The sequence below is a fragment of the Acinetobacter sp. ANC_7513 genome (assembly GCF_056779915.1).
The window spans coordinates 1-57671 of the sequence record NZ_JBWYIW010000011.1 but is presented as its reverse complement, the minus strand read 5'-3'; the positions used below and the strand labels follow the sequence as shown (position 1 = coordinate 57671).

The 57671-nt window shown below is 38.2% G+C and carries 48 protein-coding genes (1 of these 48 running past the window's edge); 20 read left to right on the top strand and 28 right to left on the bottom strand.

What is annotated here, in order from left to right; genetic code table 11:
* The 10 genes from AC1M9B_RS11805 to AC1M9B_RS11760 form a co-directional block, all read right to left on the bottom strand.
* Positions 1-1381, bottom strand: the 5' portion of a protein-coding gene (locus tag AC1M9B_RS11805; protein WP_481609167.1) for a polysaccharide biosynthesis protein. The gene continues 494 nt to the left of window position 1, outside the view; only the first 1381 of its 1875 coding nucleotides appear in the window; the start codon lies at positions 1379-1381; its stop codon lies beyond the left edge, outside the window.
* 94 nt (positions 1382-1475) lie between these two features.
* Positions 1476-2651, bottom strand: coding sequence for a DegT/DnrJ/EryC1/StrS family aminotransferase (locus tag AC1M9B_RS11800; RefSeq protein ID WP_481609166.1), 1176 nt, complete (start codon positions 2649-2651; stop codon positions 1476-1478).
* Positions 2652-2683: 32 nt separating this feature from the next.
* A complete protein-coding gene (locus AC1M9B_RS11795; RefSeq protein ID WP_481609165.1) occupies positions 2684-3349 on the bottom strand; it encodes an acetyltransferase in 666 nt (221 codons plus the stop codon).
* Positions 3339-3941, bottom strand: a complete 603-nt coding sequence (locus AC1M9B_RS11790) for a sugar transferase (RefSeq protein ID WP_481609164.1) — start codon at positions 3939-3941, stop codon at positions 3339-3341. Before AC1M9B_RS11790 ends, AC1M9B_RS11795 begins: the two co-directional genes overlap by 11 nt.
* Positions 3942-5069, bottom strand: coding sequence for a glycosyltransferase family 4 protein (locus AC1M9B_RS11785; protein WP_481609163.1), 1128 nt, complete (start codon positions 5067-5069; stop codon positions 3942-3944). It abuts the gene before it with no gap.
* Complete coding sequence (locus tag AC1M9B_RS11780; protein ID WP_481609162.1) at positions 5066-6259, bottom strand: hypothetical protein; 1194 nt, start codon at positions 6257-6259, stop codon at positions 5066-5068. The genes AC1M9B_RS11785 and AC1M9B_RS11780 overlap by 4 nt, the downstream gene beginning before the upstream one ends.
* Positions 6249-7133 carry a glycosyl transferase gene (locus AC1M9B_RS11775; RefSeq protein WP_481609161.1) on the bottom strand — a complete coding sequence of 295 codons (885 nt, stop codon included), beginning with the start codon at positions 7131-7133 and terminating at the stop codon, positions 6249-6251. Before AC1M9B_RS11775 ends, AC1M9B_RS11780 begins: the two co-directional genes overlap by 11 nt.
* A 1-nt stretch (position 7134) precedes the next feature.
* Positions 7135-7992, bottom strand: coding sequence for a glycosyltransferase (locus AC1M9B_RS11770; protein ID WP_481609160.1), 858 nt, complete (start codon positions 7990-7992; stop codon positions 7135-7137).
* A complete protein-coding gene (locus tag AC1M9B_RS11765) occupies positions 7992-9161 on the bottom strand; it encodes a nucleotide sugar dehydrogenase (protein WP_481609159.1) in 1170 nt (389 codons plus the stop codon). Before AC1M9B_RS11765 ends, AC1M9B_RS11770 begins: the two co-directional genes overlap by 1 nt.
* A gap of 10 nt (positions 9162-9171) precedes the next feature.
* The gene (locus AC1M9B_RS11760) at positions 9172-10440 is read right to left on the bottom strand and encodes an oligosaccharide flippase family protein (RefSeq protein ID WP_481609158.1); all 1269 of its coding nucleotides are present in this window, start codon (positions 10438-10440) and stop codon (positions 9172-9174) included.
* A gap of 276 nt (positions 10441-10716) precedes the next feature.
* Here AC1M9B_RS11760 and AC1M9B_RS11755 point away from each other — a divergent pair, with 276 nt between their 5' ends.
* The 5 genes from AC1M9B_RS11755 to bamJ (AC1M9B_RS11735) all read left to right on the top strand — a co-directional run bounded on the left by AC1M9B_RS11755 (position 10717) and on the right by bamJ (AC1M9B_RS11735) (position 16079).
* Complete coding sequence (locus tag AC1M9B_RS11755) at positions 10717-11820, top strand: polysaccharide biosynthesis/export family protein (RefSeq protein WP_481609157.1); 1104 nt, start codon at positions 10717-10719, stop codon at positions 11818-11820.
* Entirely contained in the window at positions 11820-12248 is a 429-nt protein-coding gene (locus AC1M9B_RS11750) for a low molecular weight protein-tyrosine-phosphatase (protein ID WP_481592147.1), read from the top strand. The genes AC1M9B_RS11755 and AC1M9B_RS11750 overlap by 1 nt, the downstream gene beginning before the upstream one ends.
* Before the next feature lie 17 nt (positions 12249-12265).
* Positions 12266-14452 carry a polysaccharide biosynthesis tyrosine autokinase gene (locus tag AC1M9B_RS11745; protein ID WP_481609156.1) on the top strand — a complete coding sequence of 729 codons (2187 nt, stop codon included), beginning with the start codon at positions 12266-12268 and terminating at the stop codon, positions 14450-14452.
* A gap of 182 nt (positions 14453-14634) precedes the next feature.
* Positions 14635-15342: a BamJ family beta-barrel-assembly machinery protein gene (gene bamJ, locus AC1M9B_RS11740; protein WP_481609155.1), complete on the top strand. Its 708-nt coding sequence runs from the start codon at positions 14635-14637 to the stop codon at positions 15340-15342.
* Between the two features lie 47 nt (positions 15343-15389).
* Positions 15390-16079, top strand: coding sequence for a BamJ family beta-barrel-assembly machinery protein (bamJ, locus tag AC1M9B_RS11735; protein ID WP_481609154.1), 690 nt, complete (start codon positions 15390-15392; stop codon positions 16077-16079).
* A 73-nt stretch (positions 16080-16152) separates the two neighbouring features.
* On the opposite strand, the gene murJ is transcribed toward bamJ (AC1M9B_RS11735), so the two are convergent.
* Positions 16153-17706 carry a murein biosynthesis integral membrane protein MurJ gene (gene murJ, locus AC1M9B_RS11730; RefSeq protein WP_481608143.1) on the bottom strand — a complete coding sequence of 518 codons (1554 nt, stop codon included), beginning with the start codon at positions 17704-17706 and terminating at the stop codon, positions 16153-16155.
* Between the two features lie 68 nt (positions 17707-17774).
* Positions 17775-18344 (bottom strand): 1,6-anhydro-N-acetylmuramyl-L-alanine amidase AmpD, encoded by a 570-nt coding sequence (gene ampD / locus AC1M9B_RS11725; RefSeq protein WP_481609153.1) that lies wholly within the window; start codon positions 18342-18344, stop codon positions 17775-17777.
* A 145-nt stretch (positions 18345-18489) separates the two neighbouring features.
* On the opposite strand from ampD, the gene nadC reads away from it, so the two are divergent.
* Positions 18490-19335, top strand: a complete 846-nt coding sequence (gene nadC / locus AC1M9B_RS11720) for a carboxylating nicotinate-nucleotide diphosphorylase (RefSeq protein ID WP_481609152.1) — start codon at positions 18490-18492, stop codon at positions 19333-19335.
* A gap of 435 nt (positions 19336-19770) precedes the next feature.
* A complete protein-coding gene (locus AC1M9B_RS11715) occupies positions 19771-22101 on the top strand; it encodes a DUF6351 family protein (RefSeq protein ID WP_481609151.1) in 2331 nt (776 codons plus the stop codon).
* Between the two features lie 61 nt (positions 22102-22162).
* Here the strand turns inward: AC1M9B_RS11715 and AC1M9B_RS11710 are convergent, their stop codons facing one another.
* Both AC1M9B_RS11710 and rph read right to left on the bottom strand, forming a co-directional pair.
* Entirely contained in the window at positions 22163-24394 is a 2232-nt protein-coding gene (locus AC1M9B_RS11710) for a phosphocholine-specific phospholipase C (RefSeq protein ID WP_481609150.1), read from the bottom strand.
* Between the two features lie 308 nt (positions 24395-24702).
* A complete protein-coding gene (gene rph / locus AC1M9B_RS11705) occupies positions 24703-25419 on the bottom strand; it encodes a ribonuclease PH (RefSeq protein ID WP_035270511.1) in 717 nt (238 codons plus the stop codon).
* Between the two features lie 270 nt (positions 25420-25689).
* Between rph and AC1M9B_RS11700 the strand changes: the two genes are divergently transcribed.
* From AC1M9B_RS11700 to AC1M9B_RS11685, 4 genes are read left to right on the top strand one after another with little or no spacing between them, the layout of a single operon-like run.
* Positions 25690-26139 carry a PAAR domain-containing protein gene (locus AC1M9B_RS11700; RefSeq protein ID WP_179999988.1) on the top strand — a complete coding sequence of 150 codons (450 nt, stop codon included), beginning with the start codon at positions 25690-25692 and terminating at the stop codon, positions 26137-26139.
* Entirely contained in the window at positions 26132-26689 is a 558-nt protein-coding gene (locus AC1M9B_RS11695; RefSeq protein ID WP_481596474.1) for a PAAR domain-containing protein, read from the top strand. Before AC1M9B_RS11700 ends, AC1M9B_RS11695 begins: the two co-directional genes overlap by 8 nt.
* A gap of 18 nt (positions 26690-26707) precedes the next feature.
* Positions 26708-27391, top strand: coding sequence for a hypothetical protein (locus AC1M9B_RS11690; RefSeq protein ID WP_155756988.1), 684 nt, complete (start codon positions 26708-26710; stop codon positions 27389-27391).
* Positions 27391-27894 carry a hypothetical protein gene (locus tag AC1M9B_RS11685; protein ID WP_035268821.1) on the top strand — a complete coding sequence of 168 codons (504 nt, stop codon included), beginning with the start codon at positions 27391-27393 and terminating at the stop codon, positions 27892-27894. Before AC1M9B_RS11690 ends, AC1M9B_RS11685 begins: the two co-directional genes overlap by 1 nt.
* A 132-nt stretch (positions 27895-28026) precedes the next feature.
* On the opposite strand, the gene AC1M9B_RS11680 is transcribed toward AC1M9B_RS11685, so the two are convergent.
* A complete protein-coding gene (locus tag AC1M9B_RS11680) occupies positions 28027-29163 on the bottom strand; it encodes a fatty acid desaturase family protein (protein WP_481596484.1) in 1137 nt (378 codons plus the stop codon).
* Positions 29164-29202: 39 nt separating this feature from the next.
* Positions 29203-30225, bottom strand: a complete 1023-nt coding sequence (locus AC1M9B_RS11675; protein WP_481596475.1) for a flavin reductase family protein — start codon at positions 30223-30225, stop codon at positions 29203-29205.
* A 176-nt stretch (positions 30226-30401) separates the two neighbouring features.
* Here AC1M9B_RS11675 and AC1M9B_RS11670 point away from each other — a divergent pair, with 176 nt between their 5' ends.
* Positions 30402-31046, top strand: coding sequence for a TetR family transcriptional regulator (locus AC1M9B_RS11670; protein WP_481596476.1), 645 nt, complete (start codon positions 30402-30404; stop codon positions 31044-31046).
* A 27-nt stretch (positions 31047-31073) separates the two neighbouring features.
* On the opposite strand, the gene AC1M9B_RS11665 is transcribed toward AC1M9B_RS11670, so the two are convergent.
* Positions 31074-31691, bottom strand: a complete 618-nt coding sequence (locus tag AC1M9B_RS11665; RefSeq protein ID WP_180000355.1) for a thiol:disulfide interchange protein DsbA/DsbL — start codon at positions 31689-31691, stop codon at positions 31074-31076.
* A 182-nt stretch (positions 31692-31873) separates the two neighbouring features.
* Between AC1M9B_RS11665 and ubiG the strand changes: the two genes are divergently transcribed.
* Genes ubiG through AC1M9B_RS11650 form a run of 3 tightly spaced genes read left to right on the top strand, consistent with a single transcriptional unit; the run spans position 31874 to position 34044 of the window.
* Positions 31874-32590 carry a bifunctional 2-polyprenyl-6-hydroxyphenol methylase/3-demethylubiquinol 3-O-methyltransferase UbiG gene (gene ubiG, locus AC1M9B_RS11660; protein ID WP_481609149.1) on the top strand — a complete coding sequence of 239 codons (717 nt, stop codon included), beginning with the start codon at positions 31874-31876 and terminating at the stop codon, positions 32588-32590.
* Positions 32587-33273 (top strand): HAD family hydrolase, encoded by a 687-nt coding sequence (locus AC1M9B_RS11655; protein ID WP_035268813.1) that lies wholly within the window; start codon positions 32587-32589, stop codon positions 33271-33273. Before ubiG ends, AC1M9B_RS11655 begins: the two co-directional genes overlap by 4 nt.
* Before the next feature lie 24 nt (positions 33274-33297).
* Positions 33298-34044: a YciK family oxidoreductase gene (locus AC1M9B_RS11650; protein WP_481609148.1), complete on the top strand. Its 747-nt coding sequence runs from the start codon at positions 33298-33300 to the stop codon at positions 34042-34044.
* A 248-nt stretch (positions 34045-34292) separates the two neighbouring features.
* Here the strand turns inward: AC1M9B_RS11650 and dnaJ are convergent, their stop codons facing one another.
* From dnaJ to AC1M9B_RS11630, 4 genes are all read right to left on the bottom strand, one after another.
* Entirely contained in the window at positions 34293-35408 is a 1116-nt protein-coding gene (gene dnaJ, locus AC1M9B_RS11645; RefSeq protein WP_035268804.1) for a molecular chaperone DnaJ, read from the bottom strand.
* A gap of 94 nt (positions 35409-35502) precedes the next feature.
* Positions 35503-35880 carry a hypothetical protein gene (locus AC1M9B_RS11640; RefSeq protein WP_035268802.1) on the bottom strand — a complete coding sequence of 126 codons (378 nt, stop codon included), beginning with the start codon at positions 35878-35880 and terminating at the stop codon, positions 35503-35505.
* A gap of 135 nt (positions 35881-36015) precedes the next feature.
* Positions 36016-39150: an efflux RND transporter permease subunit gene (locus AC1M9B_RS11635; protein WP_481609147.1), complete on the bottom strand. Its 3135-nt coding sequence runs from the start codon at positions 39148-39150 to the stop codon at positions 36016-36018.
* Positions 39147-40262 carry an efflux RND transporter periplasmic adaptor subunit gene (locus AC1M9B_RS11630; protein WP_481609146.1) on the bottom strand — a complete coding sequence of 372 codons (1116 nt, stop codon included), beginning with the start codon at positions 40260-40262 and terminating at the stop codon, positions 39147-39149. The genes AC1M9B_RS11635 and AC1M9B_RS11630 overlap by 4 nt, the downstream gene beginning before the upstream one ends.
* Before the next feature lie 142 nt (positions 40263-40404).
* Here AC1M9B_RS11630 and AC1M9B_RS11625 point away from each other — a divergent pair, with 142 nt between their 5' ends.
* The 3 genes from AC1M9B_RS11625 to AC1M9B_RS11615 all read left to right on the top strand — a co-directional run bounded on the left by AC1M9B_RS11625 (position 40405) and on the right by AC1M9B_RS11615 (position 45428).
* Positions 40405-41022 (top strand): TetR/AcrR family transcriptional regulator, encoded by a 618-nt coding sequence (locus tag AC1M9B_RS11625; RefSeq protein WP_035268797.1) that lies wholly within the window; start codon positions 40405-40407, stop codon positions 41020-41022.
* 116 nt (positions 41023-41138) lie between these two features.
* Positions 41139-43829, top strand: a complete 2691-nt coding sequence (gene ppc / locus AC1M9B_RS11620; protein ID WP_481609145.1) for a phosphoenolpyruvate carboxylase — start codon at positions 41139-41141, stop codon at positions 43827-43829.
* Positions 43830-44132: 303 nt separating this feature from the next.
* On the top strand, positions 44133-45428 hold the full coding sequence (locus AC1M9B_RS11615; RefSeq protein WP_035268794.1) for a solute carrier family 23 protein: 1296 nt from the start codon (positions 44133-44135) through the stop codon (positions 45426-45428).
* Positions 45429-45497: 69 nt separating this feature from the next.
* On the opposite strand, the gene AC1M9B_RS11610 is transcribed toward AC1M9B_RS11615, so the two are convergent.
* The 4 genes from AC1M9B_RS11610 to ilvD all read right to left on the bottom strand — a co-directional run bounded on the left by AC1M9B_RS11610 (position 45498) and on the right by ilvD (position 51051).
* Positions 45498-47189 carry a putative bifunctional diguanylate cyclase/phosphodiesterase gene (locus AC1M9B_RS11610; protein ID WP_481589406.1) on the bottom strand — a complete coding sequence of 564 codons (1692 nt, stop codon included), beginning with the start codon at positions 47187-47189 and terminating at the stop codon, positions 45498-45500.
* A gap of 171 nt (positions 47190-47360) precedes the next feature.
* Positions 47361-47648 carry a chorismate mutase gene (locus AC1M9B_RS11605; protein ID WP_035270424.1) on the bottom strand — a complete coding sequence of 96 codons (288 nt, stop codon included), beginning with the start codon at positions 47646-47648 and terminating at the stop codon, positions 47361-47363.
* Positions 47641-48963, bottom strand: coding sequence for a hypothetical protein (locus tag AC1M9B_RS11600; RefSeq protein ID WP_180028931.1), 1323 nt, complete (start codon positions 48961-48963; stop codon positions 47641-47643). Before AC1M9B_RS11600 ends, AC1M9B_RS11605 begins: the two co-directional genes overlap by 8 nt.
* A 258-nt stretch (positions 48964-49221) precedes the next feature.
* Positions 49222-51051 (bottom strand): dihydroxy-acid dehydratase, encoded by a 1830-nt coding sequence (gene ilvD, locus AC1M9B_RS11595; RefSeq protein ID WP_081403313.1) that lies wholly within the window; start codon positions 51049-51051, stop codon positions 49222-49224.
* 381 nt (positions 51052-51432) lie between these two features.
* Between ilvD and fmt the strand changes: the two genes are divergently transcribed.
* Both fmt and rsmB read left to right on the top strand, forming a co-directional pair.
* Positions 51433-52395, top strand: coding sequence for a methionyl-tRNA formyltransferase (fmt, locus tag AC1M9B_RS11590; protein WP_481587758.1), 963 nt, complete (start codon positions 51433-51435; stop codon positions 52393-52395).
* The gene (gene rsmB / locus AC1M9B_RS11585) at positions 52392-53687 is read left to right on the top strand and encodes a 16S rRNA (cytosine(967)-C(5))-methyltransferase RsmB (protein WP_481587759.1); all 1296 of its coding nucleotides are present in this window, start codon (positions 52392-52394) and stop codon (positions 53685-53687) included. Before fmt ends, rsmB begins: the two co-directional genes overlap by 4 nt.
* A gap of 93 nt (positions 53688-53780) precedes the next feature.
* On the opposite strand, the gene AC1M9B_RS11580 is transcribed toward rsmB, so the two are convergent.
* The 3 genes from AC1M9B_RS11580 to AC1M9B_RS11570 form a co-directional block, all read right to left on the bottom strand.
* On the bottom strand, positions 53781-53891 hold the full coding sequence (locus AC1M9B_RS11580) for a methionine/alanine import family NSS transporter small subunit (RefSeq protein WP_081403317.1): 111 nt from the start codon (positions 53889-53891) through the stop codon (positions 53781-53783).
* 1 nt (position 53892) lies between these two features.
* On the bottom strand, positions 53893-55377 hold the full coding sequence (locus AC1M9B_RS11575) for a sodium-dependent transporter (protein WP_481587760.1): 1485 nt from the start codon (positions 55375-55377) through the stop codon (positions 53893-53895).
* A 371-nt stretch (positions 55378-55748) separates the two neighbouring features.
* Complete coding sequence (locus tag AC1M9B_RS11570) at positions 55749-57200, bottom strand: aldehyde dehydrogenase family protein (protein ID WP_481587761.1); 1452 nt, start codon at positions 57198-57200, stop codon at positions 55749-55751.
* Positions 57201-57671: the final 471 nt, after the last annotated feature.

Genomic DNA, 57671 nt, shown 5'->3' with positions numbered 1-57671 from the left:
TGAAAAGCGGGACCACTGAACCCGATGAACCGAGCACATTGCCAAAACGCACGATACTCACCTGAGTGTGATCTTGAGCTTCTGCCATCGCTTGACAATAGAGCTCCGCCATACGCTTGGTTGCCCCCATCACATTGGTTGGGCGAACTGCTTTATCCGTTGAAATCAGGACAAAGGTTTCCACTTGATTTCGTACAGCAGCATTTAGACTAAAGGCCGTACCGACTGCATTATTTTTTACACCTGCAATCGGGTTACATTCCACCAAAGGGACATGTTTGTAAGCTGCTGCATGATAAACAGTTTGTACTTGATATTGTGCGATGACACGCTCGAGCTTTTGCTGATCTAGAACCGTACCGAGAATCGGAATAATAGTTAACTCTGTTTTTTGGCGTAATTCTTTATCGATGCTATACAGTGCAAATTCTGTCAGTTCATATAACACCAACAGCTTAGGTTGGTTTTTGATAATTTGACGACACAGTTCAGACCCAATCGATCCACCCGCACCGGTGACCATCACAATTTTATTGGTGATATTTTTTGAAAGTAAATGGGCGACAGGAGGTACAGGATCACGACCGAGCAAGTCAATAATATCGACTTCTTGAATATCCGACAGTCGTATTTCACCATCAACCAATTTTGTTAAGCCTGGAATCTCGGTAATTTTTAAATGTGCGGGTTCTAAATTTTTTATAATTTCGGTTTTACGTTGACGACCCACCGAAGGCAACGCAATCAGAATTTCATTCACTTGATGCTTGTTCAGCACTTTTTGTGCATCCGCTGCATGATAGACTTTTAATCCACCAATATTCTTCGCGGCAAGCGCAACATCATCATCTAAAAAAAGCACAGGTAAATGTTCATCAGAATTATTCAGCATAGCCGCGACTTGTTGACCCGCAAAACCAGCCCCATAAATGGCAATTCTTTTTCTTGGAATATCTGCATGCAATACATATTTAACTAAAGCTCTAATGATCCCTCGACTAAGCCAAATCCATGCAAACATCATAAATCCAAACATCAACGGAATTGAGGTCGGAATAAATGCATGAGTAAAATAAGCTAAAGCATATAGTGCCAATACCGTGAGTGTTGTCGCTAAACCTAACTGGAAAATAAAGGCCTCATTAAAGGCTCTTACAATAAAGCTGTAGATCCGTGCTAAACCGAGTGCGCAGACTGCAATCAACGACACCCAAAGAGATCCAAAAGCCAGATTCGGCACAACTTCTACGCCTAAATCAAACTGGCGAATGGCGTAACACAGCCAAATCAGAATAGGAAATATTAAAAAATCCAAACAGACTAGAAAAAGTTGTTTGGTCCCCCTTGGTGCTGATGCTAAATTTATAATCGTTGATTTCACAGTCTAGATCTTATCACTCTATATAATCGCTATTTAGAAAGGGTATTGAGAATATCCCTCCATGCCTTCAAATTTAGATATTACAATATCACTTTTATCCCGATATTTTTTGAATCACTTCCGTTATGGCATTGACTGTTGTTTGCATACTCTCTTTGCTTAATGTCGGATGAACCAAGAACATTAAACTCTCTTCACCTAAGCGTTTAGCATTCGCTAAACGCTGTTCAGGACGCCACGGTGTATCATCAAATGCATGCTCCAAATATACCTCAGAACATGAACCACTAAAGCACGGCACACCCAGTGCATTGATTTCTGCCATAATACGATCACGCGACCAACCTGATGGCAATTGTTCGCTATTCACTTGAACATAGCACTTATATGCTGCATGTATATAGTCTTCTGAGGGCTGATGCATAGTAAAATAAGGGCTATTGGCAAATGCTGCATAGATGGTTTGCATATTTGCATGACGTTTCGCCTTCCACGCTGGCATTAGCTTTAACTGTAAACGACCAATGACCGCTTGCATCTCCATCATGCGCCAGTTGGTGCCAAATGAGTCATGTAACCAACGGAAACCTGGTGGATGTTGTTTGTTGTAAATACTATCGAAGTTTTTACCATGGTCTTTGTATGACCACATTTTTTTCCACAGCGTTTCATCATTGGTGGTGACCATGCCACCTTCACCACCTGTGGTCATGATTTTATCTTGGCAGAAAGACCATGCACCAATGTGTCCAATAGAACCTGCCGATTTACCTTTATACTTTGCGCCATGTGCCTGTGCACAGTCTTCAATCACATAAAGACCTTTATCGGAAGCCAATTGCATAATTGGATCCATATCACACATCCAACCGGCCAAATGTACACAGATAATGGCTTTAGTCTTTGGCGTCAGTACAGCTTCAATGGTACGGCGTGAGATATTTTGTGAATCTAGCTCTACATCAGCAAATATAGGATTTGCACCTGCGGTTACAATTGAACTTGCTGAGGCTAAAAAAGTACGTGAGGTGACAATCACATCATCACCTACACCGATATCCAATGCTTTTAAAGCAATATCGAGTGCGACGGTACCGTTTGCAAGTGCCACTGCATATTGAGTCTCAGCAAATTGTGCAAACTCTTTTTCAAACTCACGGCATTCTTGTCCCGTCCAATAGTTTACTTTATTTGACAGTAATACTTTTGATACAGCATCTGCTTCTTGTTGACTAAAGCTTGGCCATGGTTCAAATGCTGTGTTTAACATGATGATTCCTAGAATTACTCAAAAGCTAAAAATTATTTTTTCTCTAAAATTCTTGCAGGGTTTCCCACAACAGTCACACCTGCGGGAACGCTTTTAGTGACCACTGCACCCATACCAACAATTGCGCCTTTCCCAATCACTAAAGGTTTGTCTGGTGTACCTTGTTTAATCACTGCACCAGTGCCAATATAAGCATGGTCTTCTATATGAATGTTGCCATTGCATTTTACACCAGGTGCCAAAGTGACATAGTCACCAATGACACAGTCATGCGCCACATAACTAAAGTAATTCGCATGGAAATACTTACCAATTTGAATATTTGAAGTAAAGTGTACGTGGTTGCACAAAACTGCCCCCTCACCTATCTTTACCTCATCCATCATAATCATTGTATCTGCATAAACAGACCAAGCTTTAATACCTACTAAATTAAGTTTCAAAACAAGTTTTTCTCGAATTTTACTATTTGCTATAGCAATAGCAACATATTTTTCCTGAGCAGGTAACTTCGTAAACTCATCAAAGTTATATACTTTATGACCATTAATTAAGCCGCTATTTTCACCATCATCAATAAAGACTAGCTCATAATCTTGTGTAGCAAGATGACTCAATTGTTTTCTAGCTATGGGCATAACACCACGGCCAAAGCCGCTTGCCCCATATATAGCATAGAATATTTTATTACTGGTCATCTTTGTTTCCAGTAAAACGAGTCATCGTTACTTCTTCAGATTGATTAATACCTTCCTTAATTAATACCTTCTTAACTGTTTGAAACATAATTTTAAAATCAAGCCAAACTGATTGATTTTCGACATACCAAGTGTCGAGTTTAAATTTTTCTTCCCAGCTAATTGAGTTTCTACCATTAACCTGTGCATAGCCAGTCATACCGGGGCGTACATTATGACGTTTAGCCTGCTCATCATTATATAAGGGCAAATAATCCATAAGGAGTGGGCGTGGACCAACAATACTCATATCACCTTTAATGACATTCCACAGCTCAGGCATTTCATCTAGGCTAGTTGAACGCAGCATTTTTCCAAATTTTGGCAAACGTTTTTCATTAGGTAATAAATTACCTTGTGCATCTCGCTCGTCCGTCATAGTACGAAATTTTATCATTTCAAAAGGCTTACCATGTAAACCTGGGCGAACTTGACGAAAAATAACAGGTGATCCTAAATTTTTACGTACTTTATAAGCAACATAAAAATATAGAGGAGAAAGTAAGATTAACGCGATAGAAGCAATGGTAATGTCTAGAAAACGTTTTAACATCTATAAATCCAAAATTTTTATCAGTTTTTCATTTACCTTATTAGCATCAAATTTTTCAATCGCTATTTTATGACTCGCAAGCCCCATAATCCGAATCTGTTCTGGATGCTCAATAAAGTAAATCATTCTATCGGCTAAAGCTTCAGGATCCCATTTTGGTACCAAAAAGCCATTAACCCCATCAACAACAGTTTCTCTACAGCCTGGAACATCTGTGGTAATAATAGCCCGCCCAACGGCCATTGCCTCTTGCGTACTTCGCGGCACTCCTTCACGATAGTAAGAAGGTAAAACAAAGACACTAGAACAAGCTATCCAATCATAAACATTATTAACATGACCAGGATATTCAATAATATTTGCTTGTATTAAATCATTTAGATCATCTTCTTTTAAACTACCTAAAGCTGCTTTATCGATTGCGCCTAACACTTTAAATTTAACATTAGGATATCTTAATTTTACAATTTTAGCTGCTTTAATATAATCATGTATACCTTTTTCAGCAAGCAAGCGTGCAATAAAAATAAAAGATATATCTGAATAATTTATTTCAGAATATTTATATTCATTTAAATTTAAACCTATCCCCCCCAAAACTTCTACATTTTTTACTTTTATTGAATATTTTTCAATTAAATCTTTTACATCATCAGGATTTAAGAAAATCAAACGATCAAGTTGTGGCAAAGCTAGTTTGTACAAAAAAACTTGTATTTTTTTTATGAGTTTCGTTTTTTTTGAAACCCCTTGGGGCTGTTCGGTAAATGTATAACCTAAACCCTCCAACATACCTATAATAACTGGAACATTTGCTATTTTTGCAGCTAATGTTCCAAAAATAACAGGTTTAGAAAAATATGACAAAACCAAATCTGGAGAAATATTTCGTATAATCTTTATAAGCTTAAGTGTCGAAATAAAATCCAAAATTGGATTAAGTCCACTTCTACTAAAATCATAAAAAATAGGAATCGCGCCTAATTTTTTAATTTTATTGAAATTTTCAATATTATCATCTGTAACTAGAGCGAATACACTGTGCCCATCTCCAGATAACCTTTTTATTAATTCTGCACGAAACCCCCCCATACTTGATGAAGTAGTACCAATAATTAAAACTTTCATAAGTCAACCACTTTCTTATTCAGAAATGAAATCTGACACATAACATATCCCAAAACCAACCAAAGAAACATAAAGGTTACACTTTTAGTTAATAATACCGATAACAACACATATATTAAAAGAAAAAAACCCAACATATTTCTCTCATTATATAAATAAGAAGAATCTTTAAATATTTTTGATAAAATTAAAACAAACGATAATAATAATAAAAACGCAATTGAAAAAAAAGCACCTGAACCAAAAAATTGCCATGCACTTAATAAATTATGAGAATAACTGTTAATAAAACCATATTTTTCTATAAGTTGATTAGGATTTCCAAATAAAATATTATCAACTAATTTTGAAATAGCAAAGTTTGTAAACTCAATTCTAGCAACATATGATTCATCATCATTAATTGCATCCTTTGAAACAGCCATCCTACCTAAATGATCCAAATTCAAGTTTACAATAATAAAAAATATCAACAAGAACAGAAATATCATTTGTTTAATATATTTAAAAAACAAATCCTTGAAATAAAAAAGACCTATAATTAATATAGTTAATATAAATATATAAAAATTACTCCTCCCTCCGACACCAAATAGAGAAAACAATCCAATAAAAAATACCAACACCCTAATCTTAGGAGCAGCAACCATAAAAGATAATATTATTAAAAAAATATAATAATCACCAAAATGCAAATGGGTGATAGAAATATCTTGAATATTATTTCTTAAAGTATAATAATCGACAATAAACCCATCACCCTTATTTATTAATACCAGAAAAAATAAAAAAACTGATACAAACAAAGGTAAAAAATTCCTTTTATAATTAAAATTAAAATTATATAGTGATATACCCAAAAAAAACCAAACTAAAGCATTTAAAAATATATCAAGAACAAATTCAAGAGAATTTCGATTATTAACATCTAATAAAATTTCATTAAATGTAGTATATGATAAAATAGAAATAGCCATAAACAAAAACGGCAACAAAAAACACAAACCCAAGCCACTTTTGAAAAAAAATCTATAATTTATTAGAATAGAAAACAATGCCAACAAGCCAAAAAAATAATGAATAAATGGATAATTTTGATAAAAGAATAATTTTGTAATCAAAGTAGTAAGCATTAAAATTATGCTTAAAAATACTATAAAATTATTCAAACCATTTATTTTAAAAATCATTTAAAATATTCCCTAAAAACAACTCAATGCCTGATCTATCTAAAACATTTCCCCATTGAAATTCTTTAAAAATTTCATTTGATGCAACTTTTGATTCATCTTCATTAAAAGAACCTTCATCATCAATCCATATAAAGTTAGAATTATATTTTTTATCAAACTCATTTGACCATAAATATCTATTTGATATCACTTTCAAACCCGATGCCAAATATTCGAGTGTTTTTGTGCTAGTTTGTATATTATAAGGATAAATATTAGGGGTATAATTTAAACCATATCTAGAATTAAAGTAAATTTCAGCTATGCTATCTCGATCAACTCTACCTAATAATGTAATATTTCTCTTATTTCCTAAAATTTCTTTCTCCTTAATATTTACATGACCTACAATAGCTATTTTGTACAATTGAGAAATTTTTAAAATAACATCTATTAAACCAGGTCTTCCTGAAACCGATCCGCAGTAGACCACATCAAACAGTGGTTTTTTACTAGGTTTCTGAAAAAAATGTTCATCCACCCCCATATCACGGTAGATAAATGGTATTTTTTTGTTAAAATTTAATTCCTTACAAACTAAATCATTTAAAAAAATACGACCTGAAGGCTTTGTATTTACTATCTTCTTAGCGTAATTTTTAAATCTAGCATAAGGAGGTGTAGACAAACTTTGATACTCATGAATTTCTTTAGCTCTACCATTAGATTTTTTCCAAAATGGTCTAGCACCCATAAAATAAATGTTAATATCATTTTGAGGATCTAAAACATAATCAAGCTGAACTAAATGCCCCTTTGATTCCAAATATTTTTTATATGCATAAGCTTCAGGAGTATAAGCATTTTTTGAGATTGTGACACCAATATACATTTTATTTCCACAGTTTATTTAAATAAAAAAATTGAAACGTTAGCAAGAATAAAACAATTTTATCAAAAAAATTAAAATCTTTGGGGCTATAGTTTATTAACTGTCCTTTCAAAATATAACTCTCAATCTTATTAAGATTATGCTTTTTTAAAAAATACTCGTATGAATTAACCACATTTTCCACTTTTCGAGTTGTAATTCTCTCATGTCTGTGACTAATGTCTACAACCTGCGTAGGGGCTGATATATACTTAAAAATTATGTTTTTTTTCTTTAATAGATTATACCAACACTCTAAGTCCTGCCAGGCTTTTAAATTTTCATCAAACCCTCCTACTTCCTTTATAATTTTTGTTTTTAAGAAAATTTGATTACCTATAAAATTTTGCTTTAACAATTTTTTAGCTGAATTAACTCCAAAAATTTTAAATATATTAAAACGGTTTGGAGTACGAAATTCATCATCAGCGACTTTTAAAATACTACTAGAGAAGAAACCAATATTATCATTTAATGATGCTTTATTTACGAATAATTTAATTCTATTTTCTAAGAAATAGTCATCATCATCCAACCCTGTAATATATTCACCCCTTGCATTTTCAATAGCAATATTACGACTTACACATGCTCCACTATTCTTCTCTTTTAAAAAAAATCTAATACGTGAATCTTGATTACTAATGTCTTCTAAATATTTATGTGTACCATCTGTAGAACAGTCGTCCACAATAATAATTTCTAATTTTTGGTATGTTTGTTGGCGTACAGACTCAACAGCACGCTTTAATAACTCTACTCGATTAAATGTAGGAATATAAACTGTTACTAAAGGATTATACTGCTCTAAATTCATCATCAATTCTCCCCGAACAAATCTCGCGTATAAACCTTATTAGCATATTCTTTCAGATCGTCACTCATTCTGTTCGCAAGTATGACATCTGAACATAATAAGAACTGATTTAAGTCATTTTGTAGCGCATACGCTTCAAATTTTTCTTGATTTAGGGTCGGTTCATAGATTTGAATTTCAATATTATATTCTTCTAATTCACGAATAATATCTTGAATAGCTGAATCTCTAAAATTATCTGAACCAGCTTTCATGGTTAGACGGTAAACCCCCACAACATTTGGACGTTTTTTCAAAATCTCTTTTACAATAAATTGTTTACGAGTCTTGTTAGAGTGAATAATTGCCTGAATTAAGTTCTGTGGCACATCTTTATAGTTAGCTAATAACTGCTTGGTATCTTTTGGTAAGCAATAACCACCATAGCCAAATGATGGATTGTTGTAATGCTTACCAATACGAGGGTCCAAACTTACACCTTGAACGATATCTAAAGTGCTTAGACCTTGCTTTGCACAGTAAGTATCTAATTCATTAAAATATGCAACTCGCATTGCTAGATATGTATTTGAAAATAGCTTAACAGCTTCAGCTTCAGTTGCATTCATACAAAGTGTTGGAGCATTTTGATTAACAGTAGCATTCAAATAAAGCCGAGCAATTGCCTCTCCTCGCTCCGACTTCTCACCCACAATAATTCGTGATGGATACAAATTGTCATAAAGTGCTTTTCCTTCACGTAAAAACTCTGGGGCGAAAACAATTTGTTCTGTTTTAAATTTTGCTTTTATTTGCTCTGTATAGCCTACAGGTATCGTAGATTTAATAATAATGGTAGCAGTTGAATTAATTGGTAAAATTTGTGAAATGACACTTTCAATTGACGATGTATCAAAGTAGTTGGTATCAGAATCATAGTTCGTAGGCGTTGCTACAATGATGTAGTCTGCTTTTTCGTAAGCATCTTTTGCATTTACAGTTGCTATTAAATTAAGCTGATTTTCTTCCAACGCTTTTTCAATATATTCATCAGCAATAGGAGATTTACGGTTATTAATTGACTTTACACGATCAACATTAATATCTAAGCTTGTTACTCTATGCTGACATGCAAATAGTACAGCATTTGATAAACCTACATAGCCTGTACCTACAACAGTAATACTTAACACTTGACAATTCCTAAGACTGAGATTTTAATGATTTTTTAAAAATAGGGAAAAAATGTATCTTAAACAAAAGGCCATTTTTATAGAAGTAATTAAAAAATGTTAGCGAAAGCAACTCAATAATCAATACACTATATGCTGCACCAATTAGCCCAAAATAATGGATCATAACATATGATATAGGTAATGCAGTTATTGCGACGCACATCATTTTTTTTGAAATATAGCTGTAACTTTCTTCTTTCACCAAAAAACGTGCTGAAATAGTACCCAAACTACTACATAACGTTGCCAGACCCAATATCACTATCAAATCATAGGCATTTCTATAATCACTTCCATAAAGCAAGTTTAATACCCACTTACCTAAGATAGCCAATAGCGATATAATTATCAAAGATATAACCAGTACTACAGCATTTAATTTTGCAATCATCGTATATGACACATAGTTGTTTTTTTCTTGATAGATTTTACTTAAAACTGACGTAATGATAGATGTATTAATAAAAGCCCAAGACATCCCCAAAGTTACTGCAACAGCATATAGACCTAACTCATGAGTGGTAGTAAGTGCTGCTAACATAAGACTTGTTACTTGCGTATACAATGTAACAGCCAGGGTAGACAATACCAAAGCACTGCCCGCACCTAAATAATAATTTCTATAAGACTTCAAACTGAGAGGTTTTAAATGCTGATTTCTATTAAAAATATACTTCTTGATTAGATAAGGAATTAATGTAGTCAGAACGATAGGAATTCCTAAAAAAACGTAATCCAACTCTAAAAAAACGATTACATACCGAACAATTAAAGCTACACCTAAGCCTATTATATTTACAATTGCATTAATATAAGAGTGTAATACCGCATTATTGTAAATCGTATATATATCTTGAGTAATAAAATATGCTGCGAGTGCAGTTGCTGTACCAAAAATTAACGTTAAAAAATCAGAGTAGTAATATAAACCCAATAAAATTGGCATTGAACATGTAAAAAATAAAATCTTTCTTAAATTTTGGGTCCCAAAAAGATATCTTAGACCTGAACTTGGATTTCGACTTACTCGCTTAAATAAAATTTCTTGATTCCCAAACCAAGTTAATGTTTGCACAAAACCAAATAATGTTGCTGTAAAAGCTATTTTACCAAAGTTAGTCGGTCCTAGATATTTAGCTACATACGATGTAACGAAGATAAGACCAAAAATTGATATAAACTTTTCCAACATCATCCATAAGGAATTTGAAACAATTCTACCTGAGAGAAATTTCATAATTCAGGCTGTACCTCATAAGATAAAGTTACTAAACTGACTAAGTAGCGAACAATATCATACCGCCTTGTGCTTTTAATACAATAAATTTCTTAAACACTAATACTAGCTTCATCTTTTAGAATTTAACAAAATATGGAGTATTACACCCTGTCATCAAAAATATCCTTATATATATTTATTGTTATATTTGGTATAAAATGTCGCTTAGCTTTATATAGTTAAGTTAAGATTAATTTTTGAATAATCATAAATGTATACAATATAGGAATACGAGTGAGTCACTATCGTTATAGTTTGCTGTTAGCATTAAGTTTAAGCTTTACAGGATGTGCTGTTACCTCAGGTCTTCAAACCTATGACTTACCTGAACAAGGTGTTTTTCAGACGGATTTAGGGACTGAAGTCAATGTCATCAAACTCACTCAAGAAACTCTTTTTGCTGTTCAACCTGCACAAGTCAATGTCCACCAAGATTTGGGACATTTGTTTCTACAAAATCAAAAACAATATCAACTCAGTCCAGGTGATGTACTATCCATTTATCTATGGGCATATCCAGAAATTACACCACCCACCAATAACATTAGTAATGAAGAAGCCATTAAAGCTAACGGGTACCAAATCGACTCTCGTGGCTATATTCAATTTCCGATTATTGGACGGTATAAAGCGGCTGGCAAAAGTTTAGATCAAGTCAATCAAGAACTTCGTCAATTACTTGCGCGTTATTTGAAAACCCCAGATGTTATTGCTCGAGTTTTGTCTTACCAAGGTCAGCGCTATTCGGTACAAGGCAATGTCATGAAAGGTGGTCAATATACGCTGAATGACCAACCCACCAGTATCTATACTGCGCTTGGCTTAGCTGGAGGCGTCAACACACAATTTGGTGCAAATACGTCGATTAGTCTGGTTCGCAATGGTCAAACCTATAATTTAAATTCGATTGAGCTGGAGAAAGCAGGGTTTTCACTACACAATCTTTTGGTGCAAGCCAACGATACGATTTACGTGAACTCACGCGAAAATCAAAAAATCTATGTCATGGGTGAGTCGGGGAAAAATCAATCTCTACCAATGCGTGATCAGGGCATGACTTTAAGTGATGTGATTGGGGAAAGTTTAGGGCTTAATCCATTATCTGCAAGCAGTAGTAAAATTTACGTCGTCAGAAGTCAAGCTGACTCCCCGATGACTGAAATCTTCCATATGGATCTGTCTAGCATTGCCAATTTTGGTCTCGCCAATCAGTTTAAAATGCAAAGTAATGATATTGTGTATGTTGATGCGACAGGTTTAACGCGCTGGCAACGTGTGGTCAACCAGGTAATTCCTTTCTCCAATGCTTTATATAATTTAGATCGTTTGGGGAATTGATGAATTTTCAAAATATTTTAGTGGTCTGTATTGGAAATATCTGTCGAAGCCCCATGGCAGAGTATTTCCTAAAAGATGCGTACCCTGATCGAAACATACACTCTGCTGGGATTTCTGGTCTAGTTGGCCATCCTGCAGATGATAAAGCATTACAATGTATGCAAAATTTCGGTATAAATATGCAAGATCATGTGGCGCGCAAACTGAATGCTGAATTGGTCAAAAATGCGGATTTGATTCTTGTCATGAGCCAGAACCAACAGAAGCATATCGAACAAACATGGCCATACGCAAAAGGAAAAACCTTTCGCTTGGGGCACTGGCGTGAAAAAAATATTGCGGATCCTTACCAACACGATCAAGCATTCTTTAATGACACCTGTCAGTTGATTCAGGATTGTATCGCTGATTGGAAAAAACACCTTTAATATTTTGAATAAAGATTATGAGTCAAACCGCGAATACCGAAGATACAATTGATTTAAAAGAATTATTTTTTTCATTAATCGCACAATGGAAACTGATTGCCTTGTGTGTGATTTTGAGTCTGGTCTGTGCCCTACTCTACTTGCGTACAACACCAGATACCTACTCTGTTGATGCTTTGGTCCAAGTTGAAGAAAGCAAAGGGACTTCAGCAGCACTTTTGGGTGATCTCTCAAGTATGATTGAGCAGAAACAACCCGCTCAAGCAGAAATTGAAATCCTAAAATCTCGATTAGTCCTTGGTTCAGTGATTGAGAATTTAAATTTAGATCTTAGGGTATCTGGTACGCAAAACTCTTTCTTTAATCGTTTATTTTCGCCACATGACTATTCGACCAGTTATTCACGTCAATCTGTGATTTTTAAGGATGACGAAAAATTTTTTGCTATTCCACATTTTCATATTCCTCAGAAATTTCGTGACCGTACATTGGCGCTGAATTTTACTGAGAAACAATTTACCCTGACGGATATAAAAACCGAAGAAGTGGTGCTAAAAGGTTCAGTAAACCAACTCAATCAAATCTCTACGCGTGATGGCGTATGGAAAGTTGAGATTCGCACACAAGATCAATTGAATGACCGCTATATCATCACCAAACAGTCTTTGCCTGCTGCGATGAAATCACTTTTGGCCAACTATTCAGTGGCTGAAAAAGGGAAAATGACTGGTGTTTTAGGATTAAACTATCAAGGTCAAGATAAAGAGCACATTACAAAAGTCCTGAATACGATTTTAAATGCGTATAGTCAGCAAAATGTAGAACGTCGTTCTGCCGAAACTGCGCAAACGCTCAAATTCTTGGATGAACAACTCCCAGAACTAAAACAACAACTGGATGTCGCCGAACGTGAATTTAACAAATTCCGTCAAGGCTTTAATACGGTTGATGTCACCAAAGAATCTGAATTGTATTTGACGCAAAGTGTTGCCTTAGAAACACAAAAAGCAGAACTTGAGCAAAAAGTCGCTGAAGCGGGTGCGAAATACACCAACGAACATCCAATCATGCAACAAATGAACGCTCAACTAGGCGCGATCAATAAAAAAATTAATGAATTGGATGGCACATTAAAACAACTCCCAGACTTGCAACGTCGCTATCTACAGTTATTCCGTGAAGTTGAAGTCAAACAACAGTTGTATACAGCTTTGCTGAATTCGTACCAACAACTTCGCATTGCGAAAGCGGGGGAAATTGGTAATGTTCGTATTGTTGATACTGCCGTAGAACCGATTGAACCAATTAAGCCTAAAAAATTACAGATCCTAATTCTGTCCATTGTCCTTGGTGGTTTCCTCGGGACACTTCTGGCGCTGTTACGTAATATGATGCGCTCAGGCATCAAAGATTCTAGTCAAATTGAAAATGAATTAGATCTGCCGGTTTATGCAACGGTACCGCGTTCTCCAATGCAAGAAAGCCGAATTAAGATGCTGAAAAAGCATAAGAAAATCCCAATTCTGGCGATTAAGAATAGCGATGACATTGCGATTGAAAGTTTACGCAGTATGCGCACGGCGATTCATTTTGCGCTGAGTTCAGCTCGAAATAATGTGATTATGATTTCTGGTCCTGCACCTGAAGTGGGTAAATCATTTATTTCAACCAATTTAGCAACAATATTAGCGCAAGCCGACAAACGTGTTTTGATTATTGATGCTGACTTACGTCGTGGTTATCTACACAAATATTTCAATATTGAAACACAGCCAGGTTTGACTGATTACATGACTGATCAGCACTCTCTACAAAATATTATTCGAGACACTGAAGTCGCTGGTTTAAGTGTGATCACCCGTGGTAAGAGTCCGAGCAATCCATCTGAGATGTTGAGTTCTGAAAAATTCAAACAGTTGCTTGAACAGCTTTCAACACAGTTTGATCATGTGATCATTGACACGCCACCTGTACTTGCGGTGACTGATGGTATTATCATTTCGCAATATGCAGGTGTGAATTTGGTCATTGCTCGCTATGCGAAGACACAAATGAAAGAACTCGAAATCACAGTCAATCGTTTCGAACAAGCCGGTGTGAAAGTGAATGGCTTTATTCTAAATGACATTCAACGTAATGCGGCAGGTTATGGCTATGGTTATAACTATGCGTATGCGTATAAAGCATCAAAAGACAATGATTAATTATTGTTGAATAAAAGCCTGATCTATTCAGGCTTTTTTTATGCCGATCTAACACTGTATATTTGTGAAATTTTGTTGATTTCATTGAAATTCTATATCGCTGAAAGTGAATTGACGCTATGCTGTTTTGGTTCCGCGATTTTAGAATGTCGCACATAGAATTGAAAAAAATTGGAAATCTCATGAGTAAAGCTTTACCCATCGCTGTTGCTGTCGTTTTAGGCGGTGCTGCGCTCGTCCCTGTTTATTATGCAAGTCAACATCCAACATCTGCGACAGTTTCTAGCATGACTGCAGATGCAAAACCGATTGATAAAATCAGTTATGCACTCGGTTATGAAGTTGCCAGCCAAACTCCTCCTGAAGTTGCCATTGATCCGTTTATTGTCGGTGTTCGTGAAGCGCATGCTAAAAAAGAACGTGCCTATACCGATGAAGAACTGCAAACTGCCTATGTGGCTTTACAAAAAGAATTAGAAGAAAAAAAAGTCGAGGACTCTAAAGCTGCCAATGCACAAAGCAATAGCTTCCTTGCTGAAAATGCGAAAAAACCGAATGTTAAAACAACCGCTTCTGGCTTGCAGTACCTCGTCAGCAAAGAAGGTACAGGCAAACAACCTGCTACAAACTCCGTGGTTAAAGTGCATTACACCGGTAAATTACTTGATGGCAAAGTCTTTGATAGCTCGGTTGAACGTGGTGAACCGATTGAATTTCCGTTGAATCAGGTCATCCCTGGTTGGACCGAAGGCCTACAATTGATGAAGGAAGGCGGTAAAGCAACCTTATATATTCCATCAAATCTGGCTTATGGTGAACAAGGTGTTCCTGGTACGATTCCACCAAACAGCACGCTCATTTTTGATGTTGAATTAATCGAAGTCAAATAAGTTAATCAAAAGGAGAGCCTGCAGCTCTCCTTTTTTGGATTTGAATGATGAAAAAAATCTCTATATTAAGCAGTCTGCTGATCCTCAGCTCTGGCTCATTTGCGGCAAACATTAGCAATAAAAGTACTGAAAAAGATCAGCTCGGATATAGCTATGGCTACGTAATGGGACGTACTAATGCGGATACATTAAAAGATATTAATTTGGATGCTTTTATTGAAGGATTGAAACAAGGCTCAACTGGTCAAAAATCGAGTTTAACCGATCAAGAAATGGCGCAGGCTTTAACCAAATACAAAAAGCAAAGCGAATCGAAACAGCTGATTGAATTTCAAAAATTAGCTGCAGAAAATTTAAAATCTGGGCAGCAATTTTTACAAGAGAATACCAAAAAAGCAGGTATTGTCACACGACCAACAGGGCTGCAATATCAAGTGATTCAGCAAGGTCAAGGCAAAACACCTAAAGCGACGTCAAAAGTGAAAGTTCATTATGAAGGGCGTTTGATCGATGGGACGGTATTCGATAGTTCGATCGCACGTAATCAAGCGGTTGAATTCCAATTGAGTCAAGTCATTCCGGGTTGGACTGAAGGCTTACAACTCATGAAGGAAGGTGCTAAATACCGCTTCTTTATTCCTGCTGATTTGGCCTATGGTGAGATCGGTTCAGGCGATGCGATAGAGCCGAACAGCACCTTAATCTTTGATGTCGAACTTTTAAAAGTTTTGCCTTAATGTTCACATAACTTATAAAAAACATCGCGGAAGCGATGTTTTTTATGTTTTTATTGAGAGTCTGTTTGAAGCATTAGCCGTGTTTTAACTGTCTTGGTCTAAAGCCAGTCGCAAATAAACCCATTACATAGGCAACCACACCTAATACACAAAGAGCAAGCACTTCAAATACACGAATCCACGGTGCTACATCTGGGTTATACCAGCTTAGACCATACCATAGGGCTGCGATCATCACGGCGTTACCCACCATAAATTGGAAAAATAACTTTTTCCAGTGCGGACCAAATCGGAATATTTCACGCTTGTGTAAATAGAAATATAGCATCCCTGCATTGACTAAAGCAGAACCTGTAGATGACAACGCCAATGCCATATGGAGTTCTTCCCAGCCCATCCATTTGAAGATACCAATAAAAACCACATTGAGAATGGCATTGGCTGCAACTGCCATTAGGCCAACACGTACTGGGGTTTTGGTATCTTGAATCGCATAAAATCCAGGAGCAAAGACTTTAATCAACATGAATGCCAAAACACCACCACTCATACATTGTAATGCCAAAGCGGTCATTTCTGTCGCTCGTGCATCAAAAGCACCGTGTTGGAACAGCGCTTGAATAATCGGTGTAGACAACATAAATAAAGCGATACTGGCTGGGATACCAGCAAATACGATGACACGTGCAGCCCAATCTAACATGGCCTTAAATTTAGTTTGATCCTGTTCAGCTTTACGCGCAGAGAGTGCAGGCAGAATCACCGTTCCAATGGCTACACCAATTAAGCCCAAAGGCAATTCGGTCATCCGTTCTGCAGTATAAAGCCATGACACAGAACCATTTTGCATAAAAGACGCCCAAATGGTATTGAGTAGTAAATTAATTTGTGTGACTGAAACCCCAAACAGTGCAGGCAACATTAATTTTAAAATACGCTCGACACCTTCGTGCTTAAAATCAACTTTAGGGGGGATCAGGAGTTTTTTGCGCCACAGTTCCGGAATTTGTAGGGCTAATTGCAAAATGCCAGCAAACACCACTGCCCAACCCAATGCCATAATGGGTGTTTCCATATATGGAGACAGCCACAAAGCCCCTGCAATCATAGCAATATTCAACAACACTGGCGCAAATGCGGGTGTGGTAAATGAGCCATAGCTGTTTAAGATACTGCTGGCAAATGCCGTCAGCGACATAAACATCAGGTAGGGAATGGTGAGACGGAATAAGTCGACTGACAAATCAAATTTGGCTGCATCGGCATGAAATCCTGGCGCATAAACATACAATATCGCAGGTGCAACAATCATACACAGCAAAGTTAATGCAGTCATCACGGTAAGCAAACATCCAAATACCCGACTAATTAGGATCTGAACTTCAGCATGGAGTTTGGTGGTTTTATATTCTGTGAGAACAGGAATAAATGCTTGGGAAAATGCACCTTCGGCAAAAAGACGCCTAAAAAAGTTGGGAATACGAAACGCTACAACAAAAGTATCGAAGTCTTTACCTGCCCCGAACACATTTAACAGCACCATGTCTCGAATAAGCCCCATGACACGAGACAACATGGTCATTGCACTCACAATAAAGGTGGATCGCCAAAGCGCCATCATATTCACCACTTAAAAAGATTGACGATATTGTAATAAAACTTCGCTTTTAAATTGTTATTTCATTCGACAAAGCATCATATTTTTCGTTGATTTAATTGATCTCTAAAATAAGACCATTGAAAATGCGGTCCTGGATCGGTCTTTCGTCCAGGTGCAATATCTGAATGCCCTGCGATATGACTTTTAATTTTAGGATAAGCGTGTTGAAGTGTTGCCACGACCTCAACTAAAGCTTGGTATTGTTGTTCCGTAAAATTTTGATCATCACTACCCTCGAGTTCAATGCCAATCGAATAATCATTGCATTCTGGATTTGCCATATACGTAGAGCGTCCCGCATGCCAAGCACGGTCTTTAAAGTTAACAAACTGTAAAATTTCGCCTGACCTTAAAATCAATAAATGTGCTGAGACCTGCATCCCTTCAATGGTTTTAAAATAAGGATGTGCATTCCAATCTAATTTATTTTGGAAAAACTGCTCAATATAGCCTCCTCCAAACTGTGAGGGCGGTAAGCTAATATTATGGATGACCACCAGTTGAATGTCAGTATGGTCTGGTCTTTGATTAAAATTTGGTGAAGCAATAAATCTTGCACCTTGTAATACACCATCTACCACTTGAAGCTTGGGTACATTCGACATGTGTGATCTCAATCCGTGTTTGCAACTTATGACAATTCATCCACGCTCATCTTTGCAAAAGACTTGGACGAAAAAAACAGCACCATTACTTGAGGTGCAATGGTAATATATTGCTCATTTTTCTGGTGCCTACAATAGGGATTTTATGAGCATACCGCAATCTTTGCTTGAACAATCAATTCAAATCAATATCCAACAAGCATTGCAAGAAGATATTGGTGAGCGTGATATCACCGCATTGCTGACACCTGAAGATGAACAAGCAACAGCAACCATTATCAGTCGTGAAACGATGATTCTTGCAGGACAACCGTGGGTCAATGCTTTAATTAAAGCCTACGATCCAAGCGTTGATGTGATTTGGTTAAAGCAAGATGGCGATCAAGTTCAAGCCAATGAGGCATTTTTAAAACTAGCAGGCTCAGCACGCAGTCTGTTAACCGTTGAACGCCCAGCACTTAATTTTATACAAACCCTTTCTGCTGTTGCTACAAAAACGGCTGAATATGTGAAACATTTAGAAGGTTTAAATACCAAACTACTGGATACACGTAAAACATTACCTGGCTTACGTATTGCGCAAAAATATGCGGTGGGTGTAGGTGGTGGTCAAAACCATCGTTTAGGTTTATTCGATGCTTTTTTAATTAAAGAAAACCATATTATGGCTGCAGGTGGTATTCAGCAAGCAATCGAAAAAGCGCATGCCATTGCACCAGGTAAACCTGTGGAAGTCGAAGTTGAAACTTGGGATGAGTTAAACCAAGCTTTAGATGCTGGTGCCGATATCGTCATGTTGGACAATTTCAGCCAACAACAAATGATTGATGCAGTCAAGCATGTGGCTGGTCGTTGTAAATTAGAAGCTTCAGGTAATATTACCATCGACAACTTACGTGAAGTTGCTACTTCAGGCGTCGACTTTATTTCCATGGGTGTACTGACTAAAGATGTCAAAGCCATCGATTTATCTATGCGCTTTAACGCTTAATTGATTCAATCCTATCTCTCAATAAAAAAGGGGCTTTGCTCCTTTTTTTATATGCTTAAAACTGTGATGCTACATTAACTTTATCGCAAGAATACAAAAAAAATTTGAATTTATATGGTTCTATTTGATACCTCCCACGCTTTAAGATTATTTTTTAATCAAAATCATAATAAACCTATAGAATGCAAAGTAAATCATTAAATTTCAACTATTTATTCGCCTTAATTTTACAATTATTCAATTTTCTGTCATGGAATGCTGCCTAATTTTCATTCATAGTGAAGCCAATAAATACAATTAAACCCATGAGTTCGCATTGTCTAAATAATAGGAGGGTGTCAACGCATAGACCATGCAGAATGTCAGTGAATAAATAAAAAGAAATGCAGTCATCGGATCGATTGCATCCACCATGTTGTACATTAGGGAAATCACATGAAAACGCAAATGATCTATACGCTTTTAAGCGTCGCGATTAGTAGCAGCTTACTCGTCGGTTGTAAAAGCTCCAGCGAATCTGGGGGGAATTCAGGCGGTGGTAATGGATCACAGCCAACTCCGACCAATCCAACTGATCCTGACAATCCAACGAATAAACTTGAAAAAGAATTCGTGACTGTTTTATCAACTCGCCCCGATCTTGTGACAGATAATGATGTATTGATCGAATTAGACCCATCGATTAATTTTAATGACGCAAATATAAGCATTCATTTAAATGGACAGGACATCAAATCTCGCTTTTCTAATGCTCAGAATAGAGTGCTATTAGATGGATTACAGTTAGGGGAAAATCTACTTAAAATTGAAACACCAAATGAAATTCAAAATTTATATTTAAAAAATTTCAGTACCACAGGCCCTCTTTTATCTGGACCTCAAATTAATCCATGGACCTGTACCAACGGCTCGACTGATTTATTTTGTCGTAAACCTGTTCAATATAATTACTACTATCGGAATTTGGTCGGAACTTTACAAACCTATAATCCTGAGAAACCACCTTCGGCGGGCCTGATTTCCAAAATTAAGACCGATACAGGCGTAGAAGTGCCATTTATCATTCGAGAGGAGGTCGGCTATCAAAATCGTGATGAATATCGGTTTGCTGTATTGTTTAATCCTAATCAGCCTTGGACTGCGCTGAATCCACAGCCCCAATTTAATAATAAGCTGTTAGTAACCCATGGGCAAAGTTGCGGTAATGATTATCAGTCTGCAACCGCGCCTACCGTGGTTGCGACATCAACTTCTATTTTGCCAGATATTACCATCAAGGCTTTGGGCAAAGGTTATGGCGTCATGTCTACGGCGCTATCCAACAGTGGACATAACTGTAATTTGGCTGTTCAAGCTGAATCAATCATTATGGCCAAAGAACGTTTTATCGAACAATACGGCACTTTAGACTACACGATTGGACAAGGCTGCTCAGGTGGCGCGCTCGCATCTCAATGGGTAGCTAACGCTTATCCAGGTGTATATCAAGGTTTGTTAGTAACGTGCTCCTTCCCTGATGCATGGAGTACAGCGTCTCAGTTTGCTGATTATCATATTATGATCAATTATTTTAAAACAGCAGAAGGCCGCTCTTTCCTCCCTCATCAAATTAACCATATTCAAGGTCATATTTCTGAGATTAATGGTTATGTCAGTGAACTTGCGCAATTCGATGTTGCTCGACCAAATACAATTTGTAGCGGAATATCAGAAACACAACTGTACAATGCCACCTCAAATCCGAATGGGACACGCTGTTCAATTCAAGAGGCTGCTGTAAATTTGTTGGGTCTCAGAAATCCAACTGAAGTTGATCCAAATACACAACAGCTTAGACAAATTTGGAGTCCTGTCGAAAACCAGCGAAATATTGGGTTTGCTAACCTACCAATTGATAATGTCGGTGTGCAATACGGGCTTCAAACCTTATTTGATGGTGTGATCAATGCTGAAAAATTTGTTTTATTAAATGAACGCCTCGGTGGAGTCGATATTGATATTAATCCAATTCCCGAACGGTTATATGCCACGGAGCAAGGTTTAAAAAATGCTTATCGAACTGGTTTAATCAATGTTGCCAATAATTTAGATCAAGTGGCGATTATTGATTGTCGTGGTCCAGATCCAGCGATATTCCATGATGCTTACCGAGCATTCGCGATTAGAGCACGTTTAGACAAAGCACACGGACATCATAACAATCAGCTTCTGTATGGAGGTGATACCATTATGATTGGCGATCTTAAATGTTTAGAAATCAGTTTCGATGATATGAACCAATGGTTGGATCGCGTAAAAAATGATACAAGCAATTTACCTCTGCCACAGAAACTCACTCGCAATAAAGTAAATCTTAACGACTCATGTATCACATTAGGAACGATTCGAAGATCTGGGTTCTGCAATAACCTTCGTGTACCGGTCTATAAAACACCGCGAATGGTAGCAGGTGATCAAATTAGTACCTACGCCAATAAATGTAAACTACAACCACTCACACGTCGTCTTTACCCCAATATTAACTTTACAGATGAGCAATGGACTCGATTACAAAAAGTTTTTCCAGATGGTGTTTGTGATTACACCCAAGATCCTGTTGGGTTTGGTAAAACCTATCCGTGGTTAACCTATCAAAATCAAAATGGACAGAACAATGATGTCATTTATGGTGGTAAGCAACTGGATGAAGATCCAAATCGCCCTGAGGAGCTTATAATGCCTCAACTTCCGAAGGGTTGGATCTCTAATTCATTTCAACTGTCTTAATACCTGAATTTTTCAATTCTGAAAAAAGCCGTGAACATTCACGGCTTTTTTTACTTCATGTTTAAGGTTTAGGTTGCAATAATCCCATCATAGGATCAGTACATGTGTGCTGCCCTGTTTCAATACGTCCAGCAAATCGACGTTCATAAGCCTGCTCTCCCTGCTGTTGGGCGATTACCACATTAAAATCATACCATCCCCAAGACTCCGTTAAATCGAGATGAAGTTCAGCCTCATTCGCTTGTGTTTTGACAGCCCATACTTTTTGATTGTAGTACGCATTGTCCTTGACCATCATCTCCACAGTTTCAGCCCCATCATGCCGTATTTTTAAAATTATTTTAGGTTGACAGGCTTCATAGCAAATTCGAATTTCCGGCAAATGATCTCTTTCAATTTGATGGTGAAGATTTCCTTTAAATGCTCGATGATAACCATTTGGTCCAAGTACCCAAAGATCATATTGATCATCTACTAGCTCCCAAACATCCTCCAGCTGTTTGCCTGCCTCCACCATAAAACGTCGAGGAATGGCATTTAAATCTAGTTTGTCATAGACATGGAAAACCGCACCTTGTTCTCCACCATTTGCGAAAATCAATTGTATGTTTCGGGTTGCAACCTGTACGCGCGCGCTGATATGTAATAAATAAGGTAATGCTCGAGAATGACGTATTCCAGATTCTTGCACAGGAAATTGTTGATTTGCTGGGACTGGAACCTTGCTCAGTTGCTCTTGCGAATGACGCGTATTGTCAGCTTCTTGTTTTGTTCTTTGCCCATTGAGTGTTGGCAGAATATTAAAGTTAGGTGTCTTAAAGTCAAACGCCGACGTAAGGTCACCACAGACCGCTCTACGATAAGGGCTAATATTAGGCTCTTGCACGCCAAAACGTTGCTCAAGAAATTGAATAATTGAAGTATGATCAAATACCTGAGAGTTGACCCATCCCCCACGACTCCACGGTGAAATGATATACATTGGAACACGTACTCCTGGACCATACACACCATGCCAGAAGTTTTCATTCTTACCATTTTTAAATTTTAATTCAGGCTGTGCTATCGAACCTGATACAGGTGGGTGATTGAAATATTCATATGATATCTCTTGTTCTGATAACGTGGTTTTACCATGAACTTTTACGATATCACCTGCTTCATTGATTTCTCTTGATGGTGCAGACGGCGATGGTACATGATCAAAGAAACCATCATTTTCATCAAAATTGACCAGTAAAACCGTCTGACTCCATAACTCTGGATCTGCCGTTAAAGTGTTTAACAGTTCTTGAATGTACCACGCGCCTTGAACAGGACTTGATGGTCCCGGATGTTCACTATACGCTGCCGGTGCGACCACCCAGCTCACCTGTGGCAATTTACCCTCTAAGATATCTTGTTTAAATTGTCCTAATAAACCGCCGTCCTTAGGCATCGTATTGGCAATACCCTTATAGAGAGGTTGTCGTTGATCAATACGCTCATCATATTCAGGCGACAAAATATTGGCATGGCTAACCGGCTTACCAGATAATTCATTGGCTTTGCGATATTGCTTAAATCCAGCTAAAGGATTATCCGTAAAATTATCGGGCATATTTTGATAAACCTTCCAACTGATCCCAGCTTGCTGTAAGCGTTCAGGATACGTGGTCCAGCCGTAACCAATCATTGATGAGCCAATACTATCAAACTCGTTGACTACACTCGCGACACCTGCAGCAGTTGGCCCGTTGGTCCCTGTCCAAATAAATTTACGATTGGGATTAGTTCCCGCGTGCATAGCGCAATGGTAGGCATCACATAAAGTAAATGCTTCTGCTAGTGCAAACTGGAACTCGAGCTCTTGTTTCTTAAAATAGCCCATGGATTGGGGTTGTTTATGTTCTACCCAATTGCCCATACGCCCACAATCCCAAGCGGCTTGACCATCCTTCCATGAATGAGGTGTGCCCGAAACACGTTGAGCATTGCCCAATGAACTGTCTAGGTGATAAGGCAAAATTTTATTTTTGTTGCCATCATACTGTTCCCACACCGCTCTTTTACCACTCAATGGAATGGTGAATCGATCACCAAAACCACGTACTCCTTTGAATGTTCCAAAATAGTTATCAAAAGAACGATTTTCTTGAGTCAAAATCACCACATGTTTCACATCTTGAATAGTGCCAGTTTCCACTTTTGCATCAATTGCTAAAGCTTTTTGAATACTCAGCGGAAAACTTGCTAATGCAGATGCGCCCAATAATGTCTTGGTCGAATTTAAAATAAAGTCACGACGGTTCATATATTTATCCTGTTGTTATTCTTATTATGGTTATGGAGCACAGTGGATTTCACAGCTTGGATCTGAAGGTTGCGGTTTGGATGTTTGGTTATCATCATCTCCCTCACAAGCTGTTAACAAAATACTTGGTGTAAGGATGAGTATAAAAAAATAAGCTCGCATGTAGTTATCCTTCTCGTTTTATGCGAACTCAGTGATACGCTTTTTTCGTGACGCTGCAATGAAGCTTCAATTGCAAATCTATGAAATAAAAAAAGCACCTCTATCAAGGTGCTTTTTTACAATCAACGCATGCAATCAAATGCGAATTACCAGCCTAGTGCTTGTTGTTGCTTTTGAATTAACTCTTGAATGCCTTTCTCAGCCATTTCAAGCATTGCGTTACATTGCGTACGCGTGAACGGTTTATCTTCCGCAGTACCTTGAATTTCAATAAACTCACCCGCCTGAGTCATCACCACATTCAAGTCTGTTTGGCAGTTTGAATCTTCTTCATAACATAAGTCGAGTAGTACTTCGTCTTGATAAATACCAACAGAAATTGCAGCCACCAAACCTTTGAGTGGATCTTGTTTGATTTTCTTTTTCTCAAGTAATGAATTCATAGCATCAATCAAGGCTACCGCAGCACCTGTAATAGACGCTGTACGTGTACCACCATCGGCTTGAATAACATCACAGTCGATTGTAATCGTGTTTTCACCCAATTTCTTCAAATCCACCATAGCACGTAAGCTACGACCGATTAAGCGTTGAATTTCTTGAGTACGTCCACTTTGTTTACCACGAGCTGCCTCACGGTCACTGCGTGTATGGGTTGAACGTGGCAACATGCCATATTCAGCAGTCACCCAACCTTGGCCTTTTCCTTTCAAGAAGCGCGGTACTGAATTATCAACACTGGCAGTACAAAGAACTTTGGTATGACCAAATTCAACTAAAACTGAACCTTCTGCATAACGTGTATAGTTTCGAGTAATTTTAACGTCACGTAACTGGTCTAATGCACGCTGGTCAATACGCATAATACGTCCTAATTTTTACTTAAAAAAGATTGGGCACATTATAGCAGATTGATGGCATCTAACTTTGTTATAAGTCCGTGTTTTAAAATTGCAGTTTCATTTAAAAACATACATTGGTTTGAACTGAGTTGACATAAAAAATGATCAGACTTCGTTTAACGCCCATATGTATAATGATCACTATTCTTGATAATGTTCGATTACATTTTGAAATTTTTCTTCATTCTGTATTTTGTTATTCTTTATTAAATTAGAATAATTGGATCTAGCATGACTAGCCCTATTTTTTTGCATGAACTGCCAGAAGAGCAGCTAAAAAAGCTTTCCCAAGATGATATTCAAAAGATTCACCAAGCAGAGCAACTCTATTGGAGTAATAAGGCGTATACCAAATTTTATGCTGCATTTAATGGTTCTAAAACGAAAAAAGGTGGTTTAGTAAGAGCATCTACTGATACCTATAAGGTCAAAGGTATTTCTTTAGCTTTAGTAGGCGATGAAGCGATATATACTGATGGTTCAACAGCAAAAATTATCTCTGGTGCTGGTAGTGCCATCACTGTTCATAATCGATCCGCAGCACTTATTGGCTCACCATTAGAAAATGGTGATGAAATTATCGATAGTCCAATAACCGCTCATGTCTTACGTTTGTATCATGATGCCGCTTTACCCAAAGATTTCATGATTTCTATAATTGGGGGATCAAAGAATGTCTAAAGGTTTTGGCATTCATGGCTCTACCACAAGCCACGGTGGAACAGTGTTATCCACTCAATCGCGAAGTTCTCAAATGGGAAACCTATTTCTTCGTGCGGGAGATGGTTTTGCTTGCCCTAAATGCAAAACCTGGTCCACTTTGATTAAAAGCAATGACCATGTGATTTTTGATGGTAAAGCAGTCGCTTATGTCGGTGATAAGTTCACGTGTGGTGCTACTTTAATGCCTAAACAAGTTCATGTTGTTGGCACAAGCGGTGGAGCTAGTTCTACTTCTAGTATCTCAACAAAAACCACACCTCTCATGAGTAATTTAGTTGAAGATAATGCGAAAGAAATCCATAAAATTCAGTTCAAAATTATAGATGAAGATTCTCAGGAATTACTTTCAGATATGTTGTATGAACTTTATAGCAAAGAATCAGGGGAATTATTAGTTCAAGGCTATACAGATGAACACGGCATGACAGCGATTTACGAAAGCGAGTATCAACCAGAAGCTATTGAACTTATAACGTTGGACTTGTCGAAGACATTAGATCCCTTATAAATAATACTAGGAGAAAAAATGAGTGATACTGGTCGCTTAATCTATCATAGCAATTACGATAAAACTCCTATTCAGGCTCAAGCAGCGGAACGAATTGATTTAAAAGGAACAGTCAATATGTGCCGAGCTGATGATGGGTTTCTTACAGCATGTGAAGGTTGGCAAAACTTAATTAAAGTGAAACAAATAGTACCTTATACTTTTTGTATTCCACAGCATCTTTGGGATCATATTAAGAGACGACAACCTTTTGAGTATGATATGGCTTTAAGATTCGGCTTGGAGTTTGATTTAAGGCAAATTGAGAAAGATACACCTGGATTTATTTATACTGAATATTTTCACACAATGATGTATCTCAAATTTGCTACATATATTACTAAGGTTAGTAAAGACAAAGCACTGATAGCAGCCACTGAATTATTAAAAGATACATTTAAAATTCGAATTGCTGCTCATTATAAAAATAAGGAAGATATCATTCAGCTTACGCCAGCTGGCTATGGTATGTTTTCAAAAGCAGAATATGTCGGTAAAGCCGGGCAAATTCTAAAAAATGGTGGTCCTTTTATGATTAGTGAAAGATTGTATACGATGATTTTTGGAAAAAGATGGAATAAACAAGCTCATAGTTTTGCTGTTTCAGAAGGCTACAGAACTCCTAGAAAAGAAGAATTTGAAAAATTTGATGGAACGTATTAATGAAAAAGATCTTCTCTCTATTAATTTGCTCTCTGCTTCTTTCTTCTTGCTCTAATGCTAAAAAAAATACAATTGATGAAGACGAGTTAGATAAACAAATAGTACAAACAAAAATTATGGCTATTTCAAGTAGTTTAGAAAGTGCAAGCTTTGTTTATAGAGCTGCATATAAAAATTCAGAAAACCCTTCGGAAGTTAACGATCACTTATATTTATATGCTTTGAGTGAAATTGAATCACTTTTTAATACTTATGATATGGGGGGGTTAGACTATAAGAAAGACATTACAAGTTACAGGTTAATATCGGGGGATGCTATTGATTCAATGTGTATTATTAATAAATTTTTGAAAAAATATCAGAATCATTTGGAAAGAAAAGAATTAGCAAAACGATATGATGCAACTTTGAATAAAACTTTTGTGTTGCAAAGTGAATATTTAAATCTTTTAAAAAATGATCCAGATTTAATTAATGGATCTCAATGTTTAAAGTTAAATTAATATATTTTACCTTATGCGTAATTAAAAGCCCAATTATCACCAATCGGGCTTTTTTGTTGACTCTTCACGTTCCACGCTTAAAACTTTGATCAATGCTCCATGCCTTTCATGAATTAAACTAAATAGTGGTACTCAAGCAAATATTCCTCTTAATTTTCTTATAGATTGAGAAATTTTAGCTGTCTTATCATTTGGTAAAGAACATTTAGCTAAACGAACCCAAACGCTCCAGAATTGTTTCATAAAGTTAGCTTCATTATAGTGAATGCCATATTCCTCACATAATGCTTTAATTTTTGGCGCAGCTTCTGCATAGCGATTTGCAGGCATATCAGGGAATAAATGATGCTCGATTTGATGACTCAAATTACCACTCAAAATATGCAGCCATGATGTTCCCGTAAAGTTACTTGAACCTCGAATTTGACGTAAATACCATTCTGCTCGCGTTTCATTTTCGGTATTATCCATCTCAAATGTTTCTGCATCTTCAGTAAAATGACCATTAAAAATCACTGCAGATGACCATAAACTACGAATCACATTTGCAACTGCATTTCCTGCGAAGACAGGAAGCACATTTGGACCAGCGATAATCGGGAAAAAGACATAATCCTTCACCACCTGACGTCTTACTTTTTTTCTTAATTTTTCAGCATCTTTCCACACTTGTTTCCAAGATTTGGTTTTATAAACAAGCGCGTCTTCCAAGTGTAGGTTTTGAACACCGACATACCATTCAAAAAACACCATCAATTGAATCGCTAATGGAATATTAAACAAAAATCTTGGTTCCCAAGGTTGAGATGCTGAAACACGAAGTAGACCATAACCTACATCATGATCCATCCCCACAATATTGGTATAGGTGTGATGTACATAGTTATGGGTATATTTCCAGTCATCGCCTGTTGAGATGGTGTCCCAGTCATATGTCGCACCGTTTAAACTAGGATCATTCAACCAGTCAAATTGACCATGCATCACATTATGTCCAAGTTCCATATTTTCAACAATTTTGGACACGCCCAGTAATCCTGTACCTACCAACCAAACAGGTGGAATCCAACCACCAAACATCAGCAATGCACGTGAGCCAATCTCGCTATAACGAACAAAGTTGCGAATCTTATAAATATATTTGGCATCTTGTTCACCCAAATCATTCATAATACTGAGTCGGATCTGCTCAACGCGTTGTCCAAATGCTTCAATTTGCTCAGCGGTCAGATGTTTAGATTTTGATTGCCATGTTGTATTAAGTGACATATTCATTATTTTTCTCCAGTCTTATACGATACCGTTAAATTACAAATTAATCACAACAGGGCTTACTGCCTGACTAATACATAATTTAATTTGTCGATTTGGCTCATGTTCAATTTCACCTGTGAGCATATTTTTAGTAGCGCCACTCACTTTGTTACAGACACATGCATTACAAATACCCATTCGGCATCCATGAGCGGGTCTTAATCCAGCCTCTTCAGCACTCACCAATAAACTTTTTTGAGCTTCAAACGATTTCTGACTGCGGATAAACGTGACAGATTGTTTTTCAATTTCTTCATCTACACGGATTTGAAAAAACTCTTGTTTGAGCTGATTGCTGATCCCCTCTTCATGACAAATTTGATTTACAGCTTGCATCATCGAAGTTGCACCGCATGCATAAATCTGTGCTTGCCTAAAACTTGGCATTAACTGCTCTAACAACGCCAATGTCAGATATTGTTTATGTTGGCGTGTATTAAAATAGTGATAATTAAAATGATCATGTTTTGAAGCGAGGTGTTGTAGTTTCACGTGGAACGCGTCATCTCGACAGAAATAAATCAAATAGATAGGTACAGATAATGTGTTTAAAGCCTTCGTAAGCAATGCATAAATGGCGGTAATGCCACTCCCCGACGCCAATAACACAATTGGCTGTTGAGTCGGCTCAAGCGTAAATTCACCTTGCGCTTGAGAAATTTCCACAACAGAACCTATCGCCAATTGGCTTAAACAATTCGAAACTACTCCTTGAGCTCGGACAGCAATCACCAGATTACCTGTCGCAGAAATTTCCACAATCGAATAACTACGTTGTAGACGCACGCCTGCAACTACGACTGTGACTAAAACACTTTGCCCTGCCTCAATCTGTTGAAAATCGAAATTGTGATTTGGACATAAATGAATCTCATAGAAATCGTGACTAAGTGCCTGACGACTCACGAGCGATGCTTTGACTTTTTTCCAAGCCAAAGTGGGATGTATTTTTTCAGCGATAAAATCGACGAAATCTTCTCGAATCCATTCAGGACGATATGACAGATAACTACTCATCTCAAACGTTCCTCTTTTGTATTTCAATTTAATTGAGTGAACAAGTGTTCTAATAGTGAACATGTGTACACTATATTGATTTTAAAATTGAGTCAACACATGTTCACTGACATTCGTCGTTTAATTTTTATATTTTTTTGATAGACTCATCTCGACTTCACTTCTCAGGTTTTAAGATGTCTATACGCGATGAACGTAAACAACAAAGTCGTCAGGCTTTACTGGATGCCGCTTTGCGCTTAAGCACATCTGGCCGTTCATTTAGCAGTATTAGTCTGCGTGAAGTTGCACGTGAGGTTGGTTTGGTGCCAACAGCCTTTTATCGACATTTTCAAGATATGGATGAATTAGGCCAAGAGTTGGTGGATCAAGTCGCGTTATATTTGAAAACCGTACTTCATCAGCTCGGTCAAGGTTTGGCCCACCCTGATGCGAAAGCCGAAACCAGCATGGAACTTTTTTTTGAAGCCATCGATTTAAATACCCAACCTTGGATTTTTATGATCGCAGAGCGCTGGGGGGGTTCTGAAGTGGTAAGACGTGCGATTGCTCGTGAAATTGAGTTTCTAAATTCTGATTTGGCCAATGACCTACAAAAATTCGAAATCGTACAAAATTTTCATCAAGCTGATGATCTAAAAATGTTGTCGAATATTTTAATTAATTTATGTTTTACATGGGCAATGTCTTGGATTAGCTTGGGCCGTCAATATTCAGGTATGGAGCTTGAATTACAAAAATTAGTACTCAAAAAACAGTCCATTACCCAAATACGATTAATCTTTAAAGGGATTTTGAATTGGAATAATACTGAGGCATAAAAAAACCCGCTCAATGCGGGTTTTCTATTATTTAGCTTTGCGCTCTTTATCCAATAGATAATCGACCACTTGTAACACACGGCCATTATCACCTTGTACGACATATTTCCCATTTACTACAACAGCTGGCACACCCGTCAATTGATATTGTTGCGCTAATTTATTCGCTTGAGAGACTTTGGCAGTAATTGCGAAAGAATTATATAAACTATTGAATTTCGCTTCTGGGATACCATACTTCGTAAAGAATTGTGCTTGTGATTTTTGGTCAAAAATCTGCTGACCTTTGTCATGGATCGCGTGGAATAGAGGCAAATGGGTACGTTTACGAACACCAAGAGCTTCAGAAACGTAGTAGCCACGTGCATTCTGTTCCCATACTTTGTTCATTGCAGCAGGTGTACGGACAAAATTCACATCTTTTGGAATTTTACGTAACCAAGATTGCATATGAGGTTCTAAAGTAAAGCAATGACCACAGCCATACCAAAAGAACTCACGTACTTCCAATTTACCAGCGACATCAACCTTTCCTGGGTTTTGCACGACCGTATAATCTTTGCCTTCAACAAAGTTCGCCATTGCACCTGTTGAAAGTGCCATCAGCACCGCAGCGGCAACGCCACTAAAAACCACCTTTTTCATTAAGTTTTTATCCTCTAAATCATTCTGATTAGCATATGGTTTCACTATAAAACAAATATGAGAAAATCGTTTTGATTCTGTGAACTTTTTTACAAGATTTATCGCTTTTTTTGGAATTAGCGATACACTAAGATCTGATATAAATTCTACCCATTAAAACGAACTTTGCTAAGGTGGCTGTAATGACTCAACTGAATGTTGACCCACAAGAAATTGCTAAATTTGAAGCACTTGCTGCAGTATGGTGGGATCAACACTCTGAGTTTCGCCCTCTCCATCAAATCAATCCATTACGATTGAATTGGATTGATGAACATGCAGGTGGTCTTAGTGGCAAAAAAGTCCTAGATGTGGGCTGTGGCGGCGGTATTTTGGCCGAAAGTATGGCACGCCGTGGTGCCGATGTCCTCGGTATCGATATGGGCGCAGCACCATTAAATGTCGCACGTCTGCATGCAGAACAAGAAAACGTAACCAATATCGAATATCTTCAAATTCCAGTTGAGCAATTGGCTGAAGAACAAGCTGGTCAATACGATGTCGTAACTTGTATGGAAATGTTGGAACATGTACCAGATCCAGCGTCAATCATTCAAGCATGCCAAAAACTGGTGAAACCAAACGGTCATGTATTCTTCTCCACAATTAACCGTAATCCAAAATCATATTTATTTGCGATTATCGGTGCAGAGTATGTGTTACGTCTTTTGAAAAAAGGAACTCATGACTATCATAAATTTATTAAACCTTCTGAATTAGCGCATGATATTCGTAACGCAGGTTTAAAACTTAAAGATATGACAGGCTTACATTACAACCCATTAACTAAACATTATTGGTTAGCCCCAAATGTCGATGTGAACTATATGGTTTACACGCATAATGAGGTGAATGAATGAAGGCCGTACTTTTCGACCTAGATGGGACTTTAATTGACACTGCTGCGGATTTTATTCGTATTATTCAAGCAATGTGTCGTGAAGAAGGTCGAGAGATCGTAGATGCAGCCCTGATCCGAACTCAGGTCTCCGAGGGGGCTCGGGCGATGGTGAAATTGGTTTATCCTGAATTACAGGTTGATGATCCTATTTTCCTTGCACATCGTCAGCGCTTTCTAGATATCTATGGTGCTGATATTGCTGTGGATACAGACCTTTTTGCAGGAATGTATCCTTTAATTGAGGACTTGGAACAACGGGATATTCCATGGGGAATTGTGACAAACAAGCCTCGTTGGCTGAGTGAGGCACTACTTCAAGCCTTAAACTTAACTGAACGTTGTGCCGTTCTCGTATGCCCAGAAGATGTTAAGCACACTAAACCTGACCCAGAACCAATGTATCTCGCTGCTCAACAAATTAATGTTCCAGCTGAACAATGCATTTATGTTGGTGATCATCCACGTGATATTGATGCAGGTCGAAGCGCAAATATGTACACGATTTTGGCTGCTTACGGATATTTACCATTAGAACACAAAGATGACTTAGATTCTTGGCAGGCAGATTGTATAGTGAATGATGTACAAGAATTACATCAACACTTAATCGAATTGATCGAATCTCACCAAAAAACAGCTTAATTAGAACAATGAAGGAGGTCGCACATGAAATATTCAGAATATCAACCTCACCCAGACTTATTGAAAGATAAAGTAATTTTAATTACGGGTGCAGGTGATGGCATTGGACGCGCAGCAGCGTTGAGCTATGCTTTACATGGTGCGACCGTCGTTCTTCATGGTAGAACGCTGAACAAGTTAGAAGTGATCTATGACGAAATTGAAAGTTTAGGTGCTCCTCAACCTGCAATTTTGCCACTGCAACTTTCTACTGCAACAGCATATGATTACGAACGTCTTGTGGAAACGCTTGACCAACAATTTGGTCGTTTAGATGGTATTTTGCACAATGCTGGGATTTTAGGTGAGCGCGTTGAATTGGCCCACTACCCTGCTGAAGTGTGGGATGATGTAATGGCTGTAAATTTAAGAGCACCTTTTGTTCTTACTCAACATTTACTTCCATTATTAGAAAAATCTCAAAATGCCTCTGTTGTTTTTGCAAGCTCAGGTGTCGGTCGTGAAGCACGTGCGAAATGGGGCGCATACTCAGTCTCAAAAATTGCCATTGAAGCGGTCAGTCAAATTTTTGCAAAAGAAAATGTCTATCCAAATATCCGTTATAACTGCATTAATCCTGGTGCAACACGAACAGCTATGCGTGCTAAAGCATATCCTGATGAAGATCCGAAAGTATTGGCAACGCCTGAACAAATCATGCCAGCTTATTTATATTTAATGGGCGAAGACAGTATAGGTATGAATGGTCAGAGTATTGATGCTCAGGATTAGTTTTTTCAAAATTACATGATGAGGATCGTCAGATCCTCTTTTTTTAAATTATAGTTCTAACAAAACCTATTAAAAAATTTACCTTTAGATTTTAAAAGCTTAAACAAATAAGTCTCAACAACTTTTGAATACACCCATAAACTAAGAAATTATCTAATGGTAGTATCACTTACTTTGCTTTAAGCGTCTTAAGTATTTATAACTTAATAAAAACCCGACAATAATGTCGGGCTTTTATTTCATTCTTATCAGTCAAATAAACGATCGAAGAATGATTTCTTTTTAGGTGAAGATTTACTGTCCGCACCATCTAAAGATTCTTGTAACTCTTTTAAAAGTTCACGTTGACGTGCAGTTAAGTTGACTGGTGTTTCAATCACGATACGGCAAAGTAAATCACCTTGCATACTTGTGCGTACTGGTTTTACACCCTTGCCACGTAGACGGAACATTTTACCTGTTTGTGTTCCCTCAGGTACTTTCAAGTTCACACGACCATCAAGGGTTGGAATCTCAATTTCTTTACCCAATGCAGCATCAGCGATACTAATCGGCACATCCATATACAAGTCCGCGCCATCACGTTGGAAGATTTCATGTTCACGAACATTAACTTCTACGTATAGATCACCTGATTGACCATCACGAATCGCTTCACCTTTTCCAGTTAAACGAACGCGATCGCCATTATCTACGCCTGCAGGAATGGTAACTTCAAGTGTCTGTTGACGATCTTTAACACCTGAACCATGACAAGTGCCACAAGGATTTTTAATAATCTTACCTTGTCCGCGACAAGTGCTACACGTTTGCTGAACTGAGAAGAAACCTTGTTGCATACGGACCTGGCCAGCCCCGTGACAAGTTTTACAGGTTTCAACATCATTCGGATTTTTAGAACCTTTACCATCACACACTTCACATGGTGCTGGCGCAGTAAAAGTAATTGTTTTCTTTACGCCACGTACAGCTTCTTCTAAGCTGAGCTCAAGCACATAACGTAAGTCTGAACCACGTCTTTGACGCTGTTGGCGACCGCCTCCACCAAACGCACCACCGAAAATGTCACCAAACTGACTAAAAATGTCTTCAGCGCTAAAACCGCCACCGAAACCACCGCCTCCGCCACCGAAGCCGCCTTCAAACGCATTATGTCCCATGCGGTCATACATGCTGCGTTTTTCACTATCAGATAAAACTTCATACGCTTCAGCAGCTTCTTTGAATTTTTCTTCTGCTTCAGCATTATCAGGGTTACGGTCTGGATGATATTTCATCGCCAACTTACGGTAGGCTTTTTTAATTTCATCATCACTAGCTGTTTTAGAAACCCCTAAAACCTCATAATAATCACGTTTAGCCATGTCTGGCGATGCTCCACAAAAAAATTTGATATGACTTCTCTGCGGAATATGTTGGGGTCATATTCCGAGATTACAAGTAAATTAAATCATTATTTTAAAAAGCGGCTTTTTTCTGAAGATATTTAACTAAGCCTTTAAGCCATGCATTTAGGAGAAATAGCCATGCAATTGTGGTAAAAATGACACCAATCACCGTACACCCTTTCACCCATAACACACTATCCCAATAGATAAAGCAGGCAGGAATAAACCAAAGAGCAGCAAATGCGGCCATCATCATGAATAGCACAACATTTCGTGCAATCCATAATGCTTGAGCATGGATCCAGACTTCAGCGTCTTGCGCTTGAGCCACTTTTTGCGCTAAAAAATAGGCGATTGCAGCACTGATACCAGTGAACAATGCAAGAAACATGAATACATAAGACATCGTAATTAATCGACGATGTCTTGTTAAATTGTCTCGCCCCATGGATGCTTTTTTATACCTCAACCGAGTGCACATTCAGTTTTTTTATGTACTCAGCCCACTGTGTTATTTTGTGTTAAAAACTAGGGACTACTATATTGAATTTTTCAATGCTTCGCACCTAGTATTCACATAAAACTACGCGGTTTTTGACTCTTTTTTTACTTTAAACCATGCCGCATAGAGTGCTGGCAAGAAGAACAGCGTTAATAATGTTGCGATAATGAGTCCACCCATAATTGCTACCGCCATTGGACCAAAGAAGATACTGCGTGAAAGCGGAATCATCGCCAACACAGCAGCCAATGCAGTCAAAATAATTGGACGGGCACGGCGTACTGTCGCTTCTAAAATCGCTTCCCATTGAGAATGACCTGCTTTGATATCTTGCTCGATCTGATCAATCAAGATAAGAGAATTACGCATAATCATTCCAGATAAAGCAATGGTACCTAGCATCGCCACAAATCCGAAAGGCTTATTGAATATCAACAGGAACAATACCACGCCAATTAAACCCAAAGGCGCGGTCAAGAAAACAATAAACGAACGTGAAATACTCTTGAGCTGAATCATGAGCAAGGTAAAGACCACAGCCAAAAATAACGGCATACCAGCATTTACTGAAGTTTGCCCACGTGCAGATTCCTCCACAGTGCCTCCCACTTCTACCAGATAACCACTTGGAAGTTCGGCACGAATTTTCTCAATAGATTCAGTTAATTCACCAACCACAGTAGCTGGTTGGAGTTTAGTCCGAATATCTGCGCGTACAGTAATCGTCGGCAAACGGTTACGATGCCAAATCAGACCATCTTCAAACTTATATTGGATATTCGCAATCTGTGCCAATGGAACTGTTGTACCTTGACTCGTCGGTACAGCTAGACTTTGTAACGATGCTACATCAACACGTTCCGCTTGATCGCCACGTAAACGAATATCAATTAACTCCCGTTTCTCACGATACTGATTAATCGCAGCGCCTGTTATTGAACTATTTAAGAAATTCGCCAAATCTAAGCTAGATACGCCTAACTGACGCGCACGATCTTGATCAATTTCAAGTGAAATAATTTTACTCGGCTCACCCCAATCTAAATGAACATTGGCGGTATTTGGATTTTCACTGATTGCTTGTGACACTAATTGTGCTCGTTGGCGAACAGTATTTAAATCTTCACCAGAAACACGGTATTGAATTGGATAACCGACTGGTGGCCCATTTTCCAATAGCGATACACGTGTCCGTACTTCAGGCAATAACTTACTAATTTCTTCACTCAGATTCTTTCTAATCTCATCTCGCTCATCTAATGAGGAAGCCAAAACCACAAATTGTGCAAAACTCGCCTGAGGCAATTGTTGATCAAGTGGTAAATAGAAACGTGGAGAACCTGTACCAACATAAGCGACGTAATTATCGATCCCTTTTTGAGTCGACAAGAATTTTTCTACTTTTTTAACCGCATTTTCTGTCGCTGTTAGAGAAGCACCTTCCTCTAGTTTTAGATCCACTAATATTTCAGCACGGTTTGATGGTGGGAAAAATTGTTGTGGAACAAATTTAAACATCAAAATTGACAAGACAAATATCGCAACCGTCGCAGCAATGACGGTTTTACGATAAGTAATACATAACTCAACCCAAGATCTAAATTTTTGATACATCTTAGTTTGATATGGATCGTGATGCTCACCATGGTGTTGAACGACGGGTTGTGGCTCTGGTTGTTGACGTAATCTTGCCCATAAGCGTTGATACCACGGAGCTTTCTGATTCATTTGATTAAAATCAGGCAGTAATTTGTCACCTAAATAGGGAACAAACAGTACCGCTGCAAACCATGACACCACTAAAGCAATGGTTACAACTTGGAAGATTGAGCGAGTATATTCACCTGTGCTCGACGCAGCAGTGGCAATCGGCAAGAATCCAGCTGCAGTGATCAGCGTCCCCGTTAACATTGGAAATGCGGTCGACTTCCAAGCAAAACCTGCGGCTTTTAATCTGCTATATCCTTGTTCCATTTTAATGGCCATCATTTCAACTGCAATGATGGCGTCATCAACCAAAAGTCCAAGTGCTAAAATTAACGCGCCTAAAGAAATCTTGTGCAGTCCAACATCAAAGAAATTCATGCCTGCGAACGTCATTGCCAAGACCAAGGGAATAGAGAAAGCGACCACTAATCCTGTACGGAAACCTAAAGAGAAGAAGCTGACCAATAAGACAATAATCACGGCCTCTGCGAGCACTTTGATAAATTCGTGAATACTGCGTTGCACCGCTACAGGCTGATCTGAAACTTTTTTAAGTTCCATCCCTAAAGGTAAAGTTTGTTGTAGATCATTGAAGGTCTTTTCTAGATTTTTCCCTAGCGCAATGATGTCACCACCCTTACGCATAGACACCGCAATACCAATACCATTTTTGCCCATAAAGCGCATACGTGGTTGAGCTGGCTCACTAAAGCCACGGTAAACTTCAGCCACATCGCCCAATTGAATGGTCTTATCACCAACCAGTAATGGCATGTTCTTGAGATCTTCGACTGATTTCAATTGTCCGCTGACACGCACTTGAATACGATCTGAGCCTGTTTCAAAGAAACCTGCGCTTGCCATGGTATTTTGTTTTTGTAGTGCTTCTTGAATTGCAGTAACTGGAATACCCAATTGAGCGGTTTTTGTATTTGAAATTTCTATCCAAATTTTTTGATCTTGCAAGCCAACTAAATCAACCTTACCAACATCTTGTACACGTTGTAGTTGCAGCTGTAAGCGATCGGCATATTCCTTCATCACGGCATAATCAAAATCATCACCCGTTAAGACATAAATATTCCCAAAGGTGTCACCAAATTCATCGTTAAAGAATGGACCTTGAACACCGCTAGGAAGTTGGTGTTTGATATCTCCAATTTTTTTTCTAACCTGATACCAAACATTCGGTAATTCATGGGAACGCAGCGAGTCTTTGGCAACAAAGGTCACCATTGATTCACCAGGACGAGAATAGGCTGCAATACGATCATAGAGCCCCGTACTCATTAATTCTTTTTCAATGCGATCAGTTACTTGTAATGAAACTTCTTCCGCTGTCGCACCTGGCCAATAGGTTTGAACCACCATTACTTTGAAACTAAATGGAGGGTCTTCACTTTGTGATAGTTTTGAGTAGGAATAAACACCCAATATTCCCATCAAAATCATGAAATAAAGGATCAGTCCCTTATTTTTTAACGCCCATTCTGACAAGTTAAAGTTCATATTTTCGCTCCAACTTGTCCTGCTTTTACATTCACTGCGCGGTTTTGACGATCAATCGGATTAATTTTTTGTTTATCTCGCAGTAAGTGTACACCGCCAACCACGACCCAATCAGAAGCTTTTAAACCTTGGATCACAGGTACCGTATCACGACCATAAGCACCTATTTGAACATTCACCTTACGGATACTGTGATCTGGATTCACAACCCAAACATAAGGCTGATCTTCTGTTGCAGATACACTGGTCAAAGGCACATTAATCACATTTGAACTGGTATTTGAAAAAAATACTCGCGCACTTTGTCCAAGTTGGATTGCTGAACGCCCTTCAGTCAAAGCAACTTTGACACTAAATGTTCTAGATTGGTCGGCAGCAGGTGAAATTTCACGCACATATGCGGAGAAACGCTCCTCTGGTTTTGACCATAGCGTAACCCAAGCTTTTTGACCTGTTTTAATTTCTGATACTGCTTGTTCTGGCACACCAATCACCACTTCACGATCACCATCTATCGCCAGTTGATATGCTGCCTGCCCTGCTGCGATCACTTGACCAACTTCAATACTACGCTCAGTGATGACGCCATTTTTATTGGCAATGAGTTGGTTATATCCCGTCTGATTACTACTCACTGCATAATTTGATTGTGCTTGTTTTAAATTGGACATGGCCGATTTATATTGATTTTCTACGGCATCATATTGCGAACGACTCACCGCATTAATAGGTAATAACTGCTTAAAGCGTTTGTATTCTTCTTCGGCAATTTTGGCTGCAGATTGCGCGCTTTCTAACTGAGCTTTTGAAGCATTTAGCTGCAGTTGAGCATCTTTCACATCTAATTTTGCTAAGACTTGCCCGACTTTGACTCGATCCCCTACATCAACATAGCGTTCAGTAATTTGTCCTCCAACACGAAAAGCCAATGCCGTTTGCTGTCTCGCCTGAACTTCTCCTGCATAACTTTTCAGTTCATCTTGGGAGGTATTCGGCTGGGCAACCATCACAAATGGAATTTGTTCCTCTGTGGGTTTATCCTTACTACACGCGGTGAGTATCACGCTACAAATGAGCATTAGACTGTATGTGGCAAATTTTTGAGGACTCATGTGCACTGCTCTTATGTCAATTTTTAGGCAAATCAAATTAGGGATATTAATTTGATTATTTTTTAATTAATATACCGCATGGTACAGTAATTAAAAATCATTTTTCAAGGTATGACCTAAACTGTTTTTTTTGGATTTTTTTGTGCAAATGAATATTGGACGTCCTAAGGATTTAGTTAAAAAGAAACAAATATTAGAGGCAGCTAAACGTTTGTTTCTAAAACAGGGCTTTCATGGTTCAAGCATGAATCAAATTGCCAAAGAAGCTGGCGTGACTAAACTGACGGTGTATAACCATTTTCAAGATAAAGAATCGTTATTTACCTATGCAATTGCAGAAACGTGCGAAGAATCAATCAATGCTCGGCGAATCCAATTACACCCTGAATCCAATTTTTTAGAAGACTTCTATCAGGTATGTAGTTTAGCGCTGCAAATTGTCAATCTTCCTGAAGCCATTAAGCTTGAGCATTTATTATTAGAATTGGCAGCAGAGCAAAATCCTTTGGCTGAACCTTTTTATAATGCATCTCATAAGCGGTTATTTGTGGTTTGGACTGATTTTTTTGCTCAAGCGATTGAGCACGGATTTATCCAGAAAGATGATGCTGAAAAGCAAACACATTTGCTCCTTTCTTTACTCTTAGGGCATCGACATCATGAAGTATTGTTAGGCGTTCGTCAGGTTCCCAGTGAAGCAGAATGTGATGAAATTATTCATCAAGCCATCGAATTATTTATGCTGAAATACAAAAAATAGCTCTCTCCATTCTTAAATGGCGTATTTTTCACCTAATTTTCTTTAAATTATTTTGCAATCGCTTGGCATGTCATGAATAAGCGGTATAGTCAAAAGAACAAGAAAAGGAGAAAAAAATGATTCAACAAATTGATGCTCCATTACGTGAAGACGTACGCTTACTCGGTAATCTTTTAGGAGAGACTTTAAAAGAACAAGCTGGACAAGATTTGTTTAATCAAGTTGAACAAATTCGTGCACTCGCGAAAGGTGCACGTGATGGTGATAGCGAAGCTGAAAAACAATTAGAAAGTTTATTTTTAAGTTTAAAAGATGATGAGATTCTTCCACTCACACGCGCTTTTTCACATTTTCTGAACTTTGCCAATATTGCAGAACAATATCATGTGGTACGTAGCCGTCGCCAAAATGAGTTTGATGAAAACGGCGCTGCAGCGAATGTCCTTATTCCCCTTTTTGAAAAATTTCAACAACAGCTGATTTCAGCGGAAACCCTTTATCAACAAATTTGTGAGCTAAATATTGAGCTTGTACTCACCGCACATCCTACGGAAGTTAGTCGTCGCACCTTGATCCAAAAATATGATGGGATCAACGAGTGTTTATCTAAGTTTGATCAGCAAAAGCTGACCCCCAAACAGCGCGCTCAAGTTCTTTCTGAATTAAAACAATTGGTTTGTTCAGCATGGCAAACCGATGAAATTCGCCAACATCGTCCAACCCCAATTGATGAAGCAAAATGGGGTTTTACTACCATTGAGCAAACTTTATGGAACGCTATTCCTAAGTTTGTCCGTGAATTGAATCAATTGGTTCAAGAGCATTGTTCTCAAGCTTTACCTTTAGATATTGCACCTGTGCGGTTTGCATCTTGGATGGGTGGTGACCGAGATGGAAACCCAAATGTTACACACAAAGTGACTCAAGAAGTTTTATGGTTATCTCGATGGAAAGCCGCGGATCTCTACCTCCGAGATATTGAAGATTTACGTTGGGAGCTTTCTGTTCAGGCGTGCAGTGATGAACTAAAGGCTGCCTTAGGTCAGCCTCATCCAGAGCCTTATCGTGAATATTTAAGAACAACACGTGAACGCTTAAAAATTACAAGAGAATGGCTCACTGCAAAATTACAAGGTCAACATTCTGATGTGGATCGTAGCCAGATTATTCATCACAAAGATGAGTTGTTGCAGCCATTATTGTTATGTTATCGCTCATTAGTCGATTCAAACCTTTCCGGTATTGCTCAAGGAAAGTTACTCGATTTTATTTATCGCGTGAATTGTTTCGGTATTGAGTTATTAAAACTAGATATTCGCCAAGAGTCAGGTCGTCATCGTCAAGCAATTTCAGCGATTACTGAGTATCTTGGACTTGGCAATTTTGAGACATGGACTGAACAAGCCCGTCAAAACTTCTTATTACAAGAACTGCAAAGCAAACGCCCTTTACTTCCTAAGCATCTTAATGAATCTGCTCAAAGTCTTATTGAGCATCCTGATGTTCAAGAAGTATTCGCTACCATGCGAACTTTGGCAGAACAACCTGCTGAAAGTCTAGGTGCTTATATTATTTCAATGGCGGAATATCCAAGTGACGTTTTGGCGGTTCTATTACTCCAAAAAGAAGCAGGTATTAAGCAACCTCTGCGTGTAGTTCCATTATTTGAAACGTTAAAAGATTTAGATGGCGCAGCTTCGACCATGAATACTTTATTCAGTATGCATTGGTACAAACAACATATTCAAAACAAGCACGAGGTCATGATTGGTTACTCTGACTCAGCAAAAGATGCAGGTTTCATGTCTGCAAATTGGGCTCAGTACCGTGCACAAGAAGAGTTAACAGCTATTGCCAAACAACATGGTATACAACTCACTTTGTTCCATGGTCGTGGTGGCTCAATTAGTCGTGGTGGTGCTCCAACCCAACAAGCACTATTTTCACAACCACCTGGCTCAATCTCAGGTGCAATCCGTGTGACTGAACAAGGCGAAATGATCCGATTCAAATTTGGATTAGAAGAAATCGCACTGCAAAATTTAGAGATTTATACCGCAGCTACCCTTGAAGCGACTTTACTGCCACCACCAGAACCCAAGGCAGCATGGCGCGAGTTGATGCACAAGATGACGGAACTCTCTGTGAATGTTTACCGTCAAACAGTCCGCGAAAACCCTCATTTTGTCCAATATTTAAGAACCGTGACGCCAGAGCTTGAATTACAGATGCTACCTTTGGGTTCAAGACCAGCGAAACGAAAAATCAGCGGTGGTATTGAATCCTTACGTGCAATTCCATGGGTATTTGCATGGACTCAAATTCGATTAATGCTTCCAGCATGGTTAGGTACTGGTGCAGCCATCAATCAAGTCATTTCAGAAGGTCACAAAGCTGAGCTAGATGAAATGTTAGAACAATGGCCTTATTTCCAAACTTTAATTGATATGTTGGAGATGGTGCTATCTAAATCAGATAGCAATGTCGCATTGTATTATGAATCTCATCTCACCCAAGATGAAAATCTTAAAGTATTGGGTGCGGAACTACGCCAACGCTTACATGATGCCGTACAAACTTTATTGGCGATGAAAGGTGAATCTAAATTACTCAGTTCTAATGAAGTTCTTGATCAAGCCATGAAGATTCGTAAACCCTATCTTCTTCCATTACACCTGTTACAAGCAGAACTCATGAAAAGACGTCGCGAATATTTAGCTGAACGAACTGTCGAACAAACTGAAGTTGACCATGCATTAATGGTAAGTATTGCAGGTATTGCTGCTGGGTTACGTAATACGGGTTGATTTCACGACTGCCTATGCTCAAGTACCTTTATGGGCTTGAGCAATTTAGAGACTTTATTCTAATTTTCAGTAATGACAACAAAGCACCTATAAATTTTTTACTCAATATGGATATAGATTTTTTTGATATAGCTGAATTGCAATAGGCTGATTTTACTTTAATTTTAAAACATATTTTTTTTACCAATGGGTAAAAATTCAATAAAAGTCAGACCATTAGTTTTAATAATTTTTCAAGAAACAGATGATTTCTCATAAAACAGGCGTATGATGTGCACAATTTAACTATTGAGTGCTCACTTTATGACCAGTTGGTTTCCTAAATGGCGTCCCTTCACGGATGATATTGATACGCGTCCTGTTGGCACGACCGAATATTTACCTCCTGCGCAAAGTGTAGTTCTTGGCATTCAACATGCTTTTGCCATGTTTGGTGCGACAGTTTTAGCACCATTATTAATGGGTTTTGATCCTAATCTTGCCATATTAATGTCAGGTATTTGTACCCTGTTATTTTTCCTCATCACTGGCGGTCGAGTGCCCAGTTATTTAGGCTCAAGCTTTGCTTTTATTGGTGTAGTCATCGCGGCAACGGGCTATGCCGGTGCTGGAGCAAATGCCAATATTGCATTAGCTGCTGGGGGAATTATTGCCTGTGGTGTACTTTATGCCTTAATTGGTTTTCTGGTGATGGCAACAGGTACTCGATGGATTGAAAAGCTCATGCCTCCTGTAGTAACAGGTTCTGTGGTCATGATCATCGGTCTGCATCTTGCACCGGTAACGGTAAAAAGTGTCGCGGGTAATCCATTTAATATGTGGATGGCATTGATTACTGTCATGTGTATGGCTTCAATTGCAGTATTCACCAAAGGGATGCTACAACGCCTACTTTTACTTGTGGGTTTGGTGCTGTCTTATATCGTATACTTTGTTATTACGAATATCATGGGTTACGGTACTCCAATTAACTTCACGCCGATTACACAAGCTGCATGGTTTGGTCTGCCTAACTTTCATGCTCCTGAGTTCAGTACGAACGCGATGCTCATCATTGCTCCTGTAGCTTTAATTTTAGTGGCTGAAAACTTAGGTCACATCAAAGCAGTCTCTGCCATGACTGGTGAAAATCTAGACCCACATATTGGTAAAGCGTTTGTAGCCGATGGTGTTGCAACATCATTAGCCGGTGGTGTAGGTGCTCCAGGCATGACCACTTATGGGGAAAATATTGGCGTGATGGCTGTGACACGTGTCTATTCCACGATTATTTTCGCCATCGCAGGTGTATTCGCAATTTTCCTTGGCTTATCACCAAAATTTGGTGCAATTATTCAAACCATTCCAACTGCGATTCTTGCAGGTGCATCAATTGTGGTGTTTGGTTTAATTACCATCGCTGGTGCTAAAATTTGGATCGAACATCGTGTCGATTTCTCTAAAAATAAAAACCTCATGATTGCTGCGATCACGCTGATCTTAGGTACTGGTGACTTTGCGCTTCAATTTGGTAGCTTCAATTTAGGTGGTATTGGAACGGCTACCTTTGCTGCATTATTCCTGAATTGGTTCTTTAGCTTAGGTGGAAAGTCTAACTAAAAATCTATCGCATATAAAAAAAGAGAGCTTAATGCTCTCTTTTTTAATTTTTTATTCTAATTAAGTATTTTAAGATTTTTTTTCAATGGGTTTAGGTCGACCAAAATAATAGCCTTGAAACGTATTACAACCATTTTCTTTTAGAACTTGGAACTGCTCTTCAGTTTCTACACCCTCTGCCACCACATTCAGATCAAGAATTTGTGCTAAATCAATAATCGTTTTCACAATAGCAATATCACGTGGATTACCGACAATATTTTCTACAAATGAACGATCAATTTTGAGTTGATCCAGTGGAAGCATTTTGAGGTAATTCAATGAAGAATATCCTGTTCCAAAATCATCCATAGAGAATCTTAATCCACGCTCGATGAGCTTTTTCATTTTCTCAATTGAGTTATGCATATCGGTATAGAACATGCTTTCAGTGAGTTCTAAACGTAATAATGTTGGATCAATTCCTGCTTCATCAATAATCCGAAGCACATTTTTATCAAAGTCAGTCTTACGGAATTGTTCGACACTAATATTGACTGAAATCGTCCAGTTTGAAGATTCTGGGTATTGGCTCCAATCTTTTAACTGTTGGCATGCTAATACTAATACACGATTACCAACATCATGTATGAGATCAGTTTTCTCCACTTCTTCAATAAATCGACCTGGTAAAATTAAACCGTGTTCAGGATGACTCCAACGTAGCAAAGCCTCATACCCGATCACTTCCTCTTCGCGATTTACTAAAATCTGATAATAAAGTTGGAACTCATCTCGTAATAAAGCTAATCTTAAATCATTTAATAAAGCAGCTTTAGCAATAACACTTTGTTCCATTTCAGGATCAAAAACACATATGCAGTTTTTACCATTTTCTTTAGCTTGATACAGCGCCATGTCGGCGTACTTAAGCAACTCATTTTTTGGCAATTTTGAATTACGGAAAATAAAAATTCCGATACTAGAGCTAGTATGAATTTTATTATCCTTTAATACGAAAGGCTCATTTAATGCAGCACGAACTTTATCAGCGATTTGCATCACTGCTTGATTAGCAATCGTTTCATCTGGATCTAAATCTGAAAGAATAATTAAAAACTCGTCTCCACCAAGACGGACAATTGCATTCTGCTGTGCCACACACTCCATAAGACGCACCGAGACCATTTTGAGTAGGTCATCTCCACGATCGTGTCCTAACGTGTCATTAATATTTTTGAAGTTATCCAAATCCAACATCATGAGTGCACTATGTGTACCATTTTGTTTACATGATTCAATCACCGCCAACATGCGTTCTTGCATAAAACGGCGGTTAGGCAATCCCGTTAATTCATCATGTAATGCCATATAACGTGCATGGTCTTCGGAATTTTTTAGCTGTGTGATATCAGTTCGAATGGAGATATAGTTTTGTAAAACGCCATTATTATCTTTAAGCGGCACAATCGTGGTTTCAACCCAATATAAAGAACCATTTTTAGCTCGGTTACAAATTTCGCCTTTCCAAATTTCTCCACTCGAAATGGCTTTCCACATATATTTAAAAAAACTTCTCGGGTGATAGCCTGAATTAATAATTTTATGTGTTGATCCGACCAGTTCTTCATAAGAATACTGTGAGATATTACAAAACTTCTCATTGACATGAGTAATGACACCACGTGCATCTGTTATGGCTACAATTGAATGTGCATCAATGGCTACTTTGTAGTTTTCAAGATCCTTGACTATTTTTTCTAATTGTAACTGGGTATCCATAGCGCCTTCGACCGTCAGTCTAAAAAGTGATGTATCCAAATGTTAACTTAATATTATTTTTTGTAACACTAAGCTTTGTTGAACCAGTTCACAAATCGGCTATATATTTTGTAAATTTCAATGAATAAAAGAGGAAACTAAGTTCCTCATTCTTATTAAGAATTCCGACTGTTATGGTCGTATTTCTTTTAACTCTCTTTGAATAAAGTGTTGAATCATCTCTCGATATATTTTTTCCATGAGTAATGGATCCACACCATTTTTTGTAGCCAATTCACGTATTTTTTCAATCACTATTTCAACACGTTCAGGTGACTGTACATCTTGGATAGTTCTTTTAAATCGCACTGCCTGATCTACGTAATATTGGCGTAAACCAATTAATTCTGTTATGGCTTGATCAATTGAATCTATTTGTGCTCGAGCTTGCTGAAGGGTTTCGCATTTTTCTTTATTGATTTTCAATTGATTCGGTATCCCTGTGTTCAGATTCATTTTCACTTTTGTACTTTTGTTCTAACACATTACTGAAAATACTTTCAATCATCCATACACGATATAAGCTATTAAACACATAACTCTTTCCATCGATACGAAGCTCAAGCACTGGTAAATCAGGTTGTGATTTCATCTCACAGAGTAATTGATTTTCTTCCAGCTTTTGACTGATCGACTCTTCAGTGAGCGTCGTGATATTCAAGCTCTGTTTTAAAGCTTGAATATGAGGTCGATACGATAGATCTTTACCTTTACTCCATACAGCCTGCAAGATTTCATACATTGCATCAAGGCGTTGATCCTCAGGCACACTGTAAAACAATCGTGCTATTTCATATGTCGCCTGCTGAGTCGGTCGGCAAAACGGCGTAAATTTTACTTCTGTTCGTTTAGATAAACGCGTTGCCAAACTCCAATCAAATAAATCTCGTCCCTGATATTGCAATGGATAAACGGTAAGTTGGATATCGTAATAATCGGCAAGTTCCTCTTTAATATAAGCTAATAATAACCAAGAGATCGGATCTTCTAATGCAATATAGAGGTCCAACTCAGGATTCATTGCCTGAATCTCAGATAATTCCTCAGCATCATTCATTAGGTGTTCCCGCCACTCAATATGATTGATGAGAAAAATAGGATTACCGGTCAAGAGTCTTTGTTGTTTTAAACGGCGGGTCAATCTTAATAAATCATCTACCGCATGATACCGACGATTACCGAGCTCAAAAAAGCTTGCTAAAACTGGCGTGTGATCAAAAGTTCGCTCAGCGATTTGTTGTTCTTTTCGATGTCGACTGGCCATGACATACAAAGTACGTAATTTTCCATACTGCTGTTGCCACAACATATGGAAGACATCTTCCAATAAATAGAGAAAATTTTCACCTGTTAATGGGGTATTTCGTAAAATCGTTTCTGCCTGTTGAATCGCTTCAGCACTCGGTATTTCAGGCTTTTCATTATCGAATCCGAAACGATGCTGGTACGCTAAAATTTGGGCATCACGTAGACTGTAATCTTGCCACTCTTCAGGACTCATATCATTTGGAGCTTCAGCAGCAGTATCTGAGATAACAATTTTTAAAGGCTTAATTTCATCTTTTAAAATGTCATTTAATTGTGCCAATTGCTGGACTGCAAGATAACTATACACATCATCTAAACGAAGATAGATCGTTAAACCCTGCTCAGTTGACAAGACCTCTTGACGATTTGGTTTCTGATAAAACCAACTCGATCGTAGCGGATCAAACCAACGGCGTAACAATGACATGAGATGTGCCTCAGATGATTTTACTGGTAAATTATGTGCTCAAAGTATCGAATTCATCGCTTTTTTTAAAACTAAAAAAGTTTGAACGCGAGCAAAACTTATATCAAGACAAAGAGAATTGATCAATATTTATGACCTTTCTATCAAATATTGTCATTAATGTAATTGACGCTTTCAGATGAAATTCAAACTTTTAGTGATTAAAAAAGCATCCCAAAGGATGCTTTTTAATCATGATTGATCTAGTTTATAAGCAGATTAGATATCACGTACCGCACCTTTTGCAGCACTTGTTGCATGCATTGCATACGCTTTCAGTGCTTTAGATACTTTACGTGGACGCTCTTTCGCAGGCTTCCAACCTTTAGCTTCTTGTACTTCACGGCGCGCAGCCAATACATCATCAGCAACTGCTAAGTGAATCGTACGGTTTGGAATATCAATTTCGATACGGTCGCCATCTTCAACTAAAGCAATTGCACCGCCTTCAGCCGCTTCTGGAGACACGTGACCAATTGAAAGACCTGATGAACCACCCGAGAAACGACCATCAGTCACAAGCGCACAGTCTTTACCCAAGCCTTTTGATTTTAAGTAGCTTGTTGGATACAGCATTTCTTGCATACCCGGACCACCTTGTGGACCTTCGTAGCGAATCAGAACCACGTCACCTGCTACGATTTTGCCGCCTAAGATTGCTTCTACTGCATCATCTTGGCTTTCAAATACGCGTGCTGTACCGTTGAATTTCAGAATCGAGTCATCTACACCAGCCGTTTTTACGATACAACCATCAAGTGCGATGTTACCGTAAAGGACTGCTAAACCGCCGTCTTTAGAGAAAGCATGTTCTGCATTACGAATCACGCCATTTTCACGGTCGCCATCAAGACGTGTGTAGTAACGGTCTTGTGAGAATGCTGTTTGTGTTGGTACACCGCCCGGTGCTGATTTATAGAAGTTATATACCTCTTCATTTTCAGTACGAATAATGTCCCACTTATCTAAAGCGTCTTTTAATGTTTTTTCGTGTACGGTTGGTACAGAAGTATCTAACAAACCTGCACGGTCTAGTTCGCCAAGGATCGACATGATACCGCCTGCACGGTGGACATCTTCCATGTGAACATTTTTAACCGCAGGTGCAACTTTACACAGTACAGGCACTTTACGTGATAAACGATCGATATCATCCATTGTAAAATCAACTTCTGCTTCATGCGCAGCCGCTAATAAGTGAAGTACTGTATTGGTAGAACCACCCATCGCGATATCTAAAGTCATGGCATTTTCATAAGCAGCTTTAGGGGCAATGTTGCGTGGTAATACGCTGTAATCATTTTGTTCGTAATGGCGTTTTGTGATTTCAACAATCAACTGACCCGCACGCTCAAATAGTTTTTTACGGTTGGCATGCGTTGCAAGTGTTGAACCATTACCCGGTAATGATAAACCTAATGCTTCTGTCAAACAGTTCATTGAGTTTGCAGTAAACATCCCTGAACATGAACCGCAAGTCGGGCATGCAGAACGTTCGTATGCTTTTACTTCTTCATCTGTGTAGTTGTCATCTGCAGCAACAATCATGGCATCCACAAGGTCAATTGCTTGTTCACCACCACGAATTTGGACTTTACCAGCTTCCATTGGACCGCCTGAAACAAACACAACAGGAATGTTTAAGCGCATTGCCGCCATCAACATTCCCGGTGTGATTTTGTCGCAGTTCGAGATACAAACCATTGCATCTGCACAGTGTGCATTGACCATGTATTCAACTGAGTCAGCAATCAAGTCACGCGATGGTAATGAATACAACATTCCGTCGTGACCCATTGCAATACCATCGTCTACTGCGATTGTATTAAATTCTTTAGCTACACCACCCGCTTGTTCAATCTGACGTGCAACAAGCTGACCTAAGTCTTTAAGATGCACATGACCCGGTACGAATTGTGTGAATGAGTTGACTACTGCAATAATTGGTTTGCCAAAATCTTCGTCTTTCATTCCAGTTGCACGCCATAAGCCACGTGCACCCGCCATATTTCTTCCGTGTGTTGATGTTTTCGAACGATAGTCAGGCATTTTTATTTCCAACTTAAGCTGAGCTCGATGAATATGTATTCAATCTGGCTAAATGATACTGAAATATAAGGCTAAATCAGTTGAACCTTACTTCTATTATGACAGCTTTCTGATTAACAGTTAACCATTGCTTGCAATTGTTCGTATAGGTCTGATTTGCCCTCAACGATCTAAATCGATGTAAGAGATGTGATCTACTATAAACCCTTATCTGAAATCGTAATACAAAACTTTCATGAATCTTTTTTTAAAAATACATAAATTTTATTAATCACACCTTAAGCACAAAATGCACATGAAAACGTTTCAAATTACGACCTTATTTGGGCGAAAATCGCTTTTGGCATATAATGTTCTTTATATTGTTTTGGAAGTGTCTGAGTGAAAATCATCTTTGCGGGAACCCCTGAATTTGCAGCGAGTGCATTAGCAGCTTTGCTAAAGACTTCTCATGAAATTGTTGCTGTGTATACGCAGCCAGACCGTAAAGCAGGACGTGGACAAAAACTGACAGCGTCAGCGGTAAAGCAATTGGCGCTTGAGCACAATATTCCTGTTTACCAACCTTTACATTTTAAATCGTCGACTGAGGAAGGTTTGGCTGCTCAAGCTGAACTCAAGTCTTTCAATGCTGATGTGATGGTGGTCGCAGCATACGGTTTAATCTTGCCTCAAGTCGTTTTGGATACACCTAAATACGGCTGCTTGAATATTCATGGTTCCTTATTGCCTCGCTGGCGAGGTGCAGCCCCTATTCAACGTGCTATCGCGACAGGTGATACTGAAACAGGTATTACGATCATGAAAATGGCAGCTGGTCTAGACACTGGTGACATGATGTTTAAAACGATGTGTCCTATTACGGCTGAAGATACTTCCGCAACCTTACATGATAAACTGGCTCAACAAGGGGCTGAAGCCACTCTCGCTGTTTTAGAAAGTGAAGACACTTTAAAGCATTATTTAGATACACGTGAAGTTCAAGATGAATCACTTACAGTGTATGCTCATAAACTGTCGAAGGCTGAAGCTCAAATTAACTGGGCAAATGATGCTGTGACGATTGATCGTAATATCCGTGCTTTCAATCCTTGGCCCGTAGCTTTCACACCTATTGATGAATCCAACAATTTACGCATTTGGAATTCGAAACTTTCTCCACTCACTCCATCAACTCAACAAATCGGTGAAATCATCGCTGTCGATCAGGATGGTGTTCACGTTGTGTGTGGTGATCATCAAGTGATTTGCCTCACTCAACTTCAGTGGCCAGGCGGTAAAGCGCTCAATGCTGCACAAATTCTACAAAGTCAAAAATTGCAGCCAGGACAGATCTTCGCATGAGCCAACAATCTTCTCATTTAAATTTACGCGGACATGTGATTAAAACATTACTGGCCGTTCAGAATGGGCAATCCCTCACCTCTGTTCTTTCCCAACATCTTTCATTGGTTGGTGAGCGTGATCGGGCCTTATTTCATGAATTGACTTTAGGCACTTTACGCCAATGGCATGCACTTAAAGCAATTACTCTCCCTCTTCTGACTAAACCGCTCAACAATGAAACCGTTGAAAGCTGCCTATATTTAGGTTTATATCAACTGCTTTGCACGCGTATTCCAGCACATGCGGCTATCTCAGAAACGGTAACAGCCACCAAACAACTTGGTTTTGAAGCTTTAAGTGGCGTCGTGAATGCGATTCTACGTCGTGTTTCACGTGAAACTGAAGAATTCGGCGAAGCATTAGACCAAGCCCATGGTTTACCTAGTTGGCTATTTAAACGCTTGAAAAAAGATTGGCCAGAGCATCTTCAAATGCTTTCAGCTGAGCTTAAACTGGCTGCGCCTTTGACACTACGTGTAAATGAACGACAAGTAAGCCGTGAGGAATATTTAGATATTCTTGATGAAGAAGGGATTGATGCTCATCCATGTGAATGGTCCGATGTAGGCATTATCTTAGATCAATCCGTGCATATTCCTCACCTCCCTGGCTTTGAAGAAGGTGGTTTTTCTGTTCAGGATGAACATGCTCAACTTTGCGCGACCTTGTTGCCGAATCTTGATGATAAGATCGTAATTGATGCATGTGCGGCTCCAGGTGGAAAAACAGCACATATTTTAGAGTGTTATCGTCCTAAAAAGCTGTATGCGATCGATCACGACACAAAGCGTTTAAGCCGCGTAAGTGAAAACTTAGAGCGTCTTGCACTTAATCAGTATGCTCCAGTGGAAATACTCACTGCTGATGCTACGGTATGGTCTGCACCTGAACAGGCTGACTGTATTATTCTTGATGCACCGTGTTCTGCTATTGGAGTTGTACGACGTCATCCAGATATTCGTTTACTTCGCCAATCTACCGATATTCAACAAACGGTTGAACTTCAAAAACAAATTCTGAATCACATGTGGCTACAACTCAAAGTTGGCGGATCAATGCTTTATATTACCTGCTCGATTTTGAAAGCTGAAAATGAACACCAAATGATTGATTTCTTCAACACGCATGCAGATGCTCAAGAAATCAAATTAAATGTAAATTGGGGAATTGAACAAATCCACGGCCGTCAGTTATTGCCACAACAAGGTCATGGTGATGGATTCTATTATTGTTTAATTCAAAAGATTTAATGCTATTTTTTAAGATAGTTTATTTCTAATTTACCGACATATAAAAAAGCCATGACTCGTGTCATGGCTTTTTTAATATTGATCTGAAGTAGTTTAATCTTCAAGCTCATCTGGGTTTTTTGCCAAATGAATCATGGCTAAAATAAGACCACCCCATAACAGCACTGTTGAGATAATAAGCATCATTAAAGCAGAAGTATTCATCTTATTTCTCCTCAGGTCCATTGTCTTTTAGACGACTAAAAACAACCGCACAGAATACAAAGATTGCAACTACACCGCCACCAATTGGCAATAGAATCTCAATTGGATAACCGCCATAACCTTCAGTAAATATTGACTTCAAGGTCATCAATAGCGCAGCTAACAATGAGATTGGCGTAACTACAGTCAACATGAAGTTCCAACCAGCACCTAGCTTAATACTAGCATATTGATTTACATGCTCTTGAAGTTGCTTTAACAACGGTCGACGGAACCATGACACCAATACGATTGATAATAAGCCACCCGCGACAATACCAATATTATTGGCAAAGTAATCGATAATATCGACAAACGTAATCGCGCTGTGAGTTGAGAACAATAAAGTTGAAACAATTGCTGAACCACCTGCAATAATTGTCACAGCCTTCTTACGAGACCATCCTAACTTGTCTTGGAAACCTGCGATTGGAACTTGAAGAATACTGACCATGGATGTAATCCCTGCAACTGTTAAAGATGCAAAGAACAAGAAGCCAAATAAGTCTCCGCCAGCCCCCATGCTTGAAATGATTTTAGGGAAAGCGATAAAAGCTAAACCAATACCACCAGATACAACATCGTCAACTGAAGCACCCGCACTGTAGGCCATGAAACCTAATGCTGCAAATACCCCAATACCAGCTAAAATTTCAAAAGATGAATTTGCAAGAGCAACGACTAGTCCAGAACCAGTTAAATTCGTTTTTTTCTTCAAATACGAAGCGTAGGTCAACATAATCCCGAAACCAACGGATAACGAGAAAAAGATATGGCCAAATGCAGCTAACCACACTTTATAGTTGCCCATTGCTTCCCAGTTTGGTGTAAAGAATGCATTTAAACCTTGGACAGCACCTGGTAAACGAATAGCTTGAATCACGAGAATCGTAAATAAAACCACCAATAATGGCATAAAGATCTTATTCGACAATTCCACGCCTTTCTTCACCCCACCATACAGGATGAACATAACGATCGCCCAAACGACAACCAAACCTATAAATAAGGTCGGAACAAATCCAAATGCTAAGCCTTCGCCATTCTGAAGATAGGTGGTGAAAAAGAATTTTTCTGTATCACTTCCCCACTGTTGACCAAATGAGTAGAACATATAACTACCCGCCCATGACAATACACTGGCATAGTAAATACCAATAATTAATGTCACAGCGACTTGCCACCAACCCAATGATTCACCATTCATCAACTTCTTGTAAGCTGTAGGTGGGGCCTTACGGTATTTATGTCCAACTGCATAATCTAAAAATAAAAGTGGAAGACCGGCAGCAAAAATTGCAACCAGATAAGGGATTAAAAATGCCCCGCCACCATTTTCATATGCGACATAGGGAAAACGCCAAATATTGCCTAAACCTACTGCAGAACCAATAGCTGCAATAATAAAACCTGATCTGGCGCTCCAATTTTCACGTGAAGCTGTCATATAGTACCTAATCCGTAAATGGGTACACGCTTACTGCTATTGTTGATGTTATCTCGCAAGTAATTGCATACCATTAAAATTTTGTTGTTTGAATCAGAAACGGCCTTTTGAGCATTTTTTTCGAATTACAAACCACCCCTTATTTAATATTCTTGGTTAAAGAAAGATGAAATAAAGGATGTTTAATGAATCAACAATAGCGCTTTTAATCAGATTTTTCTGTAATTAATTCAGGAAAAAACTGTGTTTCATCATTTTTTTTATCTTATTGATTAATTTTTAACTCAATATGTTTATTTTTAAATCACAACGTTAATCTAAACTAAATAATTTAAAAGGAGCGTTATGCTCCTTTTAACATAAATAATAATTTATCCTTGTTTAATCACAAGCAATCGCTCTTCTTGCATATCTCGAATTGCTGATTGAATCCCTTCTCGACCTAGACCTGAATCTTTAACACCACCATAAGGCATGTTATCCACACGGAATGATGGAATATCATTAATGATGACACCACCTACATGTAAATGATTCCACGCATACATCATTTTATTCAGACTTTGTGTATAAACGCCAGCTTGCAGACCAAATCGACTTTGATTAATTGTAGCAATGCCTTTTTCAAAATCTTTATACTTCTCTAGAATAGCTACTGGCCCAAAAGCTTCATCTTTATAAATTTCTAAAGACGTATCAACATTTTCTAGCAATATTGGATCAAATAAAGCCCCTTTTACCTGACCTTCGACTAAAACTTTGGCGCCTTTCTTTACCGCTTTATCGACCCATTTTTTAAGCCTTTTAGCTTCTCCCTCCTTGATCATAGGGCCACATAAGGTCAAGTCTGAATTTGGATCGCTCGCTTTGATTTTTTTAATTTTGGAAATTAATTTCTTCTTTAAATCAGTATAAATATTTTCATGGACTAAAATTCTTTGGACACTAATACAAACTTGACCTGCATGGTTATAAGCTCCCCCAATAAGACGATCAATTAACACATCAGATATTTCAGTATCAGGTTCAATTAAAACAGCAGCATTTCCACCAAGCTCTAAGGTGACTTTTTTTCGACCAGCACGTGCTTTCATATCCCAACCGACTTCATCCGATCCAGTAAAACTGAGTAATTTGAATCGGTCATCGGTTACCAAGATATCTGCCTGTTCGCGAGGACAAGGTAAAACTGAAAATGCACCTTGAGGTAAATCAGTTTCAGCCAACACTTCTGCAATTTTTAGAGCAGAAACTGGTGTAAGTGACGCAGGTTTCAGTACGAAAGGACACCCTGCTGCAATTGCAGGTGCAATTTTATGAGCAGTTAAATTAAGTGGAAAATTAAAAGGACTAATTAATGATATAGCACCAATCGGAACATGTTTAATCATACCTGTATAACCCTGTGCAGCAGCTGTTACAGCCAATGGCATTAAACGCCCATCGTCCATTTGTGTAACAGCATCAGCAGCGATTTGAAAGGTATTTATAAGACGCTCAACTTCAGCCTGAGCTGCTTTTAATGGCTTTCCACCCTCTGCAATCAAAATTGCAGTTAATTCCTCTCTCATTTCGCTAAAGCGTTTGACACAATGTAATAAAATCTTTTGCTTTTGAAATGGTTCTAATTTTGCCATCGCCTGTTCTGCATCAATTGCAGATTGGATTGCTTTTTCTAAAGTATTTGCATCTGCTAAGGCTACTCGGGCAAATATTTTTTGGCTAAATTTATCTTTTACTTCAAGCCATTGACCTGTTTGGGATGCTTTAGAGGCAACATAAAGAGAATAATCACACTCAATTTTTTTTTCTGAATTGGTCATCACGTATCCTTAAATATATTCGGATTTAAAACTTTTAAATTCACTATATCATGACCTCTCAAGCAACTTCTGTTCATGAGTAATTAAGTAATATATTTTTCACTCTTACTTTTTATTATGTAAATGCCTCTATTGCATCTCGCATGCATTTTAGTCACTCATTATTTAAAGCATTAAAAGACAACCACGACCAATTGATTAGGCGATCATTAAAAGACAACCACGACCAATTGATTAGGCGATCATTTTTCTATGTACACAGGTGTACCAATAGAAATTAATCATACTTTATGAATTTGAGCATCAGATGGATAAGAGAGGTTGCTATAACTGTTCAAGACATAAAATTTATCGTCTATATGATTATTTATTTCAATTTTTATATATAAAAAAACACCCCCTTGTATTGAAGGGGGTGTTTAGAATAATGAGCTGGCGATGACTTACTCTCACATGGGTAACCCCACACTA

Bases quoted from the DNA above. Each gene is read 5' to 3' on its own strand.
- AC1M9B_RS11575 (WP_481587760.1), bottom strand. From the start codon at position 55,377: ATGACAGCTTCACGTGAAAATTGGAGCGCCAGATCAGGTTTTATTATT.
- AC1M9B_RS11790 (WP_481609164.1), bottom strand. From the start codon at position 3,941: ATGTTAAAACGTTTTCTAGACATTACCATTGCTTCTATCGCGTTAATC.
- AC1M9B_RS11670 (WP_481596476.1), top strand. From the start codon at position 30,402: ATGTCTATACGCGATGAACGTAAACAACAAAGTCGTCAGGCTTTACTG.
- nadC (WP_481609152.1), top strand. From the start codon at position 18,490: ATGAGCATACCGCAATCTTTGCTTGAACAATCAATTCAAATCAATATC.
- AC1M9B_RS11750 (WP_481592147.1), top strand. From the start codon at position 11,820: ATGAATTTTCAAAATATTTTAGTGGTCTGTATTGGAAATATCTGTCGA.
- AC1M9B_RS11630 (WP_481609146.1), bottom strand. From the start codon at position 40,262: ATGAGTCCTCAAAAATTTGCCACATACAGTCTAATGCTCATTTGTAGC.
- AC1M9B_RS11655 (WP_035268813.1), top strand. From the start codon at position 32,587: ATGAAGGCCGTACTTTTCGACCTAGATGGGACTTTAATTGACACTGCT.
- ubiG (WP_481609149.1), top strand. From the start codon at position 31,874: ATGACTCAACTGAATGTTGACCCACAAGAAATTGCTAAATTTGAAGCA.
- AC1M9B_RS11665 (WP_180000355.1), bottom strand. From the start codon at position 31,691: ATGAAAAAGGTGGTTTTTAGTGGCGTTGCCGCTGCGGTGCTGATGGCA.
- AC1M9B_RS11570 (WP_481587761.1), bottom strand. From the start codon at position 57,200: ATGACCAATTCAGAAAAAAAAATTGAGTGTGATTATTCTCTTTATGTT.
- AC1M9B_RS11635 (WP_481609147.1), bottom strand. From the start codon at position 39,150: ATGAACTTTAACTTGTCAGAATGGGCGTTAAAAAATAAGGGACTGATC.
- AC1M9B_RS11745 (WP_481609156.1), top strand. From the start codon at position 12,266: ATGAGTCAAACCGCGAATACCGAAGATACAATTGATTTAAAAGAATTA.
- rph (WP_035270511.1), bottom strand. From the start codon at position 25,419: ATGCGTATTGACCAGCGTGCATTAGACCAGTTACGTGACGTTAAAATT.
- bamJ (WP_481609155.1), top strand. From the start codon at position 14,635: ATGAGTAAAGCTTTACCCATCGCTGTTGCTGTCGTTTTAGGCGGTGCT.
- AC1M9B_RS11675 (WP_481596475.1), bottom strand. From the start codon at position 30,225: ATGAGTAGTTATCTGTCATATCGTCCTGAATGGATTCGAGAAGATTTC.
- AC1M9B_RS11715 (WP_481609151.1), top strand. From the start codon at position 19,771: ATGAAAACGCAAATGATCTATACGCTTTTAAGCGTCGCGATTAGTAGC.
- AC1M9B_RS11770 (WP_481609160.1), bottom strand. From the start codon at position 7,992: ATGATGAATTTAGAGCAGTATAATCCTTTAGTAACAGTTTATATTCCT.
- AC1M9B_RS11615 (WP_035268794.1), top strand. From the start codon at position 44,133: ATGACCAGTTGGTTTCCTAAATGGCGTCCCTTCACGGATGATATTGAT.
- AC1M9B_RS11640 (WP_035268802.1), bottom strand. From the start codon at position 35,880: ATGGGGCGAGACAATTTAACAAGACATCGTCGATTAATTACGATGTCT.
- AC1M9B_RS11610 (WP_481589406.1), bottom strand. From the start codon at position 47,189: ATGGATACCCAGTTACAATTAGAAAAAATAGTCAAGGATCTTGAAAAC.
- AC1M9B_RS11780 (WP_481609162.1), bottom strand. From the start codon at position 6,259: ATGATTTTTAAAATAAATGGTTTGAATAATTTTATAGTATTTTTAAGC.
- rsmB (WP_481587759.1), top strand. From the start codon at position 52,392: ATGAGCCAACAATCTTCTCATTTAAATTTACGCGGACATGTGATTAAA.
- AC1M9B_RS11795 (WP_481609165.1), bottom strand. From the start codon at position 3,349: ATGACCAGTAATAAAATATTCTATGCTATATATGGGGCAAGCGGCTTT.
- ilvD (WP_081403313.1), bottom strand. From the start codon at position 51,051: ATGCCTGACTATCGTTCGAAAACATCAACACACGGAAGAAATATGGCG.
- AC1M9B_RS11580 (WP_081403317.1), bottom strand. From the start codon at position 53,891: ATGAATACTTCTGCTTTAATGATGCTTATTATCTCAACAGTGCTGTTA.
- dnaJ (WP_035268804.1), bottom strand. From the start codon at position 35,408: ATGGCTAAACGTGATTATTATGAGGTTTTAGGGGTTTCTAAAACAGCT.
- AC1M9B_RS11775 (WP_481609161.1), bottom strand. From the start codon at position 7,133: ATGTATATTGGTGTCACAATCTCAAAAAATGCTTATACTCCTGAAGCT.
- AC1M9B_RS11695 (WP_481596474.1), top strand. From the start codon at position 26,132: ATGTCTAAAGGTTTTGGCATTCATGGCTCTACCACAAGCCACGGTGGA.
- AC1M9B_RS11760 (WP_481609158.1), bottom strand. From the start codon at position 10,440: ATGAAATTTCTCTCAGGTAGAATTGTTTCAAATTCCTTATGGATGATG.
- ppc (WP_481609145.1), top strand. From the start codon at position 41,139: ATGATTCAACAAATTGATGCTCCATTACGTGAAGACGTACGCTTACTC.
- ampD (WP_481609153.1), bottom strand. From the start codon at position 18,344: ATGTCGAATGTACCCAAGCTTCAAGTGGTAGATGGTGTATTACAAGGT.
- AC1M9B_RS11650 (WP_481609148.1), top strand. From the start codon at position 33,298: ATGAAATATTCAGAATATCAACCTCACCCAGACTTATTGAAAGATAAA.
- AC1M9B_RS11685 (WP_035268821.1), top strand. From the start codon at position 27,391: ATGAAAAAGATCTTCTCTCTATTAATTTGCTCTCTGCTTCTTTCTTCT.
- AC1M9B_RS11800 (WP_481609166.1), bottom strand. From the start codon at position 2,651: ATGTTAAACACAGCATTTGAACCATGGCCAAGCTTTAGTCAACAAGAA.
- AC1M9B_RS11710 (WP_481609150.1), bottom strand. From the start codon at position 24,394: ATGAACCGTCGTGACTTTATTTTAAATTCGACCAAGACATTATTGGGC.
- AC1M9B_RS11600 (WP_180028931.1), bottom strand. From the start codon at position 48,963: ATGTCATTGTTACGCCGTTGGTTTGATCCGCTACGATCGAGTTGGTTT.
- AC1M9B_RS11690 (WP_155756988.1), top strand. From the start codon at position 26,708: ATGAGTGATACTGGTCGCTTAATCTATCATAGCAATTACGATAAAACT.
- bamJ (WP_481609154.1), top strand. From the start codon at position 15,390: ATGAAAAAAATCTCTATATTAAGCAGTCTGCTGATCCTCAGCTCTGGC.
- AC1M9B_RS11680 (WP_481596484.1), bottom strand. From the start codon at position 29,163: ATGTCACTTAATACAACATGGCAATCAAAATCTAAACATCTGACCGCT.
- AC1M9B_RS11700 (WP_179999988.1), top strand. From the start codon at position 25,690: ATGACTAGCCCTATTTTTTTGCATGAACTGCCAGAAGAGCAGCTAAAA.
- AC1M9B_RS11785 (WP_481609163.1), bottom strand. From the start codon at position 5,069: ATGAAAGTTTTAATTATTGGTACTACTTCATCAAGTATGGGGGGGTTT.